This is a genomic window from Zhenhengia yiwuensis (assembly GCF_014384995.1).
In the GTDB taxonomy this organism is placed as follows: domain Bacteria; phylum Bacillota; class Clostridia; order Lachnospirales; family Cellulosilyticaceae; genus Zhenhengia; species Zhenhengia yiwuensis.
Genome location: NZ_JACRSY010000004.1, coordinates 115,344 through 173,014, shown reverse-complemented (window position 1 = coordinate 173,014; position 57,671 = coordinate 115,344). Strand labels below are relative to the sequence as shown.

Below are 57,671 nucleotides of genomic sequence, written 5' to 3'. Positions count from 1 at the left end.
GCTCCCCCTTCCTACATCAAAACAGCCAGTAAGCTCTCTATGTTTATCATAGTGAAGTTACTGGCTGTTTTTCAATCTAAAAAACTTTTCTATCTTATTTATTATTTATTACCATAAACAATTTTCCTAATACTAGCTAAGCTTAAGTGGTATTCCATAGCGAGTTCTTCGCATTTCTTGCCTTTATAATATTGCTTTTTAATCCCTACATTTCGCTCTGCAATATAATGTCTTGTCCCTGTTTTCTCTCCCCATGCTTTTTTCATACCCTTTTTATTAGGAATATAAACATATTCACCTTGTATATACTGCTGAATTTGTTCTAATAATTCTTGTGGTAACACGCTCTCTGCTTTTCTATATTTCATGGCCTATCGCTCCTTAGAATTTTTATTTTATCCAAGGTTGCAGGCTATCTATGAAATAGAGCAGGCGACCCTTAAAATATACAGCTCAAACAGGCAATCGCCTTATCTATAAATAGATCCTGCATGAGCAACTACCAACTAAACTACATCGCATCATCTTTTCCTCCTATACATTTTCTTTCTTCTATTATACTCATATTAAAGAGACTAATCTATTAGCTTTCTCAACAATACTTTTCTCATTCCTAATACCTCTAGCAACTTTATATATCTTATAATCAAACGCTATACCTTTTTGTGTTACCTACTCTCTGAAATGCTAGTTTGCATACCCTTCTTGCAATAAAGTTACTAATAATATTTTTTGATCTTTATAGGTTCTTTTATGTTGTCTCTTTTATAAGACATATCAAAATGAATTAAAGTTCGCTCTTGTGTATTATTCTCTAAGAATTATAGAATAGGGTATTCTAAAAAGTAGGAGTTTCTAAGAATAAAAAAAGACCTAGGTAAAATACCTAGGTCTCCTCTATCAATTACTTAATTATTTTAAGTTAGCTTTAGCTGTTTCAACTAATTGTGTGAAAGCTGCTGCATCGTTGATTGCCATATCAGATAACATTTTTCTGTTGATTGTGATATTAGCATTTTTAAGTCCGTTCATGAAACGGCTGTATGTTAAACCATTCATACGAGCTGCTGCATTGATACGAGCAATCCATAATGTTCTGAATTCACGTTTTCTTTGTTTTCTACCAGCGTATGCATAGTTTAAAGATTTCATTACAGCTTGTTTAGCTGTTCTGAATTGTTTAGATTTTGCGCCTCTATAGCCTTTAGCTAATTTTAATACTCTATTACGTCTTTTTTTAGTAGCCATGCCACCTTTTACTCTCGCCATGTTCCTAACCTCCTACTGCTTTTTCTTATAGATATGGTAATAAACGTTTCATTTGTTTTTCGTTTGTTGAGTCAACAAGTCCTGCATGTCTTAAGTTACGTTTTCTCTTTGGAGATTTTTTTGTTAAGATGTGACTTGTGTATGCTTTTGATCTTTTAAGTTTGCCTGATCCTGTAACTTTAAAACGTTTTGCTGCTGCTCTATTTGTTTTTAATTTAGCCATGGTAAGGATCCTCCTTTTTAATAAATATATATTTTATCTTAAGGTAACTATTTTGGTGCTACCACGATAGCCATGTTTCTGCCTTCTAATTTAGGCTTGTTTTCAGCTACGCCAACCTCTTCTAGAAGTCCCATTGCTTGATCTAAAATTTCAATACCTTTTTGTGTATGCATCATTTCACGACCACGGAACATAACTGAAATTTTCACTTTGTCCCCTGCTTTAAGGAATTTTTGTGCATTACGGATTTTAGTCTCAAAGTCATGTTTATCGATACTTGCTGATAATCTAACCTCTTTAACACTAATAGTTTTTTGTTTTTTGCGTGCTTCTTTTTCTTTCTTAGCTGCATCAAACTTATACTTACCGTAATCCATAATCTTACATACTGGTGGTTTTGCTTGTGGAGCAATTTTTACAAGATCAAGATTTTTCTCGCTAGCCATTTGTTGAGCTTCTTTAATTGATACAATACCAATTTGCTCTCCATCTACACCAACAAGTCTGACTTCTTTGTCACGAATTTGCTCGTTAATCATTAATTCGCTAATAATGGGCACCTCCTAAATTTGTTTGCCTGTATTGATAAAACACCTTTTTGCGTAGGTGTGAACGCTCCGCAAAATGAAAGTGGATAGACACCTAGTCTATCCACTTCTCTTATATACATACTAAATCTGACGATTTAAAAAATTCAATTAGTATGACCTTACGAACTTTAGCGTTGTAAGGTGAGAAGAGAAAGCTTCTACTTGCGCCTGTATTCAACATATGAAATGATAGCACAAGCAAATAGCTTTGTCAACTAGTTAGTCTCTGTTTCTGCCTTCATTTCTAAGTGGTAATTATATCTAGTTTTAATTTCATTTGAAATGCGTGTTACAAATGCATCTAATGCCTGCGCACCTTCATCACCATTTTGTCTGCTTCTTACAGATACCGTTCTGTTTGCTTCTTCATCCATACCTACTACTAAGATATAAGGTATTCTTTCCATACGTGCTTCACGGATTTTATAACCAATCTTTTCTGTTCTGTAATCAGCCTCTACTTTTACGCCACTATCTTTAAGGGCTTTTACAACTTCTGCTGCATAATCTGCATATTTATCAGAAATTGGAAGTACTTTTACAGCAGTTGGAGCAAGCCATGCAGGGAATGCACCTGCATATTTTTCAATAAGCATTGCAAGTGTTCTTTCGTAGCATCCGATTGATGAACGGTGAATGATATATGGACGTTTTTTCTCACCATTTGAATCAACATAAGTCATACCAAAACGTTCTGCAAGTGCAAAGTCGATTTGGATAGTGATAATTGTATCTTCTTTACCATGAACGTTTTTAAACTGAATATCAAGTTTTGGACCATAGAATGCAGCTTCACCTTCTGCTTCTGTGTAGTCAATTTCAAGGTGATCTAAAATGTTTTTCATGATTACTTGAGTTTCTTCCCAAGCTACAGGGTTATCAATATACTTTTCAGTATTTGATGGATCCCATTTAGAGAATCTGTAAGTAATATCTTTATCGATACCAAGTGTACCCATAATGTATTTAATAAGGTCAAGACAACCTTTGAACTCATCTTCAAGTTGTTCTGGTGTACATACGATATGACCATCAGCAAGTGTGAATTGTCTTACACGGATAAGGCCATGCATTTCTCCTGATGATTCATTTCTTGCAAGTGTAGCCGTTTCAGCATAGCGAATTGGAAGATCACGGTAGCTGTGTTGTTCTGCATTGTAAATACAGAATTGGAATGGACATGTCATTGGTCTAAGGGCAATGATTTCATTATCTGTTTCTTCTTCACCCATTACAAACATACCATCTTTATAATGATCCCAGTGACCTGAAATTTTGTAAAGATCGTTTTTAGCCATACTAGGTGTTTTTGTAAGGACATAACCACGTCTTTCTTCTTCATCTTCTACCCATCTTTGAAGTGTTTGGATAACACGCGCCCCTTTTGGCATCATAAGTGGAAGCCCTTGACCTACTGATTCATCAGTTGTGAAGAGTTTAAGTTCGCGACCTAATTTATTGTGGTCACGTTTTTTAGCTTCTTCAAGCTTTTCTAAGTGCTCTTTAAGCTCTGCTTTTTTAGGGAATGCTGTTGCATAAATACGTGCAAGCATTTTGTTTTTCTCATTCCCTTTCCAGTATGCACCTGCTGCATAAAGAATTTTGAAAGCATCAACTGGTTTTGTGCTCATAAGGTGAGGACCTGCACATAAGTCTACAAATTCACCTTGTTTATAGAAAGAAATCACTTCACCTTCTGGTAAGTCACGAATAAGTTCTACTTTGTATGGTTCGCCAGCCTCTTCCATAAGTTTAATCGCTTCTTCACGTGGAAGCTCAAATCTTTCAATAGGAAGTTTTGCTTTTACGATTTTTTTCATTTCCGCTTCAATAGCCGCAAATTCTTCTTCTGTGAATGCTTTATCACGGTCGAAGTCATAGTAGAAACCATCTTCAATAGCTGGCCCAATAGCAAGTTTTACATCTGGGTAAAGATTTTTAACAGCTTGTGCAAGAATATGCGCTGCTGTATGGCGGAATGCCCATTTACCTTCTTTATCATTAAATGTAAGAATCTCAAGATTTGCATCTTCTGTAATAGGTGTTCTAAGGTCTACCATTTCTCCATTAAGTTTACCAGCACATGCTGCTCTCGCTAAACCTTCACTAAGATCTTTAGCAATATCTAAAATAGTAATGCCTGCTTCGTACTGCTTCTTAGTACCATCTTTTAAAGTAATATTAATCATATTTCACCTCTGTAATGTATATTAAGCTTGTTTGCCTACTAAATAATTGTATTTTGTCTGAACTTCTTCAGTTATTCTCTGAATAAAGGCTTGTAAATCCATTTGGCCTTCTTCACCATTTTCTCTACTTCTTACAGCAACTTTACCCTCTTCTTCTTCCTGAGCCCCTACTACTAAAATGTACGGTACTCTTTCCATACGTGCTTCACGGATTTTGTAACCAATCTTTTCTGCACGCTCATCTCTTTCTACTCTAAGACCAGCTTCTTCTAAAGCATCTTGTACTTTAGCTGCATAAGCATGATATTTCTCTGAAATAGGAAGTACTTTGACTTGTACTGGTGCAAGCCATGTTGGGAATGCTCCTGCAAAATGTTCTGTAATAACACCAATGAAACGTTCAATACTACCCAGTACAACACGGTGAATCATAACAGGACGATGTTTCTCTCCATCTGCACCAATATACTCAAGTTCAAAACGTTCTGGAAGTTGGAAGTCTAACTGAATTGTACCACATTGCCATGTCCTGCCTAGGCAGTCTTCAAGCTTGAAGTCGATTTTAGGACCATAGAAAGCCCCATCCCCTTCGTTAATTTTGTAGTCATATCCCATATCTGTTAAAGCTTCAATTAATGCTTCTGTTGCTGTTTCCCATGCTTCATCTGAACCCATGCTATCTTCAGGTCTTGTAGAGACTTCTACTTTATATTTAAAGCCAAATGCTTTATACACTTCATCAATTAGTCTTACAACACCTTTTATTTCATCTTTAATTTGCTCTGGTAGCATGAAGATATGCGCATCATCTTGTGTAAAGTTACGTACTCTCATAAGACCATGAAGTGCACCTGAAAGCTCATGACGATGTACTAAACCAAGCTCACCCATACGGAGTGGAAGGTCACGGTAAGAACGCATTTTTGTTTTATAAACAAGCATACCACCTGGACAGTTCATTGGTTTAATCGCATAGTCCATTTCATCAATAACTGTTGTGTACATATTTTCACGGTAGTGATCCCAGTGACCACTTGTAAGCCATAGATCTTTATTTAAGATAATTGGTGTAGAAATTTCTTTATAACCTGCTTTTTTATGAATTTCTCTCCAGTAGTTAATAAGTGTATTTCTAAGTTCCATTCCTTTTGGTAAGAAGAATGGGAAACCTGGACCTTCATCTAAAATAGTGAAAAGTTCAAGTTCACGACCAAGTTTACGGTGGTCACGTTTTTTAGCCTCTTCAAGTTTTTCTAAGTGCTCATTAAGTTCTGATTTCTTTGTGAAAGCTGTTGCATAAATACGAGAAAGCATTTTATTTTTCTCGCTACCTTTCCAGTATGCACCCGCTGCTGATAAAAGTTTCACTGCTTCTACTGGTTTTGTACTCATAAGATGAGGCCCTGCACATAGATCTACAAATTCACCTTGTCTATAGAAAGAAATCACTTCACCTTCTGGTAAATCATTAATAAGTTCTACTTTGTATGGCTCACCAGCCTCTTCCATAAGTTTAATCGCTTCTTCACGTGGAAGCTCAAATCTTTCAATAGGAAGTTTCTCTTTTGCGATTTTTTTCATCTCTGCTTCAATAGCCGCAAATTCTTCTTCTGTGAATGCTTTATCACGGTCAAAGTCATAGTAGAAACCATCTTCAATAGCTGGTCCAATAGCAAGTTTTACATCTGGATAAAGTCTTTTTACAGCTTGAGCTAACATATGCGCTGCTGTATGACGGAATGCCCATTTACCATCTTGGTCATTAAAAGTTAAAATCTCTAAATTACAATCTTCATTAAGAGTTGTTCTAAGATCTACCCTTTCCCCATTTATAAGACCACAACATGCATTACGCGCTAACCCTTCACTAAGATCTTTAGCAACCTCTAAAACAGAAATGCCTGCTTCGTATTGTTTCTGACTGCCATCTTTTAAAGTAATGTTAATCATACCTATTCTTTCTCCTTTATATAGTTTGTGTACTATACTAAAGCCCTAGGCAATAAAAAAACTCCCGTCCTTTCCTAGCCACAAGCTCTAGAAAAGGGACGAGAGTACAATTCCCGCGGTTCCACCCTTATTGTTTTCGAAAACGAAACCTCTTTGTTAGGACTATAACGTAGTCAACGGATTGGTTTACAATCACTCAGAGCTGGTCTTCACTTATTATCTTTTAAAGATGCTCACACCAATGCATCCTCTCTCTGAAAAAAGATTTCGTAAGCTACTCGTCTCTTCATCGCGTTCATTTATTAATTCTGATTTCATTCTAGTCAAATTTACTTTGTCTGTCAATATCCTTTCATTAAGTAGTATTTTTTTACAAAGGAGACTGACAGTTTTCACATCCATCACAGTAACTAAGCTGTTCTTTAAAGAGCGCCTTAAGGGTGTCTAAAAAATGAGGATTCAGATCTTTAATATCTTTATGAATGATAACTTTTTTAGGTGATACACAAATTAAAATATGCAGCACTTTATCTTCTATCTGCATTTTCTCATCTTCAAGTTCATTGCAGTACTGCTGCATATAAGCCTTGGTTCTATCTTGCATGTATTCATCTAATAGGAGGATATCTCCTTCTTCTTTAGGAATAAGATGCATGACTTCCTCTTTTGCTTCTTGCATGGACTTAGTATCTAACAGGAAATTAATAAACTGAATATAATCTTTTTGCATTTCATAGTCATAAATAGTCTGCTCAATGACATCTTCTAGAATGACTTTATACTTTTGTGTTCTAAAAGCCATCCATCCATCTATATTCACTTCTTTATAGCGCTCAAGTTCTTTTATAAGAGGCGTATAAATGACATAGTAAGCAATATAAGATACCCCTTCCTCCTTAGCAATATAGTTGTTATGGATAAAAAGCTTTTCGACTTCCTTTTTTTCTTCTCTATTTAATCCTTTATAACTTTTTAAATAGCTCCTAGCAAACTTCTTCAGAACACCTTCTTGAATCACATCTCCAACTAAGTTTGCAATATTTTTAAGGACTTCATCTTTTTCTTTTTTATTTGCTGCGCATCTGAAGCATTTTATAGTATCTAGACTGTCACATTGCCAGCTTCCACAGATGCTGTCAGGGCTTTCTAATAATCTGTCTAACTTTATTTGGAAAAGTTCTGCATAATTTTCAGTCCATATTCTATATTGAATCATTCTACTCCTCCTCAACCCCTCTAATTCAATATATGACTGGACATTTGTTAACTTTCCCTTATAACTTTGTCTTTATCATAAATTTCCTTATTCTTTTTAGAGTGAACGTCTCATAATTATCAGTTCATCAGAAACTTTAAAGTTTTGCTTCTCATAAAAACCTAACATCTCACTACATCTTAAAGTCCATAGAATAATCTCAGTTACGCCATCAACCTTCACTCTTCTTACCATTTCATCTACTAACTTAGAGCCTATCCCCTTACCTTTAATTGCCGTATCTACACAAAGTTCTTTAAAATGAAAATGTACAGCATCATAGTAATATTCCTTATTACCTAATGCCATTCCTACTACTTTATTATTGTCATAGGCAATAAGACCTAAACTATCCTCGCAGCCTATCATCTGCCCTAAGCGTTTTTTAGCAGTCTCCACTGTCCACTTATCATACCAAGGTTCGCCGTTAAAAGCCCCTACATACAGCTCTACTATCTTATCTAAGTCTTCCCTGGTCATAATTTTAAATTCCATCTTCTTCCCTCCATTTAATCTTAATAGTTGTATGTATAAAAAGGACTGCTACAAATAAATGTCTAATACATTTTGTAACAGTCCTCTATTTTTACTCTTGTGTTTCTTCTGGTCCGCCTAATTCAAATACGATTTCTGAGTCTCCACCTAAATCGAAAACAATTTCTTGACCTTCATCTAATACGACTTCTGGCTCATCTGCTACTTCTTCTAAAAGTTCTACAATGCTCTGTTTGTCAAACTCATATTTATGATTGCAGAAATGGCATACAAGCTCTAAGTCTTCTTGATCATCATTTACGATTTCTTGAAGTTCTTTTCTACCTAAACTGATAAGTGCACGTTCCATATTTTCTCTTGAACAATCACAATGGAATCTTACTTCTGTACGGTCCATCATCTCAGCATCATCACCTAAAAGCATCATGATAACGTCTTCAATTGATTTACCCTCTTCCATATAAGTTGTTAAAGAAGTGAAAGTTTTAAGTTTTTCTTCAAGTTTTGTAATATCTTCATCTGTTGCATCTGGAAGTACTTGAATAATAAATCCACCAGATTGTTTAATACTATAGTCACGGTCAACAAGTACGCCTAAAGCTACTACTGTATTTGTTTGTTCTGAAGTTGCAAAGTAGTAGCTAAAATCTTCTGCAATCTCTCCAGAAAGCATAGCTATTTGTCCTGTATAAGGCTCTTTAAGACCAATGTCTTTTTTGACAATCATAAGGGCATTACCAATTGCACCACTTACATCAAGTTTCCCATTTTCTTTTTTAGGAATATCTACTACTGGCACATGTGGATAGCCTTTAACGTTTCCTTTGGCATCAGCTTCTACTGTAATACCTTGGATAAGTCCATCCCCTTTAATCATAACGCACACACGGTCATTATCATTTTTAAGCATGTTACCCATCATAAGTGTACCTGTCATTGTACGTCCAAGTGCTGCTGATACAACTGGAGATGTACCGTGATTTTTTACTGCTTCACCAACAACACCCGTTGTATTGGCACCAAAAAATCTAAAACTTTTATTTTTGTCAGTTCCTCTTACAATATAGTTTTCCATATTCTGTCTCCTTAATCTATATAAACTTTTCCTTCTACTTGCTTTTCTCTCGCAACAAAAGTTGCTCTAAAAGTACTTGTATCGCAAGGTTTAGTTGTATAATCATCATAAACTGCAACAAGTTCCATACCTGCTGTATCAAGTAGTGCTTTAATACGTTCTACATCATAAGCTTTTTGATAGTGTACTTCTTCAAATCTATCATATCTACCATCTTCATCTGCTACGAAGAAGCTTACATAGAACTCATTCACCTGCTGCTTCTCATCATAGAAGTTTTCCCAAATATAAGCAGCATCTTCTGTCTGATCTGCAAAAACTTTCTCTCCTAAAAGCGTTTTGTATTTATGAGGTGTGTTCACATCAAAGATAAATAATCCACCTTTTTCAAGATAATTATTTACCCATTTAAACATAGAAAGTACTTTTTCTTCTTCCATTAAATAATTGATACTATCACAGCTACTGTAAATCACATCTACAGTCCCATAAAGTTCAAATTCACTCATATCCTGCATAAGATATAAAATCCCACGCTGAGCTTCCATTTCATTCTCACGTGCAATCATGAGCATTTCCTCTGAAGCATCAATGCCAATAACATCAAAGCCTTTATCTGCAAACATCTCACACATTTTTCCTGTACCACACCCTAAGTCACATATAAGTTTAGGGGTAATACCTTGTGCTTTTATGATGTCTTCTATAAAAGATACCCACTGCGCGTAAGGTGTATCTTCCATAAATATATCGTATATCATTGCAAAATCATTGTAAATTTCCAATTCTTCCACCTCTTCATCTGATGACTAAACCTTATTGTACACTAGCTGTTTTTTCTATGCAAATGCAATTTGTGGCTATTGTCTCTACAAAAAGTCTATCATGCTCTACAAAGACCATGGTTGGTTTATACTGCATAATGAGCTCTTCTATCTGAGTACGTGATAAAATATCAATAAAGTTAAGCGGTTCATCCCATACATATAGATGCGCCTGTTCACACAAACTTCTGGCAATGAGTACTTTTTTCTTTTGTCCGCCGCTTAACTCAGATAAGTCTTTATCAAATGCTTGTCTTGTAAAATCTAGTTTTCTTAAAATAGCCTTAAACAAACTTTCATCAATACCGCTCTCTCTTACAAAGTCCCTCATACTCCCTTTTAAAAAACTAGTATCTTGGGGTACATAAGAAATTTTAAGCTTAGAACCTTTTAAAAGTTTCCCACTATATATAAGCTCTTCCCCTACTAATAGCTTAATAAGGCTAGACTTACCACAGCCATTAGATCCCTTTAAAGCAATTCTATCTCCCTGTTTAATATTGAAGCTAATTGGCTTACTTACTGCCTTTCCATCATACTGAATAACTACATCTTGTACTTCTGCCAAAACAGGCTTTACATAATCCATACAATGCACTTTTAGAGTATGGACTTGTTCTATATTTTTAAGCAATTGCTTTTTCTCTTCTATCATTTTATCCTGTCTTTTTTCAATAACCTTTGCGCGCTTCATCATCTTAGCTGACTTATGTCCAACAAATCCTTTATCTGCTGCACCTATTTTAGACTTTTCTATTTGGTCACTCCAATTTTCATTACGCATACTAGCCGCATTTAGTCTACCAATTTCTTTTTTAAGCTTTTCATTCTCACCTAACTCATACTGATCATTTCGATCTTTATTTAGTTTCCAACTTGAGTAATTCCCCTGCTGCACTTCAATGTTATGACGATTGATACATAAAACATGGTCAATAATCTGGTCTAAAAAGAGCCTATCATGAGAAACTAATATAAAACCTTTTTTGCTCTTTAAATACTCCGCTACAATTTGTCTTCCTTCAATATCTAAATGGTTTGTAGGTTCATCAATAAGTAAAAAGTTATTTTTCTTTAGAAAGAGTGCCACTAAAAGCAGTTTGGTCCTTTCCCCATTACTTAAAGTATAGAAAGGTCTATTAAGAACCTCTTCATCTACTTTTAGTTTACTGATTTCCTTAATAATCAATTCTTTTATTGTATAACCATCATGCTGCATATAGGCATCTAGTAATATACCATATTGTTCTAAACTTGCACCTGTATTTTTCTTAAGGCAAAGTTCCATTTCCTCTTCCCACTGACTAAAGGGAGCAATTACATTACGTATCACTTCTAAAGTCAGTTGGTCTTGCTCTACTTCAAAAGGGAAGTAGTCAAAACTCACAGAACTTACAATATTTCCTTTATACTCATATTTACCTTGCAGTAAATTTAAAAGCGTTGTTTTGCCTCTGCCATTACGTCCGATAAAGCCTAGCTTCCAATCGGTATCAATTGTAAAGGATGTATTTTCAAATATATTTTCATAATGTGTATCATAACTAAAGGTTAGGTTGGTTATATTAATAACAGACATTCTATTTCTCTCCCTTCAATATAAAAATAAGCCCCAAGAAAGTTCTCTTTCTCAGGGCTTATTTTGCTACATATGAAAATATAGCAAAGCCTAGGCATAGGATAGGATAGGTTATGCTATGCCTGCTTTTATCCGTAAGCTGATAGTAGATGAACTCTCTTGCTGATGCACGACAAATAAACATATCCTAGATATGTTCCTTGAGCTCTATAAAAGCTTATCATGCATTTTAATAAAATTAGCAAGCAAAGTTCTCCACTTTATCAACTCCTTTAATCTAATAATTTCATTATAATATACTCTATCGGACTGTCAACCCTACTTAAGCGTATCTAAATACTCAAACAGAGAAATATTTTCACCTTTTCTCTCTTCCTTGTTTACAAGATGAGATAAAGTAATCCCCAAGAGGCGTACTTTTTGCTCCGGTTCTTCCACTTTACTCACAAGCATATGCACATATGTCATAATCTCATCTACCTCTGAAATAGGATAAGGTGTCATCATACTACGTGTGATCTGAGTAAAGTCACTAAATTTAACTTTTATGGTAACATTTTTACCCCAGACTGCCCTTTTCTTAACTCTCATACTCACTTCTTGTGCTAGCTCTTTTAAATAATTTTCAGCCTCTACGCCTATGAGATTCACATCTTCATTAAAGGTATTTTCTGCACCTATAGACTTACGAATACGGGAATTTTCTACTTCTCTATTATCTATACCGCGGGCAAAATCATAGAGCATATATCCCCTTTTCTTAAACACACTTACCAAATAGTCTAATTCTAGCTTTCTTAAATCTCTCCCATAATGCACACCTATTCGCCTTAGCTCTTCTTCTGTTACCTTGCCTACTAGAAAAAATTTATTAATAGGGAGGGCATCTAAAAAGTCTTGGGCTTTTTCTGGTGTAATGACTGTAAGTCCATTGGGTTTTTTATAGTCTGAAGCAATTTTAGCAAGAAACTTATTGTAGGATACACCTGCTGAGCCCGTTAAATTCAGTTCCTCATAAATAGCTTTTTTGATTTCTTTAGCAATCTGGGTAGCTGAAGGTATACCCTTTTTATTTTCTGTTACATCTAAAAAGGCCTCATCTAAAGATAGAAATTCTACCTGATCCGTATACCTTCTGAAAATCTCCCCAATTTGAGTTGAAACAGTCTTATAAACATCAAATCTCGGCTTTATAAAAATAGCCCTTGGGCATAGCTGCCTAGCTGTCCTAGCCGGCATAGCTGAGTGAATGCCAAACTTCCTTGCTTCATAAGAACAAGTTGCTACAACTCCCCTTGCATCTGGATTACCTCCTACAATAACAGGCTTGCCCCTAAGAGATGGGTTCTCTCTTGCTTCTACTTGGGCATAGAAAGCATCCATATCTATATGTATAATTTTACGCATACTCCATCTCCTTCCGCCTAAAACTATTCTACATTTCCTGGCTTTCTAGATAATCTACGAACTGTTTAGCTGTTCTGCCTGATTTACCATTATGCCACATTTCCCACTTCAGTGCTTCCTTTTTTAAAATTTCTTCTTCTATACCTAGTCCTCGTTGCTTAACCAATCCATTTACAATAGCTAAATACTCTAGTTGATTAGGTGAGTTAAAGCCTATACGCATGCCAAAACGATCTGAAAGAGACATTTTTTCTTCAACTGTATCTTTGCCATGAAGTTCATTGTCACTTATCTTTTCTTCTATAAGATGTCTACGATTAGATGTAGCGTAAATAATAACATGGCTCGGCTTAGCCTCTACCCCACCTTCTAATATAGTTTTAAGTGCCGTATAAGTTTCTTCCTTATCCTCAAAGGCTAAATCATCTATAAAAATAATAAAGTAATAAGGTTTATCTTTAATTTCATTAATCAATTCTTTAAGCTGCATAAGCTGATCTTTTCTCATCTCAACAAGTCTTAACCTAGTATGGGGTGCAAAGTAATTTAACACTGCTTTAATCATAGAAGATTTGCCTGTTCCTCTGGCTCCATAAAGGAGTAAGTTATTAGCTGGATAGCCTTTTAAGAATGCCTCTGTATTATGGAGTAAATCTTGCTTCTGTAGATGATAGCCAATAAGGTCATCCATGATAATAGAATCTGGTACACCTATCCCTTTAATCTCCTTACGTCCTTTGCAATCAGCCCATATAAAAGCTTTATATTTAGCAAAAATGCCACAACCTTTATTCCTATAGAAATCCAGAAGCTGGTCAGCCTTCTCACCCCATCCTACATAACCTAATACCATCTGCTCCTCTTCTGATTCATTTTCCCATTCCAAGAGACTATGAATAATCTCTTTTTCCAGCTCACACTTTGCTTTATGACACATACATGCCTTTAAATCCACAGCTTTAACCTCTCCTATAGCCTGCAAGGCAGCTAATTCTCCTCTTAATGCCTCCACCATGGAAATGCTAAGTTCCTTTTGCCTCTCTATATGTAAATTGATTAAATTCTGTCCATATAAAATCTCATCTAAAATATATGCTTTTAAAGATTTTCCCTGTATTTCTTTATAAAAGTTATAGGCAAAACCATTATACAGTTTTATATTTTCTCCTATAGGCTTATTTTCATCTAATACATCTTCTACTAGTTTTTCTAAATCCCTTATAAGTTCTAGCTCTTGTATACTTTTAAAGATACAAAGCCTAGCCATCTGTAATTTTAACCCTAAAAGTTTTTGTTTCATCCCCATCACTTCTTTTCTTTTTATCTTATACTAGCATACTCTTTTCTTATTTTGGAGTACTTACTTTAGCTGTATCCTATAAAAAAGTAAGAGAATAATTCTCTAAGGATTACTCTCTTACTTTAACAAAATTAAAATATATTTTATGGAGTTTAAAAATAAGTTTATGAGAATAAATTATTAATTGTCAGCTACATTAGAAGTCTTCTCTTCTACTTTTACATAAGTATGATAACGATAATTATCGGCATTATACATTGGGTAGAAATCTAAACCATTTACTATAAGATGTGGGGGTTGAGCACTATCTGTTCCTGTTACAATTTCAACCGATTCTAAAAGATTTTCACTTAATACCACATTGTACCAATTCATTGGTATATATTCTTCCCTAGTATCTTTAGCTACCATAACAATTGGACCATACATTAACGATGCTACAGTATTACCATCAACTTTATCAGGTGTTTTATCTAAATGTAAAGTATATGGCATATTGATTTCAACAATATCACCGTCACTCCATGTACGATTAATTTCTACATATGTGCTAACCTCTGGTTTTAGGCAGATAACATCGCCATTAACTTTTATCGTAAAGCCATCTGTTGCCCAATACGGAACGCGCAGTTTCATTGTAAAGTCTCCAGCTCCACCAATCGTTAATTTTGAATTCTCAGAAGGGAACTTAGTTTCTTGTTTTACAGTTATACCTTTTTCTTCCCATTCTACTGTCGTAGGAATATATAGATTTACATATAGTGTATCCTCTGAATACGCATATACAGCTTCTTGATATTTAACGTGATTTTCCATACCTGTTCCATTACAGCATGTGAATCCTCCATAGTCAGAATCAAAATCTTTTCTTTGACCTGGGTCAATTGGAAGCATATAGGTTACGCCATTATGCATATGCTCTGTTGTTTCTTTAGTTTGTGAAGCAATAATTTGATTAATTAATGTTCTCTCATAATAGTCCATATAAGCAGCATTATCTGGATCATAGGTGTATAAATCCTTTGTCAACTTTAACATATTGTAAGCAGCACAAGTTTCGCAGTTTTCACCTCTACCTGAATTTCCAAGGATATTGGTCCCTTGTTGATAAGGATCTTTAAAACGCTCCCCTGTCCCTATACCACCAATAGAGTAAGCATAACGTGCTACAACCATATCCCAAAAGTTTCGAGCAATATGATAATACTTTGGATCTTGTGTAGCTGCATATTCATGGATTGCACCTACAATTTGGGGAATATGTTGATTAGCATGTCTATTTTGGATATCATCTACATTACTTGATAGATTATTAAAGAACTTGGTATTATCAAACATTTGAGCGGCTTTTAAATATCGCTCATCTCTTGTAATTTCGTAAAGTTTTGTAAGTGATTCATTCATTCCACCATATTCCCCTGCAATATACATATCCCACATTTTTGAACGTTGCTCTGCTGTACATGCGTTTAATCGTTCATATATCCATCCTCCAAGATCTTTGGCAATTTCCAATGCTTCTTCATTACCACCATAGGTGTAGCAGTCTAAGAAACCTGCAAGTAATTTATGCATTGTATAATAAGGTGCCCAAATTGTTGCATAAGGTGTATATTGTTCTAGTAAAGCAAATTGATCTGGAGAATATGCACTAATAAATCCAACACCCCATGCTTCTGGATCTTTACTCCATTTTTCTTGATTTGCATCAGTTGGTGTACAAGATGTCTTAAAGTCTTCTGGACTGCCCTTAGATAATAATTGTAATTTTCGCATTTCTGCAATCATATAGTCCATTTTTTCTTTATATACTTCATCTCCTGTTGCTGCATAAGCATATGCCAGTGCTGACATAAAATGTCCTGTAGAATGTCCACGTAATAATCCTGTTGGTTCTTCCCATCCCGTTAATGGTTCTACACCTTTTGTATCTTGCCCAAAGGCAGTTCTAAAATTATAGAGCATTCTATCTGCATCCATCAGATTTAGATATTCTAAAGCACGCTCCATATTCTGAGAAAAGATGGTATCATTGCCATCTAGAGAGATATTAGAAAGATCAAATCCAGATGCGACTTTAATAGGTATTTGGGCTGTTTTATCTGTAATAACCACATTTGCAACTACGCCCACTGAAGAATCTACAATGTTGCCTTTCATTTGCTTCACTCCAGTCTTTAAGAAATCTTCAGTAGTTAAATCTGTCGGCCATACTACTTTTTCAAATCCTATGGTATTATCTTCATAAGTTACCTTTATTCTATGAGGCAAAGTTGGTAGGATTCCTAAAGAAGTCTTAACTTCTACATCTGCTACTTCAACAATATCTAATTTTTCATAAACTGGATATACAGTTGCAGTAAATTCCTTTTCAAGAGCTGCTAATCCATAACTCATTTTTGCTGTTAATGTAACTAATTTATAATTATCAATTGGCCTTGTTACTTTTCCATCATCAGAGATAATATGAGGTTCAGAGCTTTCCCATGAAATACTAGAGCCTAATACGCCTTGTGTAGGTAATTGAAGATCTTTTGTTACAACATTCAAATTACCAAGAGTAATTGTATCTCCATCCTTCTCTACAATTTGCCTATCTGTTAGATGGGCCTTTACTTTTACTTCAAATGTTTTAGTGGCTATTTCTCCTCCAGATTGTATAGTTGCAGTTAAAGTAACTGTCACATCTGCCTTTCCAGCCTTTGGCCTTGTTACTTTACCTAATGAGGATACAATAATTGTATCACTCGTTTTCCATGTAATAGAACTACCCATTTCTCCAGTTGTAGGCAGCACTAAGTCTTCTGTTACAGCTGAAATATCCCCAAGTGTTAATGATTCTTTATCTCGCTCAACTTTTTCTTTATCTGGTATTTCTACTTGTTCTAAAACTTCCTCTTGACTCATGGAGTAGTTATAAATTTTAAAATCAGCAATTTTACCTTCAAAAATGTCATTACCAAATTGACCATAACCGATATAATTTTGAGTACTGTCTTGTAGGGCAGAAAGATCAGTATCTGTAGTAATCGTATCAATTAATTTTCCGTCTTCATATAAAGACATACTCTTTTCAGATCCATCAAATGTAACCGTTGTATAGATCCAACGTCCAGTATCAATGTTCTCTCCTTTTTCAGGCCCTTTTTCACCTGACCAACCAATATTTGTAAGGGCACTAGTATAGCCTGTATGCCCCTCATTATATCCATTTGCTAATAGATACATATAAGAAGTCGTACCGCTACCAATATCCCATATTCTCTGATAACTTGTTAGGTCCTCAACATATGCCCAACAACTAATTGTTACATCCTCTAAGTCATTCAGTATACCGCTTGGCATTTCTATATAAGTATTTGTAGCGCTAGGACTTCCTCCTTGCATGATAAAAGCAGTATAATCTTGCCCATATATAGTGACTTGTTCCGTTTCTACTTGAGATCCTGTTGGACGCACAACTCCTGCCTTTCCATTGTTACTCACATCATTCACAATCGTTCCAGATTGCAATGACTTAAAATCATAATGTAGAATTAAGTTATTATCTACTGCTTTCTTTGAAGATGCTTGAGTCATTGGAGCTAAACTAATGACCATTCCAGCTGTAACTATTGTCACCAAAAATGTGTTTTTAGTGTTAATACCCTTCATTTTTTTCATCACTCACTCCCCCTATCTTTATTTAATACCTAAATCATATCAATATGCATGGATTCTCTCTACTCATTTTCTTGCGAAAATATTTAGTTTTTTTTAAATTTTTATGTATCTATTAATAAAAGGGAGTTATTTTATTATTTTATTGTGTTTTTTTATTTTCTCTTGTATATCTTAATAATTATTATGCTGTACATAATAAAATAAGCTTCTTGTGCGTTATGTTTTAGCATCATAACTTACAAGAAGCTTTACTTACGGAGCCCTTTCTTTAAATCCTATGCATTATTTTCTTTATTTTTTAATTCTCTTTTCTTTTTAGTCATAAGACCACCAATACGCCCTGTTTCTTTAGGTGTAAGGCTCTTCCATCCACCTTCTTGCACTTTATCTAAAAGACCTAATTCCTCTGCAATTTCAAGCTTCATCTTTTGGTCTGGTGATAAAGCATCAAATAATTTCTCTTTAGTGCTATCCATGTTTTTCATAGAATTACCTTCCTTTTTTTGTATTCATGTTCTACAGTATGGATAATTTATCTTAAAAATATACACCCTCACCCTACTTTTTCAGCTTTTATGCATTTTTTTAGTTTTCTAGCATATAATATGTGCATCATCAATCTTTTCATAATTTAAAATAGTATTTAATTGTTTGTAATATTGACACCCGTTATGCGTCATGTTATGATTAGACACAATTGAATAACATTAATCATTCATGTAGAGGCGCGATACTTATGAGTAGAATTTAGGATTCTTACAAGAGAAGTTGACTACTTTCAAAAGGAAGCATCGCCGAAGGGTAATGTGCTTGTACACTTTATTCCTGGGTGTATAGTGAATAGCTATACAACTGTCACCTTTTGCTATACAATAGGTGGTGTGCTACTGTGTTTAAGTGATTCTTGTAAATGAAGTTTACATCATCGTATTCACAGCCAGCTACCTATTAGCTGGCTTTTGTTATTTATTTTAAAATGTTAGGGAGGATCTCATCATTATGAAAAAAATTAATTTAGCGGTTGTAGGCGCAACTGGCATGGTAGGACGTACATTTTTAAAGGTTTTAGAAGAAAAGAATTTACCTATTGAGAATTTTTATGTTTTTGCTTCAGCTCGTTCAGCAGGCTCTACTCTTACTTTTAATGGTAAAGAATACACTGTTCTTGAACTTAATGAAAACAGCTTTAAAGATTATCAAATCGATATTGCTCTTTTCTCAGCAGGTGGTGGCACAAGCTTAAAATACGCTCCTATTGCAGCAGAAAGCGGATGTATTGTTATTGACAATAGTTCTGCATGGCGTATGGATCCTAATGTTCCTCTTGTTGTGCCTGAAGTAAATCCTGAAGATATTAGAAATCATCAAGGTATTATTGCAAATCCGAACTGCTCTACCATACAAGCTGTTGTTGCACTTAAACCTCTCCATGAATACTATGGTATTAAGAGAATAGTTTATACTACATTCCAAGCTGTATCAGGCGCTGGTATGGGTGGATGGAGTGATCTTGAAGAAGGACTTAAAGGCCAGGCCCCTAAAAAATTCCCTCATCCTATTGCAAACAACTGCTTACCTCATATTGATGTTTTCTTAGAAAACGGTTATACAAAAGAAGAAATGAAAATGGTTGAAGAAACTCGTAAAATCCTTCATGATGATACACTTCGTATTACAGCAACAACTGTTCGTGTTCCTGTATTTAACAGCCATAGTGAAAGTATTAACGTAGAACTTAATAAACCATTTGAAATAGATGAACTTATAAACAGACTATCTGCATCAGAAGGCATTATTGTTCAAGATGATTTAGCTAACAATATTTATCCTTTAGCTATTAATGCAACAGGTCATGATGAAGTCTTTGTTGGACGTATTCGTCGTGATGAAAGCCTTGAACATGGTATTAATCTCTGGGTTGTAGCTGATAATATTCGTAAAGGTGCTGCAAGTAATGCCGTACAAATCGCTGAATGGATTATTGCAAACATGATGTAAAAGTGAAAGGACTGATGATAAATGATTTTTAAAGGTGCAGGTGTAGCAATCGTTACACCATTTAATGAAAACGGAAGTATTAACTTTAATAAACTTAGAGAAATAATTGATTTTCAAATAGAAAATGGTACAGATTCTATCATTATCTGTGGTACAACTGGCGAAGCTTCTACTATGACAGATGAAGAACACCTTGAATGTATTAGAGTAGCTGTAGAACAAACTGCTGGTCGCGTACCTGTTATTGCTGGTACTGGTAGCAACGATACACATCATGGTATCACCCTTACAAAACGCGCTAAGGAACTTGGTGTGGATGCTACACTTCAAGTTACACCATACTACAACAAAACAACTCAAAGAGGACTTATCGAACACTTTAAAGCAATTGGTGAGGCTACTGACCTTCCTATGATTCTTTATAATGTACCATCTCGTACAGGTCTTAATATAACTCCTCAAACAGTATATGAGCTTTCAAAACTACCTTATGTTGTAGGGATTAAAGAGGCAAGTGGTAACCTTTCACAAGTAGCTCAAATTGCACGTCTATGTGGTCCTGACTTTGCTATTTACTCAGGTAACGATGACCAAATCATTCCTACACTTTCTCTTGGTGGTGTAGGCGTTATCTCTGTACTTTCAAACGTAGCACCAAAACAAACACATGATATGGTAGACCTTTACCTTAAAGGTGATACAAAAGAAGCACTTAAACTGCAATTAGACTATTTACCAGTAATTGATGCACTATTCTGTGAAGTAAATCCTATTCCAGTTAAAGCTGCTATGAATATGATGGGCTTTGAAGTAGGCCCTTGTAGATTACCACTTACAAATCTTGAATCAGCAAATGAAGAAAAAGTTACAGCTGTTCTTAAAGCAGCTGAACTTATTTAATATTTCTTACAGAAAGGGTGATGCACATGACCAATATCTTAATGCATGGCTGTAATGGTCGAATCGGTCAAGCAATCGTTCGTATCATTAAAGACCATCCAAACTTAAATCTAGTAGCCGGTGTAGACCCTAACCTTTCTATACCGAATACATTCCCTGTATTTGATCATATTAGTGCTTGTAATGTGCCTGTTGATGTAATCGTAGACTTCTCTACTGCTTCAGCGGTTAGACCACTTCTTGAACATGCTATAACTAAGAAAATCCCTGTCGTTGTATGTACAACAGGACTTTCTGATGAAGATATCGAATTTGTTCACGAAGCAAGTAAGCATATTCCTGTATTCTTCTCAGCTAATATGTCACTTGGTGTAAATTTACTCATTACACTTGCTAAACGTGCTACTGAAGTACTAGCTGATAGTGGTTTTGATATTGAAATTATTGAAAAACATCACAATCAGAAAGTAGATGCACCAAGCGGTACAGCTCTTGCTATTGCAGATGCTATTACAGGTACACTAGATGAAAAATACGCACTTCGTTACGACCGTTCAGGCGTACGTGAAAAACGTCCTAAAAATGAGATTGGTATACACGCTATACGTGGTGGTACAATCGTAGGAGAGCATGATATCCTCTTCGCTGGAAACGATGAAGTCATCACCTTATCTCACTCTGCAGCTTCAAAAGAAGTTTTTGCTGTAGGTGCTCTTAAAGCAGCTGCCTTCCTTCACGGCAAAGCAGCAGGACTTTATAATATGGAACATCTTTTAGACAGTTAATAAAAGTGGCTATTGCTTGGTGCAATAGCCACTTTTATTATACTTCATATTATTTATTTTCTACTTTTATTTCATTCTTTACTTCTTCATTAGCTTGAATATCTTCTTCTAGCATAGAAGCAAGTTTACCAACAAAAATGAGCACTGAAGGTACAATACTCATAATTAAACTTGCTGTTATGCCATATTGACTAATCACTTTAGCTGTTTCTCCTGTTGCCTGTCCTATCTCCTTACACATGACACCAATAAAGGAAGTAGCCACTGGTAAGATATACCTTTCATAAATACCAATATCCCATATAAATAGCATCCCTAAAACATACATAATCATGGCACTTACTGATATAGATATGCAAGATAAGAACTGTACAATCTGTAAACTTATATTACGGCAAGCTCTTCCTACTAAGAAATATACAAGGAAGATGGCAAGTGTCATACCTACTGCAAATAAGTTTTTCATCTTTATATCGCTCATAAAAGCTGGATTCATAGCTGCAAATGCATAGGCTCCCATAAACAAGTAAAAATGTACGCCCCATACAAGCACAATATTATAGCAAAACTTCATAACACTACTTTCACTAGATGCCATACTACGCCCTATTTCTAATGCTAGCATACTTACTACTACAAATCCCATCATTAAAACTGCCACTATAATATCTCTAGATATTTCTTGATCCATAAGGATTGAAATTTTATTTAAAGGTTGGTAAATCTGTGGTACTATCTTTTTAAAAAGTGCCATAAGATCTGCACTCTTTAGTATCCGGGCTACTGCATATACGGTGACACCTACCCCATAGGGAAGTATAACAGCTATACGCCCTGCCCGTTTATCTCCATGCCTTTGCATAAACCCTATTATCATATACATAGCCAAAGTTCCTAAAACAAGTAGCTCTGGTGTATAACTAAACAACTCTACATTCTGTCTTACAAGTAAAATTAGTAATAAATAAGCCCCTACACCGATGCCAAAATTAACCCACGTGTTTTTATTTCGCATACGTATCCCCTCTTACTTTTATCATCAAGTGTACTTCTTAATACTCTATTCCCTCTCTTGCCATTACACCTTTTTCCATAGGATGTTTAACAGCTTCAATATAGCTTATATAATCTACTTTATCTTTTAATACATCTGGCAATACTCTTCCTGTAACAACAAGTTCCATAAATTCTGGTTTTTCTTCAACCAAGCTTTGAAGATCTTTAACATCCGCAAATCCCTTTTCAATTACGCCAAGCACTTCATCAAGAATAAGAATATCACATTCCCCTGTATCCATAACTTTCTTTGCAAATTTAAGTGCCATATGAATTTCTTGTGCAAGTTCACTCTTTTCTTCATCTGTAAGCGTCCAAGTAAAACCACGTTCTTTTTCAAAGTGGAACACTTTAAACCCTGGTTCTAGTGTTTTTAAAAGTCTACATTCGCCTGTATTATCATTTTTTAAGAACTGGATCATGATTACCTTTAAATTACTACCTAATGCACGTATACCTAATCCTATAGCTGCTGTGGTTTTTCCTTTTCCCGGTCCACAGTATACCTGTATAAGCCCTTGTTCCATCATAGTCACCTCTTCATTTATATATCTAAAATATTTCCTTGCTCTTTTAAATAACTCTGTCTTGTTTTATAGTCTGGCATTACCTTAGCAATTGCATTCCAAAAAGCTTTGCTATGGTCAAAATATATTAAATGCATGACCTCGTGTAATACCACATATTCAATCACTTCTATTGGTGCACTCATTAATCTTATATTATAAGAAAGTCCACCTTTACTTGAACAACTTCCCCATCTCGTCTTTTGCTTTCTTAACGTCAATGAGCTATACTTACACCCTAATAAATTACAATATTTATCTGTTAGTGTCGTAAATAATTTTAAAGCTTGTTCTTTAGTATACATCTCTAATTGAGTTTTTATAAGAAAGTGGTCTTTTTTATTAGGTGTTACAATTGTAAGTACGCCATCTGCTACACTTACTGCAACTTTCCCAGTCGGTTCTTCATCAATGCATACCTGAAGCTTTTTGCCTAAGTATAAGATTTCTCCATTATGAAGCCAATCTTTTCGCCTAGCTAAATTCTCTTTATCTCTAATAGTCTTATTAATCCAGACCTCATGTTTTGTAACGATTTTATCAATCTCTTCATGAGAAATATCATAAGGAGCCTTTACAACAATACTTAAGTCATCTTCAATATGAATTGTAACAGATTTTCTTCTTTGCCTAATAATCTTATACATACTTTCTCCTTTCTATGTAAAAGATTATACTCTAAAATTCAAACATTTTCTATATATATCATACAAAAAGCAAGGCATATCCTATGCCTTGCTTTTTGCGTTTTATTCTACTTTATGAAGTTCTTCAACTCGCGTGGTCTCATCTAAAATTTCCATTTTAGAAATAGATACTTCATAAGCTACCTTGCTAATAGCCTCTCCTGTCTCTAGCTTCTTCTGATAAGATCTACTTTGTATTCTGCCCCATATCTCAATATGTGCACCTGTTTTTAAGTTTTGGGCATACCTTGCATTTCTTCCCCAAGTAATACATGGTATGTAGTCTGACTTGTGATAAGAACGATTTACTGCTAAAAGCAAGTCTGTAATTTCTCTACCAAATGGGGTTGTGCGATAAATAGGGTCTTTGCATACAAATCCACTTAAATAAATAGTATTTTTATTCTTCTTCATTTCTTCTTCTGGTACTTCTTTAATCTCTAAGGCAAATATGGTAAGAATAAGGCGGTTCTTGCCTTCTTCATATTGATTATAGGATCTAAATTGACCTGTAATATCTAATACTTTACCTTCTATATTACCTAGTGTAGGTAATAGTCTCTCAGAAACAGTTACTGGTAAAACATCAGAAGAATCACTCAGCCTTGGTACTTCAAGGTTAAAACTATAGAATCCTTCTCCATATACTTTATGACTATAAGTCAGCTCACTTATAGCTTTTCCAACTATGAGTACTTCGTTATTTTCTAGTATGTGCTCGATCATCCTTACACCTCTCCCTTATCCTCTTTTTGTTATTTAAAAAACTTCATCTGTCACTATAATTTATATGAACACTTGTACAATTTTATTACTCTATTTAATTTTCATTCAATCTAATACCATAAATAATAAGTGTAGCAACTGCTGCAAGAGTAGCCTCTACATCATTAAAAGGAACTTCTATGCCAAACTCTCTTAGAGTGGTTGCCGCTCCTTCTAATGTAGGCATACAAGATTTAATACAACATTGTACATTTAGGCTACCATCTATCTGTATCTCAGCACTGGTAGCCGATACACTGGCATCATCACTCCATCCATAGGTAATATACTTTTTATTTTTTTTATGATAACTTTCTGGAATTATATAGTAATTAGCCTTAATCATGTTTAAAAGCTTGCTCGGCAGGACACCTCTATTAAAGAGATATTTTCTATCATATGATGTGTCTTCAAAAAATAGAGCAATATTGAACTTAATATTTTCATAAATAGCTTTTTCCATAGCTTCCTTGGATAACTCGACAATAAGCAAATCTGGATGTTTATGAAGCTTAATTTGTTCAATATAATCACGGAGAGGAATTTTTTTATTATTATAATACACAACTGTTTCATTAGGGGTAATGTGTGCCAGCTTAAGCCCATTATAAATACTTGCATTCTGGATTAATTGCAAAGCATACTTACTACTTGCTAGGTTATTGTTAACCGCTACAGTTATCATGTGCACCCTCCTTATGTAAGCCTTTTATCTTAATACCAAAAATTATTTTGTGCTATTAGTGTTTGCTTGTTATATCTTTTTATGTGTTATAAACATTGGTAATCATAAATAGTCACATTCTTTAATTTTCTGCATATTTTATAGTGTAGGCAGCTTTAGTACACATCATGTCACTCCATATGAGAAATGAGGCGAAGTGTCATGCATAACAAGATGCTAGACCAACAGGCAATTCTTAATACAAAAAAACAACTCGCTAGAGCTATTGAAAAACACAACTATGATTTACAAGCACCTGAAGTTTTAGAACTTAGTAAATGCCTCGACAAATTAATGCTTCCAGCATTTAAATCCCAATTAGATTTTTACAATTATTATTTAAATCATTCTCATCCTTTTATGACATAAGCTATGCATTAATGCATAAAAATAGGGCCTGCTAGTTGCTTCCACTAGCAGGCCTCTTTTAATTGCTATACTGTCTTCCTGTATGATCAATCGTATAATTGTCTTTTATAATAAGCTGTGATACAGGAACGAGTTCATACCCCTTTCCTTTTAGCCCTTCTATAATAGTAGGTAAAGCATCTTTAGTATACTTCGTTGCATTATGAAGCAGGATAATCGAACCAGGAGATAAGTTTTTGTGTTTTAAAACACGATCTATCATTTCTTGTTTACCATAGTTTTTCCAATCTAGTGAGTCTACATCCCATTGAATGATATAGTATCCACTTTCCTTAGCTGCTTCTACTACAGTATCATTGTATTCGCCATAAGGTGCACGATAAAGATTAGCATCTATACCTGTAATTTCTTTAATGGTATTATGGGCAAAACGAATGTCTTTCTTAATTTCTTCTTTACCCATCTCTGTTACATGAGGATGTTTGTCAGAGTGACTTGCTACATCATGCCCTTTTTCAGCAATTTTCTTTGTAGCTTCTGGATACTTTCTCATCCAATCTCCAACCATAAAGAAGGTAGCCTTTACACCATGCTGATCTAGTGTCTCTAATATCTCATCTATATCATCAGCCCCCCATGCACAGTCAAAAGTAAGCGCCACCTGTTTTTTATCTGTAAATACGGAATAAATAGGTAATAGTTTTGCACTTACTGTTATGGTACTTAATAAAACAACACATATAATAACGAATAGCTTCTTATATCTTTTTAATTTATGCATGTCACAGCCTCCTATTTACATATTTTCACTTTTACTAGTTTTTTGCTAATCTCTAAATTTTATTCAGTAAATGAGATAAATAAAAAAACTTAGTATAGTTTATACCATACTAAGTCCTATTCTTAATCAATAACACGTTTTGTACCAATAATTGGTTTTCCATAATATAGCTCACCCATCGTAATGCCTGTCTTAGGTGTACTTGCATGAATGATTTCCCCTTCACCTGCATAAATAGCTACATGATCAATATGCCCATTATAGCCATAAAATACAAGATCTCCTGGTAATAAATCGTTTTTGCTTACTTTATACCCATCACTTGCATACTGTGAACGTGAACTACGTGTAAGCTGAATATCAAAATTTTTAAATACTTGTTGTACAAATCCTGAGCAGTCTACTCCCTTTGTTAGGCTATTTCCTCCATATACATATGGATTGCCTAAAAACTGTTTTGCATAACCAATAACTTCTTCACCAAGATATGTTTCTTCTTCTATTTCTACTTCTTCCACAATTGTTTTGGTATAAGGAATAAGACTTAAAGAAGACTCGTCAATTTGTTCCTTATATATGTATCCATCAATACCTTCAATTTCTATGTGGTACCAGTTATCAATTCTTTCAATTACAAATACTGGTATACCTTCTTTTATATAATTAATAATATCCGCATCTGGACTAGGTTCTCTACGTACTTTCGCTTCTTCTACAATAACCTTTGAAACAGCACCTTCATCTGTTGCAAATGTGTCTAATAATTCATTTTCTGCTGTAATCGGTGTTCCCGCAAATACAGCGTCGGCATTTATAATAAGTTGTTGAGGTGTCACATTTTCTATCGTCTGCGCGTTTGTAGTTGCTACCATAGCCATTGCTATTAATAAAGTTGAACTTATAAACTTTGTGATAGTCATTGTATTGCCTCCTTCAAATATATTTTATTAAGTAATTGTTACATACTTATTATATCTGCCGTCACACATGTTGTCAATCAATTTACATCATTTTCTCTATCAGTTTTTTTATCCCACCTTAAATAATAGGTTATTTTATACTACTTTTAACTTTTCACCTAACCTTTTTTAGTGATTTTCAACATATTCTATCTATATTATTTAATCCACTCTTTCTTTTTATATGTAATAATTTATTAATTGTTTAGGATTTCACATAAAAAATAGGTAATAGATTTCTCTATTACCTGTTTTTCTAATTTATTTATTCTTTTTTAATACAAGTACAACAGTTTCCCCTGCCTGTACTTCGCCCATTTTATACTCTTTAAACTCTACTTCATCTGCATTTGTAATAATAAATGGAGATATAATAGATTTTCCTAACTCTTCAATACGTTTTAAGTCGACTTCTAAGATAGGTTGCCCTTTCTTAACTGACACTCCTTCTTCTACAAGGCGTTTAAAACCGTCTCCTTTTAATTCTACTGTATCAATCCCAATATGAATTAAAAGGTCTAATCCTGTAGATGTTTCTATACCTACTGCATGATTAGTTGGGAAGATCTGAACCACTTTGCCATCACAAGGTGCTACTACAGTCCCACTTGTAGGTTTAATAGCTATACCATCTCCTACCATTTTCTCTGCAAATACTGGATCAGGTACTCCTGATAATTCTACTGCCTCTCCTGTTAAAGGTGAGCATAATTCAATCCCTTTTAGTTTATTTAAAAATCCAAACATTTTCTGCCTCCTTTTAAAATAGTAAAGCCGATACAGACTCCTGCATCAGCTTTACTGCTTTAGATGTTATAATAACTTTTTCATTTCTTCTGCGATAAGCTCTGCTTTTGTTCCTACAATAACTTGTAAGTTTTTACTATTAGGCCTCATAATGCCAGCCGCACCAAGAGCCTTCATATCTTTTTCTTCTACTATTTTTGAATCTTTCAGTGTAAGACGAAGACGTGTAATACATGAGTCTACCTCTTGAATATTATTCTTGCCACCTAATTTTTCAATATACATAGCAGCCAGTTCACTTAATCCTTTATCTTCTACAAGATGTGCCATTTCATCTGTTTCTGCATCATTTTCACGCCCTGGTGTAGGAATATTAAACTTTTTAATAGCAAATACAAAAATAAAGAAATAAATAACTGCAAAAATTAAACCAATTAAAATAAGCATAAATGGTTTTTCTGAAATACCCCAGTTAATAGCTAAGTCAATGGCACCTGCTGAGAAAGAAAATCCACTTCGAATACCTAGTAAGTTAACAACTGCCATAGAAATACCTGTAAGTACTGCATGGATACCATAAAGAACGGGCGCAAGGAACATAAACATAAATTCAAGTGGCTCTGTAATACCTGTTAAAAATGCTGTGAAAGCTACTGATGCTAACGCACCACCAACTACTGCTTTATTTTCTTTTCTAGCACATACATACATAGCAAGTGCTGCTGCTGGAAGAGCAAACATCATAATAGGGAAAAATCCTGTCATAAATTTACCTGCTGTAGGATCTAATGCAAAGAAACGGTTTAAATCTCCTGTAGTTCCATTGTAGTCGCCGTATAACTGCCATACATAGTTATTGAGTACATGGTGAAGACCTGTAGGAATTAATAGACGGTTGAAGAATCCAAAACAGAAGTCTCCCACTGCACCTGCTGCTGCAATAAAACTGTTAAGCGCAGCAAATACTCTTTCCACATATGGCCATATATAGCCTAATACAACACCGAGTAAAGTTGCTGAAAACCCTGTTACAATGGGTACAAATCGCTTCCCTCCAAAGAATCCCAAGAAATCTGGTAGCTTAATATCATAGAACTTATTATATAAGCATCCAGCTACAATACCAATAATAATACCACCAAATACACCTAAACTATGTGTTTCTCCTGCAAACTGTGGAAGTTGCCAAATAACTTTTGTAACATTTTCAAGCATTAAGAAACCAACTGCACCAGCAAGACCTGCTGCACCATGATTAGCTTTTGCAAGGCCAACTGCAATACCAATAGCAAAGATAAAGGCCATATTAGTACCAAATACAGCATTTCCTGCTTCACCACATACTTGTAATAGCGTATGAAGGAATTGGTTACCTATCTCTCCATCTACAGTTAGTGCACCTAGCTTGGTCATAACATCCGCTTGACCTAATCTGAGCAGGATACCTGCCACTGGTAGTACAGCAATTGGAAGCATTAAAGCTTTCCCTAACTTTTGAAGCTTGCTAAAAAAACCACTCATTCTTATTCCCCCTTAGAATAATTTTATATAAAGAGTATGTACTCTTTATTTTATTTCATTTGCATAAGCTTATGCATATCTACCGTCATATAAGCGATAATATCTGGCGTAAAACTTATATGCATCTCCTCTTCGATATGCTGAGCTATTTTAGTAGCTATTTTAAAACTCGTACCTAGACGCTTTCTTACATCTTCTTTCATTTCAAACTCAAGACTAGTATAATTATGCATCGTATCTACGTAAAATTTTAGTAATCTAAAAAATTCTTTATTAAAACTACTATCTAACCTAATAGGGGTTTTTAATTCCTGTTCAATGATCTGTAAGCATTCCTTATAGATTCTTGTGATTTTCATAATCTCTGTTAGGGGTTTGTTTTTTCTAGCTGAACATAGGTGCAAGGTAATAAACCCCTGTTCTTCTTCTCCAATATCTATCCCTATCTCATTTAGAATATGTTCCCTAGCAATACCGGCTATTTCATACTCTTTTCTGTATAGGGTTATGATCTCTTCAATAAAGGGATTTTCTATAGTAAGTCCCATCCTTAATCTTTCAATAGCAAACTCAATATGCTCTTCTAACATCTTTTCGCTATTTTCATTAAGCACACCTAAATTCTCCTGTGCAATCTCAATAATCTGATGGGTCAATTTTTTAATCTTAAGACTCATTTCATTTATTTCTTTTAGCTTTTTATCATTAGGACCGTGCTCGTGGAATACCTTTTCGATATTGGCGTTTGCTTTAATAAAATCACCAATTTTCTTTCCAAATCCAATCCCCTTGCTTACTAAAATAACTTCGTCTTTTTTTTCTTTTGCTAATACGACATTATTATTAAACACTTTGATGATTTTGTATTCCACAACTGTCACCTCCTAAAGTTTTAACTGTATTTTAGATGTATCAATCTGTTGAATAGTCTTTCTTACCTCTAAAACTGATGGTGCACTTACAGATAATTCATCAATACCCATACCTAGGAAAGTTTCTGTAAGTGTAGTATCTGCTGCTGCTTCACCACATATTCCTACCCAGATACCTGCTGCATGTGCATTATCTACTACCATTTTAATTAATCTTAAAACAGCTAAGTTATGCGTATTATATAAATGTGCAATTTTAGCATTCATACGATCTACTGCAAGCGTATATTGCGTTAGGTCATTTGTTCCAATACTAAAGAAATCTACTTCTTGTGCAAGTACATCCGAAATAAGTGCTGCTGCTGGTGTTTCAATCATCATCCCTACTTCAATATCTTCACTTACAGCAATCCCCTCGGCTAATAACTCCCTCTTTGTCTCTTCTAAAAGAGCTTTAGCCTCTTTAATCTCCTCTACTGTAGCAATCATTGGAAACATAATGCCTAGCTTTCCATATACACTTGCTCTTAATAAAGCTCTAAGCTGAACTTTGAACATGTCTACCTGGTCTAAACAAACTCTAATAGCACGATATCCTAAGAATGGATTTTCTTCTTTAGGAATATTAAGATAATGTAATTCTTTATCTCCACCTACATCTAATGTTCTAATAATAACACGATCTTCCATTGCTTCTATTACTTTTTTATAGGCTTCATACTGTGCCTCTTCTGTAGGTAACGCATGCCCATCCATATAAAGGAACTCACTTCTAAATAACCCAATGCCTTTTGCATCATTTGCTAATACACCTTCTATATCTTCTGGGCTACCAATATTAGCATTAATTTCAATTTCTATACCATCTACTGTTTTATTAGCAGTTCCTTTTAAACTTTGAAGCTTCTGTTTATAATTTCTATCTTCTTCTTGTTTAGCCTTCCAATAAACTAATTCTTCATCAGTTGGATTTATATAAATTTTCCCACTTTTTCCATCTATAATAATAGTACTATTTTTATCTAATTTTGTTAATATATTTTTTACACCTACTACTGCTGGAATCTGCATAGTTCGAGCTAGAATAGCTGAATGAGACATTTTCCCACCATCTTCTGTAATAAAACCTAAAACGTATTGTTTATTCATTTGAATGGTATCTGATGGAAATAAATCTTTTGCAATAAGAATAACAGGCTCATTAATATCTGCTAAAGATACTTCTTTCTCTCCTGTTAAAATACCAATAAGTCTTTTTGAGATATCACGAATATCTGCTGCACGTTCCTGTAAATATGGATCATCCATGCTTTCAAACATAGCTGCAATAATAGCGCTTGCCTCAGATACAGCATAGGCAGCATTATACTTTTCATCAGTAATGATACCTACTACTTGATCGTGTAAATCTAAATCCGCTATAAGCATCTGATGTACATCAAAAATTTGAGCATGTTCTTCTCCAACTTCTTCAAGAGCTTTTTCATATAGGACTTTAAGCTCAAGAGTTGCTTCTTCTTTTGCATCATTAAAACGTTTTATTTCTGCTTCTGTATCTGTTACCTTATGCGTTGGAAGTACAAAATCATTTTGTTGCTTGATAAATACTTTTCCAATTGCTACACCACTAGAAGCCCCAATTCCATCTAATATCATCTTTTCCACTCCTATAATTAATGACTCTCTTCAATTACAGCTTTAACTGCTTCTAATGCAGCCTCTTCATCACTACCCTCTACTGTGATTGTCAGTTCATCACCTTGTTTAGCACCTAAGGATAAAACCGCTAATAATCTTTTGGCATCAATAGCTTTTCCATCCTTTTCAAGTGTAATTTTTGAACTAAATTCTCCTGCTTTTTTTACAAGTACTCCTGCTGGTCTAGCGTGTAAACCTGCCTCACCTTGAACTTTTACAATTAATTGTTTCATATCCATTCCTCCTTAAAATAAATTGATTGACCTTAATATTGTCTACGCACCTTTTAAGAATTATTACGATAAATAAAAAAAGGCATAAACATTTACCCCTTTCTATTTTTAGAAAGAAATAAAGTTTATGCCTGATCGAATCAGTAACACACTTCTTGTGACTATATTAATAATATAGCTTTATTATAACTAAGTTTTTTTTAGCTGTCAATCTTGCTATAAAAACTTAGTTTAAAAAAGTTTTTTTATTCAATTTCACTTAAAAGTTCTGCTGCTGCTTCTTCATCTAATACAATTTTAACATCTTTGTGGAATTGAAGAATAGATGCTGGAACTTGTGGTGTAACTTTACCTAAAAGCATTTCTTTAACGATTGGCGCTTTACCTTTACCACTTGCTAAAAGTAAGATACTTTTAGCTGTCATGATTGTACCAATTCCCATTGTAATAGCTTGTGTTGGTACTTCTTCAATTGAGTTAAAGAATCTTGCATTATCTCTAATTGTTCTTTCGTCTAAAGTTACTTGATGTGTAATAGGATCAAATACATCACATGGTTCATTAAAACCGATATGACCATTTCCACCAATACCTAATACTTGTATATCTACACCACCTGTAGCACGCACAAGCTCATCATAAGCTTTACCTTCAGCTGCACAATCTGCAGCCATACCATTTGGAATATGAGTATTGTTAATGTCGATATCTACATGATTGAATAAATTATCTCTCATGAAGTAATCATAACTTTGATCGTTTGTTTTTTCGATTGGGTAGTATTCATCTAAGTTATAAGAAGATACTTCTTTGAAGCTGATTTCCCCTTTTTTGTTCATTTCAATAAGTTCTTTATACATGCCTACTGGTGTACCACCTGTTGCAAGCCCTAAAGCTGCATCTGGTTTTGCTTTTAACAACTCTGCAATAATCTCTGCACCTTTTTGGCTCATTTCATCATAGTTTTTTGCTACATAGATTGTCATGTCATTAAGCTTAATTGTTTTCATAAATCGTAATCCCCTTATTGATTGTATATTTCACATTAATGCTTTCATCAAATAAAATGATATCCGCATCTTTGCCTGTATCTAATGTTCCTTTAAATCCATCTACGCGTATTGTTTTTGCTGGATTGATTGTAGCAAATTCAATTGCCTTTTCAACTGGGCATTCTGTATTTTGCACTATATTTCTAAGTGCTTCATTAAGGCGCAAGATACTTCCTGCAAGTGTGCCATCTTCAAGACGTGCACTACCATCTTTTACGAATACAGCCTGTCCACCTAATGCATATTGTCCATCTTTACATCCACCTGCACACATACAGTCTGTAACAAGTACAAACTTATCTGGTGCTTTGGCTTTTATAACAAGAGGGAAAAGCCCCTTATTGATATGAATAGTATCACAAATCATTTCACAACTTACTTTTTCTGAAGCTAAAGCAGCACCTACTACTCCCGGATTACGGTGATGAAGTGGAGTCATTGCATTAAATAAGTGTGTTGTATGTGTAATACCAGCCTCAATTCCTTCCATTGCTTGTTCATATGTGGCTTTTGTATGTCCCATAGATAAAGCAATATCTGTTGAATGAGAAATTTCTTCGATGAAAGCTTTGGCTCCTTCTACCTCTGGTGCAATAGTAATGAGCTTAACAATATCTTGATAATTTTTAACGAATTCAATGGCTTCATTATTTGGTGCTTGAATGTATTTACCATTTTGTGCACCTTTAAAAGCTTCATTGATATAAGGTCCTTCCATATGTACACCAAGTACCTGTGCACCTTCGCTACCTTCTACCTTTACAGTTCTTGCTGCTTCTAATGCAGTAGCAATTTCTTCTTTTGACATAGTCATAGTTGTTGGTAAGAAACTTGTTACACCATTTTTAGCAATACCTTGTGCAATTGTGCGAATAGCTTCTGTTGTGCCATCCATTGTATCTTTTGTATCATATCCATGAATGTGTATGTCAATAAATCCAGGTGCTACATAGTTCCCTTTTGCATCAATAACCTCACAACCTTCTGGAACTTCATTTACATCCACAATTCCTTTTATTTGTTCTTCAAATAATAAAGCCTTATTTTCTATTACTTGTTCAGCAAATAAAATTTTACCATTTACTATAGCTCGCATTGTGTCCCTCCTTTTAACCATTCTTTCTTATTTTATTGTTACCCTAACTGCTAAATTAGTCAAGAATTTCTACTACAATTTCTTTATTATTTACAATGAACTCATTTGAAATCCATAATTTTTTAAGCTTCATAACATCATCATAAATGCCTTCTTGAATTTCTCCATTTATTTTAAATGTACGTTTACCTGTTTCATTGTTGCTATATTTCAGTACAAGGTTAGTCCCTCTTACTTTAAGAGCAAATTCAGTTGTAGCAAATGGAATATGCATAGATGGTTGAATCCATAAGCCTTTATATTGTGGTTCTACACCAAATACGAAACGAATAAATGTTTTAAGTACAACGTTAGAACTTCCTGTTTGCCAATCTTGCATAGACTCCCCATCAATTTGCTTTTCTTCATTATAACCATATGAGTTAGGCATTACATATGGAGATACAGATACTTTCTCATGTGTAAATGGCAAGCATTTTGAAAGTTCTTCCCAAGCACGCTCTGTTTCACCCATTCTGAAGAGAGACATAACACCAAATGTACTTGCATGGATATAAGCTGCACCATTTTCTGCTGTACCTTTTGGTAAGTTAGGAATACGACCTACCCCCGGTGTCCCTTTTTCAAAATGAGGTTCAAATGTTTTAAGACCATATTTAGATCCTAATCTATCATATGCTCCAAGGATTGTATCTTTAATACTCATATCTTTATCATACATACCAGCAAGTACCCAGAATGCATTAGAGGTAATACCATCACGTGATTCATGGTCTGGATCATCAAAGCTTCCTACAAAGTAGCTTCTTTCATCTCCCCATCCATGTACCAGACGTTTTTCCCCTTCTTCATTTTCAATAATAGCGTACTTAACAAGACCTTCTTCAATTTCTACCATTGCTTGTTTATACTCAGCTATTTTATCTGCATATTTCTCTGTATCTAAGATTTCAAGAAGTTCAATCATCTCATGGCAGTTTTGATAAACTTGAAGCGTAGCCATCACAGATACACCAGTACCGTATTCACGATCTTTACGCTTACTTACACCAAGTCCATCTAAAGCATCATTCCAGTCACCATAGAGTGCACATACACATTTTGTATAGTCATGGTCACGATTTGTAAGAAGGTAATTCATAATATCAAATAAATGGTCTAGTACTGAACTTGTCTTATCTGATTTTTTAGCTAAGTGTGCTTTATCATTTACAAAGTCATAATAGCCACATGTTTCATTCAAGAAGTTAAAGTCTTGTGTAAAACGAAGATAAGTTGCAATAGTAGAGATTACCCATACACCTTGGTCGATGAAAGGTCTAAGGTCCATATTAGGTGTATCCCCTTCAAATCTTGGAAGAGAATATTGTCTTGGGCAACGGCCATCTGGCTGAACAAAGTTAAGAGCCTCTAGCATTTTTTCACGAGCTACTTCTGGCTCATAGAACACTAAACCTTCAAGCGCTTGGAATACATCACGAATCCCAATAAGTGAGAAACTTGAAAGCTGAATATATCCTTTAATAACTGAGCAAAATTCAACTTGCTTTTTAAGGTGTTCAAAGAATGCATTAAATACTTCTTCTTTGATTTCCCCACTAAGGCGTTTACCAAAGACAGCCTTCATATTTTCTCCATGCATTGCTTCTGCCTTAATAATAGCTTCTTCTGCTTCATCAATGACTTCTGGAGTAGAACCCCCTCTAATAGCCACTTCCATATCTTCATCTTCAAAGCAATATGTCATGACAATGTCTTCTCTCATACTTGCGCCTTTTTCAAGTATTAAATGAAGCATATCTGCTGCTACGGATACTTCTGTAAAAGTAGCTACCTTCTTCGTATCACCAAACGTACCCTTATAGAGCGATGCTGGTGTGTGAAGTGAACTTCTTACTCCCCCTACATAATCATTACGTGAAGTTGTTTCTTCTGATGCTACTAATTCAGCGCCCTCACTAAGTGTAAGGTGTCTTGTAAATACCCCATAGTTTGGCGCCATCGCACCTCTATCTCTTTCTTCATAAACTTCAATAAGGAAGTTATTAAGGTTTTGTCCTTCATTTTTAGGCATAACAGTAGCTTGTCTGAACCAACGGTTTTCAGCACCTTCCATCACTGCATTTTTAAGGAAAGGATTGAAGTAAGAAGATACGAAGAACTCTTTTTTCTCTTCAGTATTATTTGTTGCTGAAACTGTGTAATACATCTTCTTATCTGCATCTACAAAAGTTCGAATAGCAAATGTAATCCCTTCCGCTTCTGTTACATAATAAGCACTTGCTTTTGTAAACACTGTATATCTTTCTGTTTGTACCTGTTCATCCATAACTGGTACCGATAAAATCGGAATAACTTTATAGCCCTCTTTCCCTTTAAAGCCTGCAAAGAAAGCTATTTTAGGCTCTTGTCCTTCTGAAGCTCTAAGATATGGAGAGAATAAGCCTTCATTGCTATGAATATAACCAGATGCATATACCCAGTAGTTAAATCCATTTTGTCCAAATGGATATCTACAATCTCCATCTTCTCTAGGAATAGCTAAAATATTATTGTTCTTAATAAAGAATGCTTTACCTGGCATTTCCTTTTCTTTTGCTAATGTTTCATTGCTTTTTAAGGTATGGTATTCATTTGCATACTCATTTACACGGTTAAAAAAACTCATTTTATTCACCTCTTTGTCTATTCGTACAAGTAGCCACTTGCAAACCTTTGTTTACCAAGTGGCACCTGTCTATTTTTATTCAAATAATTGTTTTGCTGGGTTGAACTCGAATTCTCCATCCCCGAAGATAGTTTCCACTAAAGCATCCAATGTAACTTGTGTTAAACCACCTGTTACAACTACATAATCACAGTAGTCTGCAAGAATTTTTGCATCCTCTGGACTTCTTGTAGCTACACCAATAATTTTCTTAGTTGGGCAGAAATCTCTAATATATTTAATTGTTTCGATCTGCTCTTCGAAGCAATATGCATTAACTGTTGTAAAGATAACAAAGTCAGAAATAATAGCAATATCTCCTACAGATACCATTTCCATATGTGTTGGACGCCATGGCATAATCACTTCTTTAGTGTTATTGTGATAGCCATGTTTTTTTACTGTATCTTCAATAGATAATTTATCATATAAGTTAATAGCATCACTCATTACAAGACGAGCTGGATTTCCAAAGATAATACCAAGTTTTTCTTTTTCTTCTAATTTCACTGGGAAGTCAGCTTTTTCACCTTTATAAAGAATAAGTGATTTTTTAGCAATTTCATAAGCAATTTTATCACCTTGCTCTTTATCAAAAGCTTTTCCTTCTGGAAACTCGCCACAATGGTACTTAGCTTTGTACTCTAATACTTTAAGACATGCTTCATTAATACGTTCTTCAGATACTGTACCGTTTTGAACACATTCTTCCATAAAATCTACATACCATTCTCCCGCACATGTAGACATAAGAAGATCACAACCTGCATTCATAGCTTCTACAAGAGGTTGTCTCTCACCATATGCATCAAGTACTGCCTTCATAATAAGGTCATCTGTTACAATAAGCCCTTTAAAGCCTAATTCATTCCTTAAATAGTCTACTACTTTCCTAGACATTGATGCTGGTTTATCCCCATCAAGTGGAGGGAATACACCGTGGTGCATCATGATGCAACCAAGACCATTTGCAATAGCTTTTTTATAAGGTACAAGCTCAACTTCTTCAAGGCGATTCATATCTCCAGGATGCACATCCATTTTGAAGTGTGTATCTTCTTGAGTTAAACGCATACCAGGGAAGTGTTTCCCACAAGCTGCAATACTATTATCTTCTAAGCCTCTAATAAAACCTGTTCCCATATCTGCAACAACATTTGGCTTACTTGAGTACATACGGTTATCTACTACAGGTACACCATTTTTGCGGTCATAGCTTACATCTAAAACTGGTGCATAACAGATATCAATACCAGCATAGTTTAATTCTTTAGCAACATGCTCACCTTGTTTGTAAGCCATCTCTTCATCATTAGCAAAGCCCATAGCCATATTCCCTGGGAACATTGTTGTTCCTTGGTGAATAGCTGTAAGTTGACCACCTTCTTGGTCAATAGTAAGCAGGATTGGAAGACCAAAGCGATTTTCTTTAGCATGAGCTTGAATACGTTTGTTCATTTCACGAAACTGCTCAAGATTTCTTACATTATTCCCTGAGAAAAAGATGATACCACCTAATTCAGTACGTTTATTCATTTCGATAAGAGATTCTGGAAGATCCTCATATCCTTGATAATATTGAAGAAAAGTTTGTCCGATTTTTTCACGGAGTGTCATTTGACTAAAAACTTCTTGTACGTTAAACATGTCTTCCTCCTAAATAGATAAAAATATGTTCTATTTTACCATATGTTCTATCCTTTTTAATACTCTAATTTCATTAATAATATTGGAACAACCTCCCCTTATGGGTGATTGTTCCAATCTCTTGAACATATATTCTACAATCCTAAAAACTCTAGCATAACTTGGCTTATAGCCTCTGCCTCTTCCTTAGTACTCATTTCAGTAAATACTCTAATAAGTGGTTCTGTCCCTGAGAAACGTGCAATAATCCACCCTCCGTTTTCAAAGTACACTTTACAACCATCTTCATAGCTTACCTTAGCTACTGGAATGTTAAATGTAGGAAGTTTTCTCTCTGTAAATAAAAGTTCTACTAATTCATCTTTTTTGGCATGTGAAAAACGATAATCCCCTTCAATCATTACATAATCTCCAAATTGTTCATGAATTTCATCTAACATTTCAGCAAGTCTCTTACCTGTTACACACATCATTTCTACAAGTAAGCCCGCAGCAAAAATACCATCTTTACCTTTGATATGACCGCGAATAGTAAGACCGCCACTACTTTCACCACCAATTACAGCATCTGTTTCTTCCATCTTTGCTGAAATATGTTTAAAGCCTACTGGAACCTCATAACACTTTTGTCCAAACTTCTCAGCAATAGCATCAAGAAGATGTGTTGTTGCTATATTTCTAACAACTGGTCCACTCCAGCCTTTGTATTTGAGTAAATAGTAGTAAAGTAATGCCATAATATCGTTTGGATGAATGAAATTACCTTTTTCATCAATGATACCAAGTCTATCTGCATCTCCATCTGTTCCAATACCAATATCGTACTTCTTCTCTACAACCATATTGGTCAGTCTAGCCAGTGTTACAGCACTTGGTGAAGGAAGTCTCCCTCCAAAAGTTGTATCATGACGATCATGGATAACATCCACTTCACATCTACAACTTATAAGAAGTGCCTGAAGAGAATTTTTAGATACCCCAAACATTGGGTCAACTAAAACTTTTAAACCTCTTTCTCTAATAGCACTTACATTGAGCATACCTAATATTGTATCAATATAATCATTAAATGGATTAATCTCTTTAACAAGTCCTGAAGCTAGAGCTTCATCATACTCCATTACTTTTACATCTTCTTTAGAAAGTTTTTCAATAATAGCTTCTACTTTTCCTGTTACTTCTTCTGTAGCATCTCTACCACCTAATGTAAAAATTTTAATACCATTATACTCTGCTGGGTTATGGCTCGCTGTAATAGCCATACCATAATGATTACCATGAGTTTTAGCATAATACATAATAAGGGGAGTAGGAGAAATTTTATTAATAATTTGAACTGGTATACCATTACCTGCCATAACTTCACATACCCACATAGCAGACCTATCTGATAAGAAACGTCTATCATATCCTACTACTAATCCCTCTTCAGTTACGTTTTCTTCAATCATCATATTAGCTACAGCTTGTGCCACTAATACAACATTATCTTTAATATAATCTTCTCCAATTATGGCTCTCCAGCCACCTGTTCCAAATTTAATCATTATCATTACTCCTTTTAAGTTTAAGCTATTTTACTTGCTGTAACTTTCCCCCATAACATCAACCCTTAACAGCACCTGCTGTAAGACCTTTAATAATATATTTCTGTAAGAATAAGTATACGATAAGAACTGGCACAACTACAAGAATTACAGATGCACACATTAAACCATAGTCTGTACCATATTGTGATCTGATTGTATCAAGCAATGCACAGATTGGACGTATTTCTTTTTTACGGATAATAATCTTTTGTAAGAAGAGGTCATTGTATGACCATAAAAATGTAAAAATTGCTACAGTTGCAAAGGAAGGTTTTGAAATAGGCACAATGATTCTGGAGAAAATCTTCCATGGTCCGCATCCTTCTACAACAGCCGCTTCTTCAAGCTCTAGTGGTATCGTACTCATAAAGCCAACCATAATAGTTATGGCAAATGCTAAGTTGCCTGCAATCTGAGGTAAAATAACACCTATATGAGTGTTTGTAAGCCCTACCTTATTTAACATCGTAAATACTGGAACAATAGTTGCAAATGCTGGGAAAAGTAATGCTGCCATAACAAGGGAATGTACAGCTAGTTTACCTTTAAAATTGTACCTCGATAAAATATATGATGCAAGACCACCAAATAACATAACTCCGACTACTACTGTTCCGGAAATAATAAGACTATTAATATACGCTCTCCCAATATTCATACGCGTAAAAGCTGTTATATAGTTAGTCCATACAGGTTCTTTTACTAAACTAAATGAATCCAGTAAAATTGTATTTCTCTCTTTAAAAGAGTTATTAAGTACCCAAATTAATGGGAAAATGGTTGTACTTGCCCAAAGTAAAAGTATAATATGAATAAATATTCTACCTATTGAGAACTGCTCTATTGGCCCAGAACTTTTTTTCAGCTTTAAGTTCTTTGGCTTACTATTTGCTAAATCTTTGGCCATGATTTCGCCCTCTTTCTTTTTAAGTTTCTATAGTTCTTCTTTTAATAACTTATTAACAAGTAATGATATACCAAGCCCTATGACTACAATAAGAACCGCTATAGCACATCCATACCCTACTCGATAGGCATCGTAAACGATATGATATTGGTACGTACCAAGAAGATACGTTTTGCCATTCGGTATACCTTTTGGTGCAATTGTCCATGCTAAGTCGAAAATCTTAAGTGTTCCTGTAATAACAAGAATTAAGCTTGACTTAAGTACACCTTTAATAAGTGGTAATGTGATGTAAATAGTCTTCTTAAATCCTGTAATACCATCAAGATAAGCAGATTCATAAATATCTTCCGGAATAGTTGAAATACCTGTCAATACGATAACAAAATAGAAACCTACATATTGCCAAATCGTTGGAATAGCAATCATGTATAGGGCAGAGCTTTCATTCATCCATAGATGTTTTTCCGCTCCAAACTTCATAAGAATTTGATTGAAAAGTCCCATATTATAGTCATAGAAAAGAAAAAACATAAGACCGATAGCAGTAGCTGAAATAACTACTGGGAAGAAAAATACTGTTCTGTAGAATTTAGCACCTCTTCTAACACCATCTACAAACAATGCAAAAAGTGCCCCTAAACCTAATTCAAATACAACCATTAATACCATCATAATCGCTGTATTAATAAGTGATGTGTGTATATTAGTATCACGAAATAATTCTATATAATTCTGTAGGCCCACCCAAGTCTTATCAACTCCAGCTAAATCCGTAATATTGAAAAGGCTGTTGTATATACTCATAAAAAATGGTATATATAAAAATCCTATTAAAAATATTAATGCTGGTAATAAGAATATCCATACAATTTTCTTATCTTTATAAATCACTCTAAAAGCCCCCTTCTTTTTTCACTACCTTATAGAGTACTTTACAAAAAACAACGGCTGATGTCAGACTCATTCTCAATTGTTACATGTGAATTAGTCTCTTGGAATTTCTTGATATTGTTTTCAAATGTTATAGCTCTGCTGTTTTTTAAGTTGATTCTTCTTCCTTATTTTCATACTCTCTACCTTTGCGTCTTTTTGAGGCATTGGCTACCTGCCTTGCTCTGAAAAATACCTACAAATACACACTCAAGCATTGTTGTTGCTAGGCCTAGAGCAAACACTTTTGAAATTTTTTCATTATATGTACCCCCTAAAATTTTTAAATATGTAAGATATGCTAATAGATTCTTAACTTAATTTCATTATAGCATCGCATATATACAGATTGAATATGCCTATCTTGGTGTTTGTTGTTCAAATTTGCTCATACAATTAAATTTTGTATTTTTTACTTTTCCGCTCATCATTATTACAACACTTTAACTGCTTGATACTTTGTAATTCTTTAAATCTGAAACAGTAAAGGTATTACTTCTATAATTTTTAGTACATCTTATTACGATATTCATTAGGTGTTACTTGAGTTATTTTCTTAAAAATTTTTGAGAAATAGGCTGTATCTGCATATCCTACAGCTTCTGCAATCTCATAGATTTTCATATTACTTTCAAGCAACATCCTTTTTGCATTTTCTATACGTGCATTATTGAGCAAATCAACAAAATTGGTTCCTGTTTGCTTTTTAATAACCTTACACAAATGCCAAGTACTTACATAAAGTTGATCTGCAACTGTTTGCAAATCTAACTTTTGATTATAATATTGATTGATATATTCTATAGCTTGTTTCACTAAATACTGTGGTTTGTCTATTTCTTCATAAGTGTGCTCATTTAGAAGATTTTCAACTTCTCGCTTAGGAAGTTTATCTAAATTGACTACGGCTGAGGTAATAGCCTCTTTAATTTCTTCTATCTTTGAAGGTTTTAATAAAAATCGTAAAACCCCTAGTCTTATAGCCTGCTGTGCATATTCAAATTCTCTAAACCCTGTTAGTATAATGACCTGCATATTTTTATTAATAGATTTAATTTCATCTATCATCTCTAGTCCACTTTTTTTAGGCATTCTAATATCAGAAATAATAATATCAGGCATAAGCTTTACAATTTTTTCGACACCTTCTTCTCCATTTTGAGCTTCTCCTATAAATTCGCATCCTAACTCTTTCCAAGGAATAATTTGTTTCATTCCTTCTCTGATAAATACCTCATCATCAATAATTAACACTTTATACATTACAACATCCCCCTTCATTTACTCTCTTATTTCTTTAGATAATTTAATAGTAATCTGAGTACCTTCTCCTTCTATACTTTGTATATGCATGCCATATTCTTCCCCATATAGTAGCTTGATACGTTTTTGTACATTGATGATACCAATATGTTGCCTACTTATACCTTCATCTTGGGATTCACTGTTAATATAGTTTTTTTGTGGATGATTTAGTTCCTCTTGCAAATAGTGTAACCTTTCCTCATTTATGCCCTCTCCTGTGTCTTCCACTGTTAGATAAAGTAGCCCTCTACACTCTTCTGCTCTCACAATAATTTTTCCTTCCCCCCTAGGCTCTATACCATGTGTAATTGCATTTTCAACTAAAGGCTGTAAGATTAATCTTGGTATCTTGTAGTCTAAAACGGATTCACTTGCTTGGGTTTCAAACTGAATACGTTCACCAAATCTCTTCTGAATGAGAAAGATATAATTTTTTAGATACTCTACCTCTTCTTTAATGGTTAAGAAATGACTATCTCTCCTATCAATATTTACTTCCATAATACCTGCTAGTGCCTCTATCATCTGAGCAATATCTTCATTACCACTCATCCTAGCCTTCCAGTTAATCATCTCTAGTGTGTTATATAAAAAGTGAGGATTAATCTGATCTTGTAAAACTTTTAACTCGGAGCTTTTTAGCATAAGTTGCTCTCTATATACACAATTAACTAGATATTGAATTTGCTTACTCATTCGATTAAATACACCATAAACATATCCTATTTCAGCATGATAATCCCCTTTAATTTGAACTCCTATCTCTCCTTTTTCAATTTGCTGCATCTTGTCACTTAGTACATAGACTGGGTAAATAATCTCTTTATATAGCTTATTCGCTAAAAATAAGAAAATAGGTAGTATACTTATACATAGCATAAAAATAAACCTTGATAAGCTTCTAATATCTTGAAGCAATATATCTGTTGAAATATAAATAGCATTACCTATTACGAGATTACGTGTAGAAAAAGTATTATACATAATAGCTTGTTTTTTACTTTCTTCTTTATATACAATGTCTTGTTCTGGATCCCTATTCATAAAATCGACTAACTTACTTTTTTCTTCCTGACTTAATTCTCCTAATGCTAGAAGTTCATCACTCTTATTCGCTTCCACATATACAGCTTTTATAGCACCTGTTAGCATCTGTTCATACTTTTGCAGTAAGTATTGCATATCCAACTTCAGTACTATGGTTCCAACTTCTTCTAATGTATCTCTATAAAATATCTTTTGTGCTAGGTATATATTATTTAAATCATCTATGTAATAAGCCATTGTCTCTTTAGGAATTTCCTCAAACTCTTTTTCTATGTTCTCAAATATAGTCTGGCTCTTAAATTCGAGATGTTCGTAAAATGCTGAGCCCTTATCTCTAAATTCTATGTAGTGAAATTCCTCTTGTTCTTTAAATTGGAACGCTGCAAGTCTAACATCCTGTCTTGTTAAAAGAAGTGACATTAAATAGTTTCCTAATTTCTTATTCAAATTGTAATCATTCATAAGAAGCTGATCAATTTGTTTAGCTATCTCAGGAGTCTGCTCTTTAATATCTATTCCTGCCATTTTCATTCTACCGTAGTAATATGTAGCATACTCATATAAATCTTTATGATATTGTGTCTCTGCTATAAATTTCTCTAAGTCCCCAAGTCGTTCCTCAAACCACTCTGAAACAACTAATACATCCTTTTGAACACTTTTATTAAAATGCTCAGTAATAACCTCTTCATAGTTTTTATACCCTACATATCCTATTAAAATCATGGGATATAACACCAAAATAAGTACAAACCATGTCCATTTTGTTTTAATAGAAGTCCTCTTATACAAACTCGACAGAGATGATCTCATTTCTTCTCTCCTCATTTTTTACTTTTTTCGATAATTATAACACTTGTATACAATTTAATAAATATAACATAATTGGCCTGATTCCTTCTAACCTTTCGAAGAACAATATGCTATACTGTATAAGAAATAAAACTACCGTTAACACTTAAAATAAGAACCCGAAAAGGAGTTTATTATGTATAATTATAAAATGTCTATTGCCTATGATGGCACTAAATATTTAGGCTGGCAAATTCAATCTAATCAGCCTCTTAAAACAATTCAAGGCAAATTACAGCATATTCTTTCTATATTATTTAACGAGGATATTCAGGTTATTGCCTCTGGGCGTACAGATGCTGGTGTACATGCCAAAAAGCAAGTAGCTAACTTTCATACTACTTCTTACAAATCTTGTGATGAAATTTTAAGCTACTTAAGACAATACTTGCCTTGCGACATTGCTGTAACAGAAATCAAAGAAGCCTCTGAACGTTTTCATGCAAGATACAACTGCCTTACAAAACGTTATGGATACTATATTGATACACAATTTATGCCTGATCCCTTTAAAGTACGCTATGCTTATCATGTAGCAGATCCTCTTAATATGGATAAGATGAAAGAAGCTTCCACCTACTTAATTGGAACCCATGACTTTAAAAGTTTCACTTCTATGAAAAACAAAAAGAAAAGTACTATAAAATGTATTCATAGCATTGAATTTGAACCTACATCTTCAGGATTTGTTATCTATTATCACGGTAATGGCTTCCTTCAGCATATGGTACGAATTTTAACAGGCACACTCCTTGAAGTAGGTTTAGGTCATTTAGAACCTAATGCTATCCCCAAAATTCTTGAAGCTAGAACACGTGCTATAGCAGGCCCTACTGCTCCTAGCCACGCTCTTTTTTTAGAAGAAGCTATTTATTAAAATTACTAAGGAGGGATTACTATAGAATCCTATACTATTACTCATAAAAAGGAATTTATGAATAAGCTCTTAAAATCCGAGCTCTTCGACAATTTTATATTCCGCGAAGCTGTTATGCATACAGCCTTTAAATCTGTATTAGATGGCCATAGAAATAAAGATTTTTATAATACAGACGAACAAGAAGATTTGAGCGAGTACTTAAATTGGGGTGAAGTACGTCCTTATATTTACCATATTGTTATAGGTACCAAATCTCCTTCTTACTTTAAAATTATTCTATCTACCAATACAACAAAGACAACAGTCATTTCTAATGAAGTAGATACTTTCTTCGTAAATATTACTTTCAAAAATGGGGATATCCAAGTTAGTACAGGTGTAGCTTATAAAACCTTTACACTAGATAAATCACCTGAAAAGATTTGGGATGAGAAAATTAAAAATTTCCTTTTCAAATATGAATTTCTATAACTAAAGGCAAAAGGAGTAAGGGCTTTTAGGTCCTTACTCCTTTTCATACCTTGTATCTTATTATATTCTATAATAAGCACACTAAATTAGTTATTGCTGTTGTTGCTAAATGGTTTCATACCCATTTGTTGTTCTTGAGCAGCGATCATACGTTTAACCATTTCGCCACCTACTGAACCAGCTTGTTTAGCTGTAAGGTCTCCATTATATCCTTGTTTTAATGGTACACCTAATTCTGAAGCTACTTCTTGTTTCATTGCGTCTAATGCTTGGTTTTTCATCTGAGTTTCCTCCTTGAAAATATTGATTAGATATTAACCAGCCTTGTTGTCTCTGGTTATAGTCATAATGTACCCCAATAGGGAAACGATTATTACAGTAAAATTTGGTAGTTCCTTATGTTTATTTCCAGCATTAAAAATAACCTTTACTTTAGTTTCAATTAATAGCTTATAGGTGGTTGACAATCAATTTTTGTTAATAGTATTATAGTTATGTTTAATAAATTATATAATTACTCAATCAATTTTATTCTTTAGGAGGTTTTATAATGTCTAAACAAGGTAACTTATCTATTCATAGCGAGAATATCTTCCCTATTATTAAGAAATGGCTTTATTCTGACCATGATATTTTTGTACGTGAGATAATCTCCAATGCATGTGATGCTATTTTAAAGTTTAGAAAGCTTTGTGATATGGGCGAAACTACTGATGAAACCCAAACACCATTTGAAGTAACTGTAACTGTAAATGAAAAAGAAAGTACCATTACTGTTTCAGATAACGGAATTGGTATGACTGAAGAGGAAGTTGAGAAATATATTACTCAAATTGCTTTTTCAGGCGCAGAAGACTTCCTTAATAAATATCAAGATAAGATGGACAAAGAACAAATCATTGGACATTTCGGACTTGGCTTCTACTCAAGCTTTATGGTAGCTGACACTGTAGAAATTGATACTTTATCTTATACTGGTGCTCCTTCTGTGCATTGGTCTTGTGATGGTGGTACAACTTACGAGTTAAGTGAAGGTAAACGTACTACTCGCGGTACTGATATTATTTTACATGTAACAGAAGAAAGCAAAGAGTTCCTTAATTTCTATACTTTATCAAGTACTATTGAAAAATACTGTAACTTTATGCCTGTACCAATCTATGTAGTAGATGCTAACAAAGAGACTACAACCTCAGCTGAAGGTGAAGAAAATACTGTAGAAGCTCCTAAACCAATTAATGATCCAATTCCTTTATATACAAAGAAACCTTCAGAATGTACAGATGAAGAATACAAAACATTCTATTCAAAAACATTTATGGACTACAATGAACCTCTTTTCTGGATTCATTTAGATATGGACTATCCATTTAACTTAAAAGGTATTCTATACTTCCCTAAACTTCATAATGAGTATGAAATGGTAGAAGGTAAAATTAAACTTTATAATAATCAAGTATTCGTAGCTGACAATATCAAAGAAGTTATTCCTGAATTCTTACTTCTTCTTAAAGGTATCGTAGATTGCCCTGATATTCCACTTAATGTATCACGTAGTTTCTTACAAAACGATGGATTTGTAAAGAAAATCTCTGATTACATTACTAAGAAAGTAGCTGACAAGCTTATTTCTCTTTATAAAAAAGAATTAGACCACTACAAATCATGCTGGGATTCTATCTCTCCATTTATTAAATATGGATGTTTAAGAGAAGAAAAATTCTCTACTAAAATGAAAGATTACATTCTTTATAAAACAATTGATGATGAATACATTACACTTAATGACTACTTAGAAAAAGTTAAAGATACAAATGAAAATAAAGTATTCTATGTATCTGACAAAGAAAAACAGTCTCAATATGTGACTATGTTTAAAGAAAATAATCTATCAGCTATTTACCTTACACATCCAATTGATAGTTCCTTCATTTCTCATATGGAAATGCAAAATAAAGATGTTAAATTTATGCGCATCGACGCTGATATTTCTTCAGCACTTAAAGAAGAAAATACTGCTATTGACACTGCTAAAGAGGAAAAACTTAATACACTCTTTACAAGTATCTTAAATAATGACAAACTTAAAGTGAAACTTGAAACACTTAAGAGTCAAACAGTACCATCTATGCTTCTTATTAGTGAAGAAAGTCGCCGTATGCAAGAGATGATGAAACTTTATGGTATGGATACTAATGGTATGCCACCAAGTGAGGCTACTCTTGTCCTTAATGAAAACCATCCACTTATTACAGCACTTAGCACTAAAGACCTAGATGAGCATACAAAAGAACTTGCTTGCAAACACTTATATGATTTAGCACTTATTGCAAATCAATCCTTATCAGCAGACGCAATGCAAGCTTTCTTACAAAGAAACAACGAACTATTAATGGCTCTTTTAAACAAGTAATTTAAATTTACAGGCGGTGGGTATATGTCTTTTGAATCTATAAAAAATACAGACGCACATAGTACGCATCCTAGAATATGCGTCGTTCTAAGTGCCTTCAGTCCGGCAGAACTTAAACAACTAAAAAACGTGGCACGTCTTACAGGAATTGGCGAGCAGATTATCATAGATGGTTCTTATAATGCTACTAAAGTATTAGACCTTTTAGAAAATCCTTCTCTTACTCCTGTAAAAACTGAGAACATATCTACTCAAAAGGCAATTCTCTTCAATAATGTTCCTGCAAATCGTATGAATGCTTTTATTGAAAGTATAAAAAAATGCCGCATTCCAAGACCACTTATAGCTGTTGTTACAGAGACTTCTATCCATTGGACTATTGAGGAGCTCATTAGCAATCTAGCAGCTGAGCGTATAGCACTCAAAAATAACCAAACAACTTTACATTAAGAAAATCCCCAGCGAACTGGGGATTTTTTATTTTTGCATGTTCTCCTCTAAATTGGGGAAATCTGTATTTAACTAAACTTATTTATACAAAGGAGTCTATCATGCATACATCTATATGGGTGGATCTTTCACCTGGCAAACGATTTAAACCTTTATCTGAATCTATAGAAACAGATATTCTCATTATTGGAGGGGGCCTCACAGGTATCAGTACCGCTCTTGAACTTTCTAACACTGATTTAAATATCACGCTTATTGATTCCAATCAAATAGGCTATGGTACATCTGGAAGAAATACAGGCAAAGTGACGCCTCAAGCAGGATTAGTCTACTCTAAAATCAAGAATTATTATGGGCTCGAAAAAGCCAAATACTTTTATCAAGAAAACTTAAAAGCTCTTAATAAGATAAAAGAAAATATTTCTAAGTATCATATTGAGTGCGATTTCGCACCTGCTCCCTCTTTTATCTTTTCTAAGCGTCCAGACCGTATAACAGCATTTGAAGAAGAATATAAAGTCTATGAAGAAATTGGTATCGAAGGAGAACTCACACATCATATTGATCTTCCTATTGATGTTGAAGTAGCTCTCTCTCAAACTCATGCTGGTATCTTTAATCCTAAAAAATACCTAGATGGCCTAATCCCTATTCTTCTAAAAAGAAATATAAAAATTTATGAGTCAACACCTGTTACAGATATTCAAAAATCTAATTCAGGATGGCGTGCCATTATTGATGGACACTTAGTGATTACCGCAAGACAAGTTCTTTTCTGTTCTCACTATCCATTTTACGACCACTATAGTTTCTACTTCACTCGATTAAAACCTGAAAAATCTTATATTGTGGCCGGCTTATATGATAAATCTTTTCCACAAGCTACTTTTATTGATGAAGATGATCCTGTACGTTCTCTTTGTCCTTACCGTACCAATGACCAAACTTGGCTTTTAATAGCTGGTGAGAATCATAAAGTAGGTCAAAGCAATACGAATCATTTTGACCGCCTTAAAGGCTACGGACTAGAAGTATTTGGTCTAAGTAATTATCAATATGCTTGGAGTGCCCAAGGCTATGTAACACCTGATTCCATCCCTTATATTGGTTATCTCAATGAACATGATGAAGAACTTTATGTGGCTACAGGATTTAATAAATGGGGCAACCTAAACAGTACAATAGCTGCACACCAGCTTTGCGACCTCGTTCTAAATCGTAAATCAAATGACGCTGGTGTTTATGATCCATCTAGAAAGCGTGGTTACTTTACTGCTGCTTATATCAGTGATAATGTCAACAGCATCTATGAATTGATTAAAAGTCACATGACTTCCACCTCTACCTCTCTTCCAAAAGAAAATGATAGTGCCTCAGTTGTAGAATTAGATGGTAAAAAATATGGAGCCTATAAAGATGATAACGGTGAACTTCACATTGTAGATATTGTGTGTCCTCATGTAGGCACTCAGCTTAATTGGAATAGCATAGAACGTACTTGGGACTGTCCTGCTCACGGCTCTCGTTTTAGCTACGATGGTGATATTATAGAAGGTCCTTCTACTCATAGGCTTAATAAATATTTAGAAGAACCTAATAAAATTGACCCTCATATTATTAACTAGATAAGCCTAAAAAAAGAGGTGATTAAAACTTACTTGTTTTAATCACCTCTCTTTTCAATTAATCTATAAGAAATTCTGCTGCATAAGGTAATGTTTCTACCCACTTACAGAATGTACGCCATTCTTCTAATTTATGATTTTTACGTGCATGGTACATATTTCTTAAGTTCTCATAAGTCATAGTACATGTACGCATTTGATTATAGCTAGATGGTAAAAGTTGAATCATACTATACCAATAAACTTTATCTTTTGTTTCATTAAAATTACCTCTTAAAGCCTCTAATTGTTCAATGATGACATCTAACACTTTAAGTGTCGACTCATCCATATGATCACAGCTAAAGTCTTCTCTTTCAAAGACTTTACTATGAATTTTGTGCATTGTACTTGTAGAATTAGCTATTGTCCCTACTTTATAAGTATCATACTCTTTCCACCAGTACATTGGTGCACTAATATCTACAGATAAAAAGATTTGACGTAAGAATTTTCTATGGTCACTTCCAGCCTTGCATAATCTTTGGCCTAAATCCAGGTCATTCTTACCTAAGATATATTCCCCAGCTTCATTATACTCACTGTCCATCCTATGCCAACTATTCATAGGATTTCTTGCCCCACGAATAGCATTTTCAAGATTCATTACATCTACGCGTTCTAATTTAATCATGCTTTATCCCATCCTCTATGTTCTAGTTTTAATCAAGTGTGATCCATTCATCTATATGATATAGATACAGGCATTTTTCCTTAACTGGAAGTCCTGTAATCTCACTTAATGCTCTTGCATATAAATCAAGCTGAACTTGATAACGTCTTTTAATTTTCTCAATACTTGCCTTAAGCTTTCTACCATCTACATAGTCTGTCTTATAATCAATAATGACAAGTCCTTCTTCTTCTATAAAGCATGTATCTACTACTCCTTGTAATAGAATTTCTTCCTCTAAGTCATATGTTTCATCCACCTCATTGGCTGGAAGTAGATACACAAAGGCTTTTTCTTTCCAGACATGCTTACTCTTTTCCATACGTTCTATCATAGTAGAAGTCGCCATACGCTCCAGCTTACATACATCTACTATGCGGGCTGCTTCTTCATGCAGTTTACCTGTTTCTACTAATCGGTCAAGTTCTGCCATAATAAGGTCTGCGCTCTTGCACTGTATAAAGTCTATCTGCTCCAATACACTATGAATAAGTGTACCACGTACTGTGGCCTGCATGTTTTCCTCTTGTCTCATAAAGCGTGGAATAACTTTATCATCAAAGCTATAACTTAATTCACTTTCTGTGATAATCTCTTCTGTTTGCTCATCTTCCCCACCTAAAGTATGTTTACTTTCTTCGTAAACTTCTAACATAGCTTGCTTTTTCAGATCAGAAACAGTTACTTTAACAGGCATTGTAGTAGCTTTCATGTAAGGATACGTATACCCTAATCGGTTATAAATCAATGCTTTATGCTCACTATAGGCCTCATCCACATTCCAGTGATCTAAAATGAATTCACGCGCTTCCACCTTTTCTTCCAAGGTCTGCTGCTCTTCTATAAGCTGTATAGCAGGTATAACATTTAAAGCCCAATCTCCTTCACCTTTAAAAAGATAAAACTGCCCCATGCCCATTCTATCTCTTAAATCATCAAACTTACTATGAGCAAAAAGGCTCATGCCAATCCAGTTCAAATAGCTTGGAGACTTTTTAAGACCTAAAGGTAAAATTCCTGTTGTTTCTCTAATGGCAAACTGACTCCACTTTTGCACTTCTTTATCTAAGTCCTTCACAGTTCCTGTAATAAAAAGTTTTTCTTTTGCCCTTGTCAAGGCTACATATAAAACACGCATCTCTTCAGAAATATTTTCCGAGGTAATTCTACGTTTAATAGCTTCAAATGGTAAAGTTTCATATAAAATGTTTGTTTCTAAATCTGTATACTTAGGTCCTAGCCCTAGCTCATGATGCATAAGGACATTCTTTATAAGATCTCGATTGTTGAACTGCTTGTTGGCATTACATACAAATACAATAGGGAACTCCAGCCCTTTACTCTTATGAATGGTCATAATACTTACTAGGTTCTCACTTCCACCTACTAGTTTAGCCTCTCCTACTTTAGCACCTGATGTACGCAACCTATCTATATACTGTAAGAAAGCAAACAGACCAACACCACTATTTGCTTCAAAGTCTTCTGCATACTTTTTAAGAAGTTTTAAGTTAGCTTTTTTCTTAGCACCTGCTGGAAGCATTCCTACATATTGGTAGTATCCTGTTTCAATTAATAACCTTGCCATAAGTTCTTCAAGTGGCATAAGTACAGCTACTTCTCTATAGTGTTTCAGAAGCAGAATAAAGTCATTAAGAGTTTTAGAACCTGCTCCTGTCTCACTATAATGACACATTGCTGTATAAAAATCTACCTCTTCTTCAAACTTTCTAATGGCAAGAATCTCATCAAAATCTAACCCTACTATAGGCGAACGTAGTACTGTCAAAAGGGGAATATCCTGCTTAGGATTATCAATAATCTGAAGAAGACTTAGCATAATCTGAACTTCCATCGCACCAAAAAAGTTGCTACTTACATCTGCATAAGCATCTATTCCCTCTCTCAAAAGAGCCTCTTCAAATAAGTTAGCTTTATCCTGCACTGAGCGTAGTAGGATAACAATATCTTTAGGCTCCACCTTACGATATTTATCCAAATCCTTATCATAGACTACCTGAGGATTGCCTTCTCCCCTTAGAAGAGTTCCTATTTTCTTAGCTACCATTAGAGCTTCAAGTTCAATATTTTTAAGTTCTTGAATGTTTGCTTCCCCTGCTAGCTCTTCACTTTCTGTACCCACTTCTTTTGTAGCATTTCCTGTTTCTACTAAATATAGTTCTACCGCACCTGCTACCTCACTGGTATAATCCTGTGCATCTCCACTATCGTAAAGATTACCCACCTTAAGCTTAGCATCCTCATCATACTCCAGCTCTCCAACACGCTCACTCATAATTTGACTAAACAAGTCATTCGTAGCTTCTAAAATATTATTACGACTTCTAAAATTTTGAGACAAGTCAATACATACATCTTTATGGGCACCCTCTACCTCATACTTATTAAAAGAATGATACTTCTCCGCAAAAATAAGTGGGTTAGCAAGGCGGAATCTGTAAATACTTTGTTTCATATCTCCTACCATAAAGCGTGTAGGTCCATCTTCCTTAGCAAGAGCTATAGAACCTAATATGGTTTCCTGAACAGCATTACTATCTTGATACTCATCAATGTAAATTTCCTCGTAGAAATCTGCAAGTTCCTTTGCTACTTCTGTATAAGCCATTACTTTATGACCTGTTTCATCTACTTCTTGTCTAACAAAAAGCTTAAGACACATATGCTCTAAATCATTATAATCTACAAGACCTTTATCCTTCTTAGCTTCACTAAAGCGTATATCAAACTCTTTGACCCATTTTACCAGTGTCTGCATAAGCCCACTTGCCTGCTTAGTTTTATCTTCTAAATAAGGATCACTTAAAAGTTTAGCCACCCCCTGAGCACTCTTTACTACATCTTTAGCAAGCTCTCTATAGGCTTTAACCCTTTCTTTAAGTGTTTCCTCACACTCTTGCTTCTTACTTGGTAGCCTTCCAAAATTAATACCATAGATATGATCTACAATATCTTTCATATTTTCTCTTGGCAGTTCTAATACAGTCTGAATTTGCTCTAGGTCCCCTCTCAGTGTAGGCTCATATAAGGCCGGTCCTGCTGTCTGACATGTGACTTTGAGCGCCTCGTCATAGACTTTTGTAAGATCCTTTAGATTTTCAAAAATATCTTCTAGAAGCTCCTGCTTCCACACATCACCTTCTAATTTACTCTTTTCCTCTAGCCATTCATTAGGGAAAATTGTACTCTTTGAAAAGGTATGAAGATCTAAAATAAGTTCCATAAGAGGCTCTAGCCCGCGGATGCTTCCATAAGTTTCTGCAAGTTCCATAAAGTCACTGTTATCTTCTGCATCAAAAGCTTCTTCTAACATCTCTTCTAAAATATCTAGTTTCATAACCTGTAATTCAGATTCATTACCTACTTTAATGTTAGGGTCTATCTCTAAATAGGTAAAATAGTTCTTAATACATTTCAAACAGAAAGAGTGAATGGTAGAAATAGAGGCCTTAGCAAGAAGTGTAAGTTGCCTTTCTAAATAAGCTGTCTTCTCTATAATCTTTTCAGTAGCTTCTTCAACTTGCAAAGCTTCAATAGCTTTACTGATTTTATCTGCAATACGTTCTTTCATTTCATGTGCTGCAGCACTTGTAAAGGTAACAATTAAGAAGCGATCAATATCTATCCCCTCTTCCGTTTCATTGCCTACAATACGGTTAAAGACACGTTCTGTTAAAACAGCTGTCTTTCCAGAACCTGCTGCTGCCGAAACTAAAATATTAGCATGTCGTTTATCAATTGCTGCCTGTTGCATGGGTGTCCATGGCATGTTCCTCTCCTCCTTTCGCAAGTTCCTCCCAAATCTCTTTATTACCTAATGGACTAAGCTGCTCATAGGTATTATCTTTATTGGTTGTATCAAACTGGCATATGGTGTGATACTTACAAAATGCACAAGCATCTTTTTCTTTTAGTTTGCACGGCTTGGCACTGATTTTGCCAGCTAGCATATCCTTACCTAAACCACGTATTAAATCATGCATATACTCAATAAGTTGCCTAAACTGCGCCTCACTTGCTACGCTAGCCCCACTGCCTAATGTACCATCTTTCTTAGCTTTTGCTGGTAGGATTTCACCTTTCACACCACTTTCCATCTTATCTAGTATATCTACATCATCTACAGCAAGTCCTGATAACTTATACTGTTTAAGCTGTTTTGTAAGTGCCTCACTAAGCTCCATACCAGTTTCATACTTAACAGTACGTGTATCAATATGGAAGTAAAACATCCCAGCCGCTTTATTCTTTTCATTAAGACGAAGATATGCATCTAAGTAAAGTAAAAGCTGCAGTTGAAGTCCATGATAAAGCTCTAGTAAGCTAAAGTTTTTATTACCTGACTTATAATCTAATACTTTAATGTATTTTCCTTCTCCGTCCTTTGTATAGACATCTACTCTATCAATCTGTCCTTTTAAGAAAATAGTATGCTCGTTATCTAGAACAATCTCAATAGGTGGCATCTGCTCACTACCAAAGCTTACTTCATATGCTTCTGGCTCAAATTCTCCTGCTTTAAGCTGATAGGTTAAAGCACCTATAGCACGTTTAGTCATTTTACGTGCCTTCTTTAAAGTATAAGCAAAACGCCCATCCTGTTTAGCATTCTGACTAAGCTTAGCCGCACTGTAACGCAGTGCTTCTTCTATACATTGATCCTGCTGCTCTGATGTAGCAGTAACCCATGTTGCCTTACACTTAGCCAGTTCTTTTGGATAACGCTCAAGTGTGCTATGGAAAAGTGTTCCTATATCGGCTGCATTCCACTGAAGTACTTTACGTTCAGATGCTTTCAGTCCATAACGTATAAAGTAGCAGCATGGACAATTACGGTAAAGCTCCAACTGTGAAATATTTGTTACAAGGCCCTCTGGATATAGACTCTTAGCATTTTCTTCACTTAGATATTCCTGCTGATTCGTATAAGCCATATAAGAAGCAAGGTGTCTTATACGTTCCTTCCACTCATTAGAGGTCATAAACCAACTCATAGCATCCTGCCATGGACCTTCTTCTCCTTGCCCATCTAGGTATTTACGAAGTTGCCAACCTACATAACCTAATGCTGGCTTAGCTGCCTGAAGCGCATCTAACTGGTCACATTCAAAAGGTATTTCTCCAAAGAGCTTACGTAATTTATAAAATACAATAGAAGGTCTAAGGGCCTTACCATTTTCATCAGCTTGAATAGTGCTCACATAAAGTTTTTCTCTTGCTCTTGTAAAGGCATAATAAACGAGGAACTGCCCCATATATAAAGGATTATGCACCACAACATCATATAACCTTGACCTTTTCTCATCTGCCTTTTCGCAAAGCTGCATAAGAGTCAGCTTGTCCATATCTGAAAAGAGTGGCATACTCTCATCTATCTTTGGAATAACCCCTTCATTCACACCTAGAATAAAGAGTGCTTTGACTTGAGGAATACGGCTTCTATCAATATTTCCTACAATCACTTGGTCTTTTGAAGGTGGGATAA

General features: G+C 34.6%; 49 protein-coding genes, 1 riboswitch and 1 other annotated feature (1 of these 51 only partly in view). Of the genes, 9 read left to right on the top strand and 40 right to left on the bottom strand.

What is annotated here, in order from left to right; translation table 11 throughout:
* Positions 1-101: 101 nt before the first annotated feature.
* From H8718_RS03930 to H8718_RS03860, 15 genes are all read right to left on the bottom strand, one after another.
* The gene (locus H8718_RS03930; RefSeq protein ID WP_249331673.1) at positions 102-368 is read right to left on the bottom strand and encodes a CD3324 family protein; all 267 of its coding nucleotides are present in this window, start codon (positions 366-368) and stop codon (positions 102-104) included.
* A gap of 544 nt (positions 369-912) precedes the next feature.
* On the bottom strand, positions 913-1,269 hold the full coding sequence (gene rplT / locus H8718_RS03925; protein WP_177670108.1) for a 50S ribosomal protein L20: 357 nt from the start codon (positions 1,267-1,269) through the stop codon (positions 913-915).
* A 25-nt stretch (positions 1,270-1,294) separates the two neighbouring features.
* On the bottom strand, positions 1,295-1,492 hold the full coding sequence (gene rpmI, locus H8718_RS03920; RefSeq protein WP_177670110.1) for a 50S ribosomal protein L35: 198 nt from the start codon (positions 1,490-1,492) through the stop codon (positions 1,295-1,297).
* A 47-nt stretch (positions 1,493-1,539) separates the two neighbouring features.
* A complete protein-coding gene (gene infC, locus H8718_RS03915) occupies positions 1,540-2,031 on the bottom strand; it encodes a translation initiation factor IF-3 (protein ID WP_177670112.1) in 492 nt (163 codons plus the stop codon).
* A 266-nt stretch (positions 2,032-2,297) separates the two neighbouring features.
* Complete coding sequence (gene thrS / locus H8718_RS03910; RefSeq protein WP_249331671.1) at positions 2,298-4,271, bottom strand: threonine--tRNA ligase; 1,974 nt, start codon at positions 4,269-4,271, stop codon at positions 2,298-2,300.
* 21 nt (positions 4,272-4,292) lie between these two features.
* Positions 4,293-6,218: a threonine--tRNA ligase gene (gene thrS, locus H8718_RS03905; protein ID WP_177670369.1), complete on the bottom strand. Its 1,926-nt coding sequence runs from the start codon at positions 6,216-6,218 to the stop codon at positions 4,293-4,295.
* A gap of 94 nt (positions 6,219-6,312) precedes the next feature.
* Positions 6,313-6,520 (bottom strand) — a binding site (T-box leader).
* Positions 6,521-6,591: 71 nt separating this feature from the next.
* Positions 6,592-7,437, bottom strand: coding sequence for a putative sporulation protein YtxC (locus H8718_RS03900; protein ID WP_249331669.1), 846 nt, complete (start codon positions 7,435-7,437; stop codon positions 6,592-6,594).
* Positions 7,438-7,533: 96 nt separating this feature from the next.
* The gene (locus H8718_RS03895) at positions 7,534-7,971 is read right to left on the bottom strand and encodes a GNAT family N-acetyltransferase (RefSeq protein ID WP_249331666.1); all 438 of its coding nucleotides are present in this window, start codon (positions 7,969-7,971) and stop codon (positions 7,534-7,536) included.
* 91 nt (positions 7,972-8,062) lie between these two features.
* Positions 8,063-9,046, bottom strand: a complete 984-nt coding sequence (gene hslO / locus H8718_RS03890; protein WP_249331664.1) for an Hsp33 family molecular chaperone HslO — start codon at positions 9,044-9,046, stop codon at positions 8,063-8,065.
* An 11-nt stretch (positions 9,047-9,057) separates the two neighbouring features.
* On the bottom strand, positions 9,058-9,831 hold the full coding sequence (locus tag H8718_RS03885) for a class I SAM-dependent DNA methyltransferase (protein WP_249331662.1): 774 nt from the start codon (positions 9,829-9,831) through the stop codon (positions 9,058-9,060).
* Positions 9,832-9,862: 31 nt separating this feature from the next.
* Positions 9,863-11,449: a ribosomal protection-like ABC-F family protein gene (abc-f, locus tag H8718_RS03880; RefSeq protein WP_249331660.1), complete on the bottom strand. Its 1,587-nt coding sequence runs from the start codon at positions 11,447-11,449 to the stop codon at positions 9,863-9,865.
* Between the two features lie 318 nt (positions 11,450-11,767).
* Positions 11,768-12,856, bottom strand: coding sequence for a DNA polymerase IV (gene dinB / locus H8718_RS03875; RefSeq protein WP_249331657.1), 1,089 nt, complete (start codon positions 12,854-12,856; stop codon positions 11,768-11,770).
* A 28-nt stretch (positions 12,857-12,884) separates the two neighbouring features.
* Positions 12,885-14,156, bottom strand: coding sequence for an ATP-binding protein (locus H8718_RS03870; protein WP_249331655.1), 1,272 nt, complete (start codon positions 14,154-14,156; stop codon positions 12,885-12,887).
* A gap of 180 nt (positions 14,157-14,336) precedes the next feature.
* A complete protein-coding gene (locus H8718_RS03865) occupies positions 14,337-17,819 on the bottom strand; it encodes a beta-L-arabinofuranosidase domain-containing protein (protein WP_249331652.1) in 3,483 nt (1,160 codons plus the stop codon).
* 275 nt (positions 17,820-18,094) lie between these two features.
* Positions 18,095-18,295 carry a small, acid-soluble spore protein, alpha/beta type gene (locus H8718_RS03860; RefSeq protein WP_408646565.1) on the bottom strand — a complete coding sequence of 67 codons (201 nt, stop codon included), beginning with the start codon at positions 18,293-18,295 and terminating at the stop codon, positions 18,095-18,097.
* A gap of 236 nt (positions 18,296-18,531) precedes the next feature.
* Positions 18,532-18,714, top strand: a riboswitch (Lysine riboswitch).
* Between the two features lie 104 nt (positions 18,715-18,818).
* Here H8718_RS03860 and H8718_RS03855 point away from each other — a divergent pair.
* Genes H8718_RS03855 through dapB form a run of 3 tightly spaced genes read left to right on the top strand, consistent with a single transcriptional unit; the run spans position 18,819 to position 21,502 of the window.
* Positions 18,819-19,817 carry an aspartate-semialdehyde dehydrogenase gene (locus H8718_RS03855; protein ID WP_177670129.1) on the top strand — a complete coding sequence of 333 codons (999 nt, stop codon included), beginning with the start codon at positions 18,819-18,821 and terminating at the stop codon, positions 19,815-19,817.
* A 21-nt stretch (positions 19,818-19,838) separates the two neighbouring features.
* Complete coding sequence (gene dapA / locus H8718_RS03850) at positions 19,839-20,717, top strand: 4-hydroxy-tetrahydrodipicolinate synthase (RefSeq protein WP_249331651.1); 879 nt, start codon at positions 19,839-19,841, stop codon at positions 20,715-20,717.
* Positions 20,718-20,743: 26 nt separating this feature from the next.
* Positions 20,744-21,502 (top strand): 4-hydroxy-tetrahydrodipicolinate reductase, encoded by a 759-nt coding sequence (gene dapB / locus H8718_RS03845; protein ID WP_177670133.1) that lies wholly within the window; start codon positions 20,744-20,746, stop codon positions 21,500-21,502.
* Between the two features lie 49 nt (positions 21,503-21,551).
* On the opposite strand, the gene H8718_RS03840 is transcribed toward dapB, so the two are convergent.
* From H8718_RS03840 to H8718_RS03820, 5 genes are all read right to left on the bottom strand, one after another.
* Entirely contained in the window at positions 21,552-22,517 is a 966-nt protein-coding gene (locus H8718_RS03840; protein ID WP_177670135.1) for a hypothetical protein, read from the bottom strand.
* Positions 22,518-22,554: 37 nt separating this feature from the next.
* On the bottom strand, positions 22,555-23,088 hold the full coding sequence (locus H8718_RS03835) for a cob(I)yrinic acid a,c-diamide adenosyltransferase (protein ID WP_283246144.1): 534 nt from the start codon (positions 23,086-23,088) through the stop codon (positions 22,555-22,557).
* 14 nt (positions 23,089-23,102) lie between these two features.
* Positions 23,103-23,771: a M48 family metallopeptidase gene (locus H8718_RS03830; protein ID WP_177670137.1), complete on the bottom strand. Its 669-nt coding sequence runs from the start codon at positions 23,769-23,771 to the stop codon at positions 23,103-23,105.
* Between the two features lie 102 nt (positions 23,772-23,873).
* Entirely contained in the window at positions 23,874-24,536 is a 663-nt protein-coding gene (locus H8718_RS03825; protein WP_177670139.1) for a single-stranded DNA-binding protein, read from the bottom strand.
* 94 nt (positions 24,537-24,630) lie between these two features.
* Positions 24,631-25,260, bottom strand: coding sequence for a hypothetical protein (locus tag H8718_RS03820; RefSeq protein WP_177670141.1), 630 nt, complete (start codon positions 25,258-25,260; stop codon positions 24,631-24,633).
* Positions 25,261-25,461: 201 nt separating this feature from the next.
* Between H8718_RS03820 and H8718_RS03815 the strand changes: the two genes are divergently transcribed.
* Positions 25,462-25,668 (top strand): aspartyl-phosphate phosphatase Spo0E family protein, encoded by a 207-nt coding sequence (locus H8718_RS03815; RefSeq protein ID WP_177670142.1) that lies wholly within the window; start codon positions 25,462-25,464, stop codon positions 25,666-25,668.
* Between the two features lie 58 nt (positions 25,669-25,726).
* Here the strand turns inward: H8718_RS03815 and H8718_RS03810 are convergent, their stop codons facing one another.
* From H8718_RS03810 to H8718_RS03735, 16 genes are all read right to left on the bottom strand, one after another.
* Positions 25,727-26,449, bottom strand: coding sequence for a polysaccharide deacetylase family protein (locus H8718_RS03810; RefSeq protein WP_249331649.1), 723 nt, complete (start codon positions 26,447-26,449; stop codon positions 25,727-25,729).
* A 122-nt stretch (positions 26,450-26,571) separates the two neighbouring features.
* Positions 26,572-27,369: an NlpC/P60 family protein gene (locus H8718_RS03805; RefSeq protein WP_249331647.1), complete on the bottom strand. Its 798-nt coding sequence runs from the start codon at positions 27,367-27,369 to the stop codon at positions 26,572-26,574.
* Between the two features lie 300 nt (positions 27,370-27,669).
* The gene (locus H8718_RS03800; RefSeq protein WP_177670148.1) at positions 27,670-28,155 is read right to left on the bottom strand and encodes a PTS sugar transporter subunit IIA; all 486 of its coding nucleotides are present in this window, start codon (positions 28,153-28,155) and stop codon (positions 27,670-27,672) included.
* A 66-nt stretch (positions 28,156-28,221) separates the two neighbouring features.
* A complete protein-coding gene (gene nagE, locus H8718_RS03795) occupies positions 28,222-29,676 on the bottom strand; it encodes an N-acetylglucosamine-specific PTS transporter subunit IIBC (RefSeq protein ID WP_249331645.1) in 1,455 nt (484 codons plus the stop codon).
* A 50-nt stretch (positions 29,677-29,726) separates the two neighbouring features.
* The gene (locus H8718_RS20750) at positions 29,727-30,548 is read right to left on the bottom strand and encodes a PRD domain-containing protein (RefSeq protein WP_177670152.1); all 822 of its coding nucleotides are present in this window, start codon (positions 30,546-30,548) and stop codon (positions 29,727-29,729) included.
* 12 nt (positions 30,549-30,560) lie between these two features.
* Entirely contained in the window at positions 30,561-32,204 is a 1,644-nt protein-coding gene (gene ptsP, locus H8718_RS03785) for a phosphoenolpyruvate--protein phosphotransferase (RefSeq protein ID WP_249331644.1), read from the bottom strand.
* Positions 32,205-32,221: 17 nt separating this feature from the next.
* Positions 32,222-32,479: an HPr family phosphocarrier protein gene (locus tag H8718_RS03780; RefSeq protein ID WP_177670156.1), complete on the bottom strand. Its 258-nt coding sequence runs from the start codon at positions 32,477-32,479 to the stop codon at positions 32,222-32,224.
* A gap of 245 nt (positions 32,480-32,724) precedes the next feature.
* Positions 32,725-33,465: a glucosamine-6-phosphate deaminase gene (nagB, locus tag H8718_RS03775; protein ID WP_249331689.1), complete on the bottom strand. Its 741-nt coding sequence runs from the start codon at positions 33,463-33,465 to the stop codon at positions 32,725-32,727.
* Positions 33,466-33,475: 10 nt separating this feature from the next.
* The gene (gene nagA / locus H8718_RS03770) at positions 33,476-34,627 is read right to left on the bottom strand and encodes an N-acetylglucosamine-6-phosphate deacetylase (RefSeq protein ID WP_249331641.1); all 1,152 of its coding nucleotides are present in this window, start codon (positions 34,625-34,627) and stop codon (positions 33,476-33,478) included.
* Between the two features lie 55 nt (positions 34,628-34,682).
* A complete protein-coding gene (locus H8718_RS03765; RefSeq protein ID WP_249331639.1) occupies positions 34,683-37,295 on the bottom strand; it encodes a GH36-type glycosyl hydrolase domain-containing protein in 2,613 nt (870 codons plus the stop codon).
* Between the two features lie 75 nt (positions 37,296-37,370).
* Positions 37,371-38,981, bottom strand: coding sequence for a glycoside hydrolase family 3 protein (locus H8718_RS03760; protein ID WP_249331637.1), 1,611 nt, complete (start codon positions 38,979-38,981; stop codon positions 37,371-37,373).
* Between the two features lie 134 nt (positions 38,982-39,115).
* Positions 39,116-40,528, bottom strand: a complete 1,413-nt coding sequence (locus tag H8718_RS03755; protein ID WP_177670164.1) for a phosphoglucomutase/phosphomannomutase family protein — start codon at positions 40,526-40,528, stop codon at positions 39,116-39,118.
* A 58-nt stretch (positions 40,529-40,586) separates the two neighbouring features.
* The gene (locus H8718_RS03750) at positions 40,587-41,477 is read right to left on the bottom strand and encodes a carbohydrate ABC transporter permease (protein ID WP_249331635.1); all 891 of its coding nucleotides are present in this window, start codon (positions 41,475-41,477) and stop codon (positions 40,587-40,589) included.
* A 27-nt stretch (positions 41,478-41,504) separates the two neighbouring features.
* Positions 41,505-42,371 (bottom strand): carbohydrate ABC transporter permease, encoded by an 867-nt coding sequence (locus tag H8718_RS03745; protein WP_249331632.1) that lies wholly within the window; start codon positions 42,369-42,371, stop codon positions 41,505-41,507.
* A gap of 546 nt (positions 42,372-42,917) precedes the next feature.
* Positions 42,918-43,673 (bottom strand): response regulator transcription factor, encoded by a 756-nt coding sequence (locus H8718_RS03740; RefSeq protein WP_177670168.1) that lies wholly within the window; start codon positions 43,671-43,673, stop codon positions 42,918-42,920.
* Positions 43,674-43,691: 18 nt separating this feature from the next.
* The gene (locus H8718_RS03735; protein WP_177670170.1) at positions 43,692-45,575 is read right to left on the bottom strand and encodes a sensor histidine kinase; all 1,884 of its coding nucleotides are present in this window, start codon (positions 45,573-45,575) and stop codon (positions 43,692-43,694) included.
* Between the two features lie 175 nt (positions 45,576-45,750).
* On the opposite strand from H8718_RS03735, the gene truA reads away from it, so the two are divergent.
* Together truA and H8718_RS03725 are read left to right on the top strand one after the other, a co-directional pair.
* Positions 45,751-46,491 carry a tRNA pseudouridine(38-40) synthase TruA gene (truA, locus tag H8718_RS03730; protein WP_177670172.1) on the top strand — a complete coding sequence of 247 codons (741 nt, stop codon included), beginning with the start codon at positions 45,751-45,753 and terminating at the stop codon, positions 46,489-46,491.
* 57 nt (positions 46,492-46,548) lie between these two features.
* Entirely contained in the window at positions 46,549-46,965 is a 417-nt protein-coding gene (locus H8718_RS03725; RefSeq protein ID WP_177670174.1) for a DUF5721 family protein, read from the top strand.
* Positions 46,966-47,051: 86 nt separating this feature from the next.
* Here H8718_RS03725 and H8718_RS03720 read toward each other — a convergent pair whose 3' ends face one another.
* Entirely contained in the window at positions 47,052-47,246 is a 195-nt protein-coding gene (locus H8718_RS03720; RefSeq protein WP_177670176.1) for an alpha/beta-type small acid-soluble spore protein, read from the bottom strand.
* A gap of 269 nt (positions 47,247-47,515) precedes the next feature.
* Here H8718_RS03720 and htpG point away from each other — a divergent pair, with 269 nt between their 5' ends.
* The 3 genes from htpG to H8718_RS03705 all read left to right on the top strand — a co-directional run bounded on the left by htpG (position 47,516) and on the right by H8718_RS03705 (position 51,453).
* Positions 47,516-49,378: a molecular chaperone HtpG gene (gene htpG / locus H8718_RS03715; protein ID WP_249331629.1), complete on the top strand. Its 1,863-nt coding sequence runs from the start codon at positions 47,516-47,518 to the stop codon at positions 49,376-49,378.
* A 24-nt stretch (positions 49,379-49,402) separates the two neighbouring features.
* The gene (locus H8718_RS03710) at positions 49,403-49,828 is read left to right on the top strand and encodes a DUF3783 domain-containing protein (RefSeq protein ID WP_249331626.1); all 426 of its coding nucleotides are present in this window, start codon (positions 49,403-49,405) and stop codon (positions 49,826-49,828) included.
* 101 nt (positions 49,829-49,929) lie between these two features.
* Positions 49,930-51,453: an FAD-dependent oxidoreductase gene (locus H8718_RS03705; protein ID WP_177670182.1), complete on the top strand. Its 1,524-nt coding sequence runs from the start codon at positions 49,930-49,932 to the stop codon at positions 51,451-51,453.
* A gap of 58 nt (positions 51,454-51,511) precedes the next feature.
* Here H8718_RS03705 and H8718_RS03700 read toward each other — a convergent pair whose 3' ends face one another.
* The 3 genes in view from H8718_RS03700 to H8718_RS03690 are tightly spaced (at most 28 nt apart) and all read right to left on the bottom strand, a layout consistent with a single transcriptional unit that may run on beyond the window.
* Positions 51,512-52,126, bottom strand: a complete 615-nt coding sequence (locus H8718_RS03700; protein ID WP_249331625.1) for a hypothetical protein — start codon at positions 52,124-52,126, stop codon at positions 51,512-51,514.
* Positions 52,127-52,154: 28 nt separating this feature from the next.
* Positions 52,155-55,955, bottom strand: a complete 3,801-nt coding sequence (gene addA, locus H8718_RS03695; protein WP_249331622.1) for a helicase-exonuclease AddAB subunit AddA — start codon at positions 55,953-55,955, stop codon at positions 52,155-52,157.
* Positions 55,921-57,671: the 3' portion of a PD-(D/E)XK nuclease family protein gene (locus tag H8718_RS03690; RefSeq protein ID WP_249331619.1), read on the bottom strand. 1,666 nt of this gene lie beyond the right edge of the window; the window shows 1,751 of its 3,417 coding nt (coding positions 1,667-3,417); its start codon lies off the right edge, out of view; it ends in the stop codon at positions 55,921-55,923. The genes addA and H8718_RS03690 overlap by 35 nt, the downstream gene beginning before the upstream one ends.

Bases quoted from the DNA above. Each gene is read 5' to 3' on its own strand.
- H8718_RS03815 (WP_177670142.1), top strand. From the start codon at position 25,462: ATGCATAACAAGATGCTAGACCAACAGGCAATTCTTAATACAAAAAAA.
- H8718_RS03895 (WP_249331666.1), bottom strand. From the start codon at position 7,971: ATGGAATTTAAAATTATGACCAGGGAAGACTTAGATAAGATAGTAGAG.
- dapB (WP_177670133.1), top strand. From the start codon at position 20,744: ATGACCAATATCTTAATGCATGGCTGTAATGGTCGAATCGGTCAAGCA.
- H8718_RS03740 (WP_177670168.1), bottom strand. From the start codon at position 43,673: ATGTATAAAGTGTTAATTATTGATGATGAGGTATTTATCAGAGAAGGA.
- H8718_RS03725 (WP_177670174.1), top strand. From the start codon at position 46,549: ATGAATAAGCTCTTAAAATCCGAGCTCTTCGACAATTTTATATTCCGC.
- htpG (WP_249331629.1), top strand. From the start codon at position 47,516: ATGTCTAAACAAGGTAACTTATCTATTCATAGCGAGAATATCTTCCCT.
- H8718_RS03765 (WP_249331639.1), bottom strand. From the start codon at position 37,295: ATGAGTTTTTTTAACCGTGTAAATGAGTATGCAAATGAATACCATACC.
- nagB (WP_249331689.1), bottom strand. From the start codon at position 33,465: ATGACAATCTATGTAGCAAAAAACTATGATGAAATGAGCCAAAAAGGT.
- H8718_RS03870 (WP_249331655.1), bottom strand. From the start codon at position 14,156: ATGAAACAAAAACTTTTAGGGTTAAAATTACAGATGGCTAGGCTTTGT.
- nagA (WP_249331641.1), bottom strand. From the start codon at position 34,627: ATGCGAGCTATAGTAAATGGTAAAATTTTATTTGCTGAACAAGTAATA.
- H8718_RS03700 (WP_249331625.1), bottom strand. From the start codon at position 52,126: ATGATTAAATTAGAACGCGTAGATGTAATGAATCTTGAAAATGCTATT.
- H8718_RS03840 (WP_177670135.1), bottom strand. From the start codon at position 22,517: ATGCGAAATAAAAACACGTGGGTTAATTTTGGCATCGGTGTAGGGGCT.
- dinB (WP_249331657.1), bottom strand. From the start codon at position 12,856: ATGCGTAAAATTATACATATAGATATGGATGCTTTCTATGCCCAAGTA.
- H8718_RS03900 (WP_249331669.1), bottom strand. From the start codon at position 7,437: ATGATTCAATATAGAATATGGACTGAAAATTATGCAGAACTTTTCCAA.
- H8718_RS03865 (WP_249331652.1), bottom strand. From the start codon at position 17,819: ATGAAAAAAATGAAGGGTATTAACACTAAAAACACATTTTTGGTGACA.
- H8718_RS03825 (WP_177670139.1), bottom strand. From the start codon at position 24,536: ATGATCGAGCACATACTAGAAAATAACGAAGTACTCATAGTTGGAAAA.
- nagE (WP_249331645.1), bottom strand. From the start codon at position 29,676: ATGAGTGGTTTTTTTAGCAAGCTTCAAAAGTTAGGGAAAGCTTTAATG.
- rpmI (WP_177670110.1), bottom strand. From the start codon at position 1,492: ATGGCTAAATTAAAAACAAATAGAGCAGCAGCAAAACGTTTTAAAGTT.
- hslO (WP_249331664.1), bottom strand. From the start codon at position 9,046: ATGGAAAACTATATTGTAAGAGGAACTGACAAAAATAAAAGTTTTAGA.
- H8718_RS03710 (WP_249331626.1), top strand. From the start codon at position 49,403: ATGTCTTTTGAATCTATAAAAAATACAGACGCACATAGTACGCATCCT.
- thrS (WP_249331671.1), bottom strand. From the start codon at position 4,271: ATGATTAATATTACTTTAAAAGATGGTACTAAGAAGCAGTACGAAGCA.
- H8718_RS03820 (WP_177670141.1), bottom strand. From the start codon at position 25,260: ATGATAACTGTAGCGGTTAACAATAACCTAGCAAGTAGTAAGTATGCT.
- H8718_RS03750 (WP_249331635.1), bottom strand. From the start codon at position 41,477: ATGGCCAAAGATTTAGCAAATAGTAAGCCAAAGAACTTAAAGCTGAAA.
- H8718_RS03720 (WP_177670176.1), bottom strand. From the start codon at position 47,246: ATGAAAAACCAAGCATTAGACGCAATGAAACAAGAAGTAGCTTCAGAA.
- dapA (WP_249331651.1), top strand. From the start codon at position 19,839: ATGATTTTTAAAGGTGCAGGTGTAGCAATCGTTACACCATTTAATGAA.
- H8718_RS03800 (WP_177670148.1), bottom strand. From the start codon at position 28,155: ATGTTTGGATTTTTAAATAAACTAAAAGGGATTGAATTATGCTCACCT.
- H8718_RS03735 (WP_177670170.1), bottom strand. From the start codon at position 45,575: ATGAGATCATCTCTGTCGAGTTTGTATAAGAGGACTTCTATTAAAACA.
- H8718_RS03705 (WP_177670182.1), top strand. From the start codon at position 49,930: ATGCATACATCTATATGGGTGGATCTTTCACCTGGCAAACGATTTAAA.
- H8718_RS03860 (WP_408646565.1), bottom strand. From the start codon at position 18,295: ATGGATAGCACTAAAGAGAAATTATTTGATGCTTTATCACCAGACCAA.
- truA (WP_177670172.1), top strand. From the start codon at position 45,751: ATGTATAATTATAAAATGTCTATTGCCTATGATGGCACTAAATATTTA.
- addA (WP_249331622.1), bottom strand. From the start codon at position 55,955: ATGCCATGGACACCCATGCAACAGGCAGCAATTGATAAACGACATGCT.
- ptsP (WP_249331644.1), bottom strand. From the start codon at position 32,204: ATGATATTAGATGGAATTGGGGCTTCTAGTGGTGTAGCAATTGGAAAA.
- H8718_RS03810 (WP_249331649.1), bottom strand. From the start codon at position 26,449: ATGCATAAATTAAAAAGATATAAGAAGCTATTCGTTATTATATGTGTT.
- H8718_RS03930 (WP_249331673.1), bottom strand. From the start codon at position 368: ATGAAATATAGAAAAGCAGAGAGCGTGTTACCACAAGAATTATTAGAA.
- H8718_RS03755 (WP_177670164.1), bottom strand. From the start codon at position 40,528: ATGATTAAATTTGGAACAGGTGGCTGGAGAGCCATAATTGGAGAAGAT.
- H8718_RS03760 (WP_249331637.1), bottom strand. From the start codon at position 38,981: ATGTTTAACGTACAAGAAGTTTTTAGTCAAATGACACTCCGTGAAAAA.
- abc-f (WP_249331660.1), bottom strand. From the start codon at position 11,449: ATGTCTGTTATTAATATAACCAACCTAACCTTTAGTTATGATACACAT.
- rplT (WP_177670108.1), bottom strand. From the start codon at position 1,269: ATGGCGAGAGTAAAAGGTGGCATGGCTACTAAAAAAAGACGTAATAGA.
- H8718_RS03805 (WP_249331647.1), bottom strand. From the start codon at position 27,369: ATGACTATCACAAAGTTTATAAGTTCAACTTTATTAATAGCAATGGCT.
- infC (WP_177670112.1), bottom strand. From the start codon at position 2,031: ATGATTAACGAGCAAATTCGTGACAAAGAAGTCAGACTTGTTGGTGTA.
- H8718_RS03780 (WP_177670156.1), bottom strand. From the start codon at position 32,479: ATGAAACAATTAATTGTAAAAGTTCAAGGTGAGGCAGGTTTACACGCT.
- H8718_RS03830 (WP_177670137.1), bottom strand. From the start codon at position 23,771: ATGTATAAGATTATTAGGCAAAGAAGAAAATCTGTTACAATTCATATT.
- H8718_RS03835 (WP_283246144.1), bottom strand. From the start codon at position 23,088: ATGATGGAACAAGGGCTTATACAGGTATACTGTGGACCGGGAAAAGGA.
- H8718_RS03855 (WP_177670129.1), top strand. From the start codon at position 18,819: ATGAAAAAAATTAATTTAGCGGTTGTAGGCGCAACTGGCATGGTAGGA.